Source organism: Enterobacter cloacae complex sp. 394F7 (genome assembly GCF_057320385.1).
The window spans coordinates 1-57,671 of the sequence record NZ_JBXWCS010000019.1 but is presented as its reverse complement, the minus strand read 5'-3'; the positions used below and the strand labels follow the sequence as shown (position 1 = coordinate 57,671).

At 55.2% G+C, this 57,671-nt stretch carries 53 protein-coding genes and 4 tRNA genes (1 of these 57 running past the window's edge); 14 read left to right on the top strand and 43 right to left on the bottom strand.

Translation table 11 applies throughout. The annotated features are described in order from the left end of the window. The 9 genes from tatD to udp all read right to left on the bottom strand — a co-directional run. On the bottom strand, positions 1 to 584 hold the 5' portion of the coding sequence (tatD, locus tag AC2FAK_RS21480; protein ID WP_058680740.1) for a 3'-5' ssDNA/RNA exonuclease TatD. Its footprint begins 199 nt before the window's first position; the window shows 584 of its 783 coding nt (coding positions 1-584); it begins with the start codon at positions 582 to 584; its stop codon lies off the left edge, out of view. A 41-nt stretch (positions 585 to 625) separates the two neighbouring features. Then, positions 626 to 1,396: a Sec-independent protein translocase subunit TatC gene (gene tatC / locus AC2FAK_RS21475; protein WP_013099236.1), complete on the bottom strand. Its 771-nt coding sequence runs from the start codon at positions 1,394 to 1,396 to the stop codon at positions 626 to 628. A 2-nt stretch (positions 1,397 to 1,398) separates the two neighbouring features. Beyond that, on the bottom strand, positions 1,399 to 1,941 hold the full coding sequence (gene tatB / locus AC2FAK_RS21470; protein ID WP_023621768.1) for a Sec-independent protein translocase protein TatB: 543 nt from the start codon (positions 1,939 to 1,941) through the stop codon (positions 1,399 to 1,401). Between the two features lie 3 nt (positions 1,942 to 1,944). Further along, positions 1,945 to 2,199: a Sec-independent protein translocase subunit TatA gene (gene tatA, locus AC2FAK_RS21465; protein WP_013099238.1), complete on the bottom strand. Its 255-nt coding sequence runs from the start codon at positions 2,197 to 2,199 to the stop codon at positions 1,945 to 1,947. A gap of 76 nt (positions 2,200 to 2,275) precedes the next feature. Next, positions 2,276 to 3,916 (bottom strand): ubiquinone biosynthesis regulatory protein kinase UbiB, encoded by a 1,641-nt coding sequence (ubiB, locus tag AC2FAK_RS21460; RefSeq protein ID WP_020688734.1) that lies wholly within the window; start codon positions 3,914 to 3,916, stop codon positions 2,276 to 2,278. Next, positions 3,913 to 4,518 carry a ubiquinone biosynthesis protein UbiJ gene (ubiJ, locus tag AC2FAK_RS21455; RefSeq protein ID WP_058680741.1) on the bottom strand — a complete coding sequence of 202 codons (606 nt, stop codon included), beginning with the start codon at positions 4,516 to 4,518 and terminating at the stop codon, positions 3,913 to 3,915. The genes ubiB and ubiJ overlap by 4 nt, the downstream gene beginning before the upstream one ends. Before the next feature lie 13 nt (positions 4,519 to 4,531). Beyond that, positions 4,532 to 5,287, bottom strand: a complete 756-nt coding sequence (gene ubiE, locus AC2FAK_RS21450) for a bifunctional demethylmenaquinone methyltransferase/2-methoxy-6-polyprenyl-1,4-benzoquinol methylase UbiE (protein WP_013099241.1) — start codon at positions 5,285 to 5,287, stop codon at positions 4,532 to 4,534. Between the two features lie 66 nt (positions 5,288 to 5,353). After that, positions 5,354 to 6,811 (bottom strand): DNA recombination protein RmuC, encoded by a 1,458-nt coding sequence (rmuC, locus tag AC2FAK_RS21445; RefSeq protein WP_058680742.1) that lies wholly within the window; start codon positions 6,809 to 6,811, stop codon positions 5,354 to 5,356. A gap of 138 nt (positions 6,812 to 6,949) precedes the next feature. After that, positions 6,950 to 7,711 carry a uridine phosphorylase gene (gene udp, locus AC2FAK_RS21440; protein ID WP_003860792.1) on the bottom strand — a complete coding sequence of 254 codons (762 nt, stop codon included), beginning with the start codon at positions 7,709 to 7,711 and terminating at the stop codon, positions 6,950 to 6,952. Between the two features lie 255 nt (positions 7,712 to 7,966). On the opposite strand from udp, the gene AC2FAK_RS21435 reads away from it, so the two are divergent. After that, positions 7,967 to 8,773: a dienelactone hydrolase family protein gene (locus tag AC2FAK_RS21435; RefSeq protein WP_058650621.1), complete on the top strand. Its 807-nt coding sequence runs from the start codon at positions 7,967 to 7,969 to the stop codon at positions 8,771 to 8,773. Positions 8,774 to 8,832: 59 nt separating this feature from the next. Here the strand turns inward: AC2FAK_RS21435 and metE are convergent, their stop codons facing one another. Beyond that, positions 8,833 to 11,094: a 5-methyltetrahydropteroyltriglutamate--homocysteine S-methyltransferase gene (gene metE / locus AC2FAK_RS21430; protein ID WP_047352124.1), complete on the bottom strand. Its 2,262-nt coding sequence runs from the start codon at positions 11,092 to 11,094 to the stop codon at positions 8,833 to 8,835. 115 nt (positions 11,095 to 11,209) lie between these two features. On the opposite strand from metE, the gene metR reads away from it, so the two are divergent. Beyond that, positions 11,210 to 12,163: an HTH-type transcriptional regulator MetR gene (gene metR / locus AC2FAK_RS21425; protein ID WP_013099245.1), complete on the top strand. Its 954-nt coding sequence runs from the start codon at positions 11,210 to 11,212 to the stop codon at positions 12,161 to 12,163. On the opposite strand, the gene AC2FAK_RS21420 is transcribed toward metR, so the two are convergent. From AC2FAK_RS21420 to pldB, 3 genes are all read right to left on the bottom strand, one after another. Beyond that, positions 12,051 to 12,950 carry a carboxylate/amino acid/amine transporter gene (locus AC2FAK_RS21420; RefSeq protein ID WP_023621553.1) on the bottom strand — a complete coding sequence of 300 codons (900 nt, stop codon included), beginning with the start codon at positions 12,948 to 12,950 and terminating at the stop codon, positions 12,051 to 12,053. The genes metR and AC2FAK_RS21420 overlap by 113 nt on opposite strands. 82 nt (positions 12,951 to 13,032) lie before the next feature. Continuing rightward, complete coding sequence (gene yigL / locus AC2FAK_RS21415; RefSeq protein ID WP_013099247.1) at positions 13,033 to 13,833, bottom strand: sugar/pyridoxal phosphate phosphatase YigL; 801 nt, start codon at positions 13,831 to 13,833, stop codon at positions 13,033 to 13,035. Positions 13,834 to 13,858: 25 nt separating this feature from the next. Beyond that, positions 13,859 to 14,851 carry a lysophospholipase L2 gene (gene pldB / locus AC2FAK_RS21410; protein ID WP_013099248.1) on the bottom strand — a complete coding sequence of 331 codons (993 nt, stop codon included), beginning with the start codon at positions 14,849 to 14,851 and terminating at the stop codon, positions 13,859 to 13,861. A 111-nt stretch (positions 14,852 to 14,962) separates the two neighbouring features. Here pldB and rhtB point away from each other — a divergent pair, with 111 nt between their 5' ends. Continuing rightward, positions 14,963 to 15,583, top strand: coding sequence for a homoserine/homoserine lactone efflux protein (rhtB, locus tag AC2FAK_RS21405; protein WP_013099249.1), 621 nt, complete (start codon positions 14,963 to 14,965; stop codon positions 15,581 to 15,583). On the opposite strand, the gene rhtC is transcribed toward rhtB, so the two are convergent. The 3 genes from rhtC to pldA form a co-directional block, all read right to left on the bottom strand. Continuing rightward, positions 15,580 to 16,200 (bottom strand): threonine export protein RhtC, encoded by a 621-nt coding sequence (rhtC, locus tag AC2FAK_RS21400; protein ID WP_045294999.1) that lies wholly within the window; start codon positions 16,198 to 16,200, stop codon positions 15,580 to 15,582. The two genes, rhtB and rhtC, sit on opposite strands and share 4 nt — an antisense overlap. A gap of 61 nt (positions 16,201 to 16,261) precedes the next feature. Beyond that, a complete protein-coding gene (recQ, locus tag AC2FAK_RS21395; RefSeq protein ID WP_029883130.1) occupies positions 16,262 to 18,091 on the bottom strand; it encodes an ATP-dependent DNA helicase RecQ in 1,830 nt (609 codons plus the stop codon). Positions 18,092 to 18,181: 90 nt separating this feature from the next. Next, a complete protein-coding gene (gene pldA, locus AC2FAK_RS21390; RefSeq protein ID WP_013099252.1) occupies positions 18,182 to 19,051 on the bottom strand; it encodes a phospholipase A in 870 nt (289 codons plus the stop codon). Between the two features lie 162 nt (positions 19,052 to 19,213). Between pldA and yigI the strand changes: the two genes are divergently transcribed. Continuing rightward, positions 19,214 to 19,681, top strand: coding sequence for an acyl-CoA thioesterase YigI (gene yigI / locus AC2FAK_RS21385; RefSeq protein WP_013099253.1), 468 nt, complete (start codon positions 19,214 to 19,216; stop codon positions 19,679 to 19,681). Between the two features lie 51 nt (positions 19,682 to 19,732). Beyond that, positions 19,733 to 20,629 (top strand): EamA family transporter RarD, encoded by an 897-nt coding sequence (rarD, locus tag AC2FAK_RS21380; RefSeq protein ID WP_095455727.1) that lies wholly within the window; start codon positions 19,733 to 19,735, stop codon positions 20,627 to 20,629. Positions 20,630 to 20,672: 43 nt separating this feature from the next. Here rarD and corA read toward each other — a convergent pair whose 3' ends face one another. The 8 genes from corA to lptM all read right to left on the bottom strand — a co-directional run bounded on the left by corA (position 20,673) and on the right by lptM (position 27,634). After that, positions 20,673 to 21,623 carry a magnesium/cobalt transporter CorA gene (gene corA / locus AC2FAK_RS21375; protein ID WP_008501540.1) on the bottom strand — a complete coding sequence of 317 codons (951 nt, stop codon included), beginning with the start codon at positions 21,621 to 21,623 and terminating at the stop codon, positions 20,673 to 20,675. A gap of 151 nt (positions 21,624 to 21,774) precedes the next feature. After that, the gene (gene ysgD / locus AC2FAK_RS21370; RefSeq protein WP_212743980.1) at positions 21,775 to 21,831 is read right to left on the bottom strand and encodes a YsgD/CorL family protein; all 57 of its coding nucleotides are present in this window, start codon (positions 21,829 to 21,831) and stop codon (positions 21,775 to 21,777) included. A gap of 149 nt (positions 21,832 to 21,980) precedes the next feature. Beyond that, positions 21,981 to 24,143, bottom strand: a complete 2,163-nt coding sequence (gene uvrD / locus AC2FAK_RS21365) for a DNA helicase II (protein WP_013099255.1) — start codon at positions 24,141 to 24,143, stop codon at positions 21,981 to 21,983. A gap of 108 nt (positions 24,144 to 24,251) precedes the next feature. Beyond that, positions 24,252 to 24,968 (bottom strand): 5-amino-6-(5-phospho-D-ribitylamino)uracil phosphatase YigB, encoded by a 717-nt coding sequence (gene yigB / locus AC2FAK_RS21360; RefSeq protein ID WP_013099256.1) that lies wholly within the window; start codon positions 24,966 to 24,968, stop codon positions 24,252 to 24,254. Beyond that, a complete protein-coding gene (xerC, locus tag AC2FAK_RS21355) occupies positions 24,968 to 25,870 on the bottom strand; it encodes a tyrosine recombinase XerC (RefSeq protein ID WP_023621550.1) in 903 nt (300 codons plus the stop codon). Before xerC ends, yigB begins: the two co-directional genes overlap by 1 nt. Then, positions 25,867 to 26,574: a DUF484 domain-containing protein gene (locus AC2FAK_RS21350; protein WP_023621549.1), complete on the bottom strand. Its 708-nt coding sequence runs from the start codon at positions 26,572 to 26,574 to the stop codon at positions 25,867 to 25,869. Before AC2FAK_RS21350 ends, xerC begins: the two co-directional genes overlap by 4 nt. After that, positions 26,571 to 27,395, bottom strand: coding sequence for a diaminopimelate epimerase (gene dapF / locus AC2FAK_RS21345; protein ID WP_013099259.1), 825 nt, complete (start codon positions 27,393 to 27,395; stop codon positions 26,571 to 26,573). The genes AC2FAK_RS21350 and dapF overlap by 4 nt, the downstream gene beginning before the upstream one ends. Positions 27,396 to 27,430: 35 nt before the next feature. After that, a complete protein-coding gene (gene lptM / locus AC2FAK_RS21340) occupies positions 27,431 to 27,634 on the bottom strand; it encodes an LPS translocon maturation chaperone LptM (protein WP_023621548.1) in 204 nt (67 codons plus the stop codon). 135 nt (positions 27,635 to 27,769) lie between these two features. Here lptM and cyaY point away from each other — a divergent pair, with 135 nt between their 5' ends. After that, positions 27,770 to 28,090, top strand: a complete 321-nt coding sequence (gene cyaY, locus AC2FAK_RS21335) for an iron donor protein CyaY (protein WP_013099261.1) — start codon at positions 27,770 to 27,772, stop codon at positions 28,088 to 28,090. 73 nt (positions 28,091 to 28,163) lie between these two features. Here cyaY and cyaA read toward each other — a convergent pair whose 3' ends face one another. Beyond that, the gene (gene cyaA / locus AC2FAK_RS21330) at positions 28,164 to 30,707 is read right to left on the bottom strand and encodes a class I adenylate cyclase (protein WP_020686557.1); all 2,544 of its coding nucleotides are present in this window, start codon (positions 30,705 to 30,707) and stop codon (positions 28,164 to 28,166) included. A 350-nt stretch (positions 30,708 to 31,057) separates the two neighbouring features. Between cyaA and hemC the strand changes: the two genes are divergently transcribed. The 5 genes from hemC to AC2FAK_RS21305 all read left to right on the top strand — a co-directional run bounded on the left by hemC (position 31,058) and on the right by AC2FAK_RS21305 (position 36,523). Then, positions 31,058 to 31,999, top strand: a complete 942-nt coding sequence (hemC, locus tag AC2FAK_RS21325; protein WP_032618596.1) for a hydroxymethylbilane synthase — start codon at positions 31,058 to 31,060, stop codon at positions 31,997 to 31,999. Beyond that, positions 31,996 to 32,736 (top strand): uroporphyrinogen-III synthase, encoded by a 741-nt coding sequence (hemD, locus tag AC2FAK_RS21320; RefSeq protein ID WP_048972357.1) that lies wholly within the window; start codon positions 31,996 to 31,998, stop codon positions 32,734 to 32,736. The genes hemC and hemD overlap by 4 nt, the downstream gene beginning before the upstream one ends. A gap of 21 nt (positions 32,737 to 32,757) precedes the next feature. Further along, complete coding sequence (gene hemX, locus AC2FAK_RS21315) at positions 32,758 to 33,954, top strand: uroporphyrinogen-III C-methyltransferase (protein WP_029883126.1); 1,197 nt, start codon at positions 32,758 to 32,760, stop codon at positions 33,952 to 33,954. Between the two features lie 2 nt (positions 33,955 to 33,956). Next, positions 33,957 to 35,156, top strand: a complete 1,200-nt coding sequence (gene hemY, locus AC2FAK_RS21310) for a protoheme IX biogenesis protein HemY (RefSeq protein WP_014833715.1) — start codon at positions 33,957 to 33,959, stop codon at positions 35,154 to 35,156. Between the two features lie 155 nt (positions 35,157 to 35,311). Continuing rightward, positions 35,312 to 36,523, top strand: coding sequence for an MFS transporter (locus AC2FAK_RS21305; protein ID WP_095453778.1), 1,212 nt, complete (start codon positions 35,312 to 35,314; stop codon positions 36,521 to 36,523). 506 nt (positions 36,524 to 37,029) lie between these two features. Here the strand turns inward: AC2FAK_RS21305 and AC2FAK_RS21300 are convergent. From AC2FAK_RS21300 to trxA, 17 genes are all read right to left on the bottom strand, one after another. Next, positions 37,030 to 37,106, bottom strand: a tRNA-Pro gene (locus tag AC2FAK_RS21300). A 42-nt stretch (positions 37,107 to 37,148) separates the two neighbouring features. Beyond that, positions 37,149 to 37,235, bottom strand: a tRNA-Leu gene (locus AC2FAK_RS21295). Between the two features lie 20 nt (positions 37,236 to 37,255). Beyond that, positions 37,256 to 37,331 (bottom strand) — tRNA-His (locus tag AC2FAK_RS21290). 67 nt (positions 37,332 to 37,398) lie between these two features. Then, positions 37,399 to 37,475, bottom strand: a tRNA-Arg gene (locus AC2FAK_RS21285). A gap of 102 nt (positions 37,476 to 37,577) precedes the next feature. After that, positions 37,578 to 38,963: a bifunctional threonine/serine APC transporter ThrP gene (gene thrP, locus AC2FAK_RS21280; RefSeq protein ID WP_095455725.1), complete on the bottom strand. Its 1,386-nt coding sequence runs from the start codon at positions 38,961 to 38,963 to the stop codon at positions 37,578 to 37,580. 197 nt (positions 38,964 to 39,160) lie between these two features. Continuing rightward, a complete protein-coding gene (gene wecG / locus AC2FAK_RS21275; RefSeq protein ID WP_013099269.1) occupies positions 39,161 to 39,901 on the bottom strand; it encodes a lipopolysaccharide N-acetylmannosaminouronosyltransferase in 741 nt (246 codons plus the stop codon). Between the two features lie 12 nt (positions 39,902 to 39,913). After that, positions 39,914 to 41,266 carry an ECA oligosaccharide polymerase gene (gene wzyE, locus AC2FAK_RS21270; RefSeq protein ID WP_095455724.1) on the bottom strand — a complete coding sequence of 451 codons (1,353 nt, stop codon included), beginning with the start codon at positions 41,264 to 41,266 and terminating at the stop codon, positions 39,914 to 39,916. Then, complete coding sequence (locus AC2FAK_RS21265) at positions 41,263 to 42,342, bottom strand: TDP-N-acetylfucosamine:lipid II N-acetylfucosaminyltransferase (protein WP_095455723.1); 1,080 nt, start codon at positions 42,340 to 42,342, stop codon at positions 41,263 to 41,265. The genes wzyE and AC2FAK_RS21265 overlap by 4 nt, the downstream gene beginning before the upstream one ends. Next, on the bottom strand, positions 42,339 to 43,589 hold the full coding sequence (wzxE, locus tag AC2FAK_RS21260) for a lipid III flippase WzxE (RefSeq protein WP_095455722.1): 1,251 nt from the start codon (positions 43,587 to 43,589) through the stop codon (positions 42,339 to 42,341). The genes AC2FAK_RS21265 and wzxE overlap by 4 nt, the downstream gene beginning before the upstream one ends. A gap of 1 nt (position 43,590) precedes the next feature. Further along, positions 43,591 to 44,721 (bottom strand): dTDP-4-amino-4,6-dideoxygalactose transaminase, encoded by a 1,131-nt coding sequence (gene rffA / locus AC2FAK_RS21255; protein WP_014833721.1) that lies wholly within the window; start codon positions 44,719 to 44,721, stop codon positions 43,591 to 43,593. 4 nt (positions 44,722 to 44,725) lie between these two features. Continuing rightward, complete coding sequence (gene rffC, locus AC2FAK_RS21250; RefSeq protein ID WP_057071198.1) at positions 44,726 to 45,403, bottom strand: dTDP-4-amino-4,6-dideoxy-D-galactose acyltransferase; 678 nt, start codon at positions 45,401 to 45,403, stop codon at positions 44,726 to 44,728. Continuing rightward, positions 45,400 to 46,662: a UDP-N-acetyl-D-mannosamine dehydrogenase gene (gene wecC, locus AC2FAK_RS21245; protein WP_095455721.1), complete on the bottom strand. Its 1,263-nt coding sequence runs from the start codon at positions 46,660 to 46,662 to the stop codon at positions 45,400 to 45,402. The genes rffC and wecC overlap by 4 nt, the downstream gene beginning before the upstream one ends. Further along, positions 46,659 to 47,789 carry a non-hydrolyzing UDP-N-acetylglucosamine 2-epimerase gene (gene wecB, locus AC2FAK_RS21240; protein WP_028028026.1) on the bottom strand — a complete coding sequence of 377 codons (1,131 nt, stop codon included), beginning with the start codon at positions 47,787 to 47,789 and terminating at the stop codon, positions 46,659 to 46,661. The genes wecC and wecB overlap by 4 nt, the downstream gene beginning before the upstream one ends. A gap of 56 nt (positions 47,790 to 47,845) precedes the next feature. Then, positions 47,846 to 48,892 (bottom strand): ECA polysaccharide chain length modulation protein, encoded by a 1,047-nt coding sequence (gene wzzE / locus AC2FAK_RS21235; RefSeq protein WP_028028025.1) that lies wholly within the window; start codon positions 48,890 to 48,892, stop codon positions 47,846 to 47,848. A 13-nt stretch (positions 48,893 to 48,905) separates the two neighbouring features. Next, positions 48,906 to 50,009, bottom strand: coding sequence for a UDP-N-acetylglucosamine--undecaprenyl-phosphate N-acetylglucosaminephosphotransferase (gene wecA / locus AC2FAK_RS21230; protein WP_014833726.1), 1,104 nt, complete (start codon positions 50,007 to 50,009; stop codon positions 48,906 to 48,908). A 242-nt stretch (positions 50,010 to 50,251) separates the two neighbouring features. After that, positions 50,252 to 51,511, bottom strand: a complete 1,260-nt coding sequence (gene rho, locus AC2FAK_RS21225) for a transcription termination factor Rho (RefSeq protein WP_001054528.1) — start codon at positions 51,509 to 51,511, stop codon at positions 50,252 to 50,254. Between the two features lie 340 nt (positions 51,512 to 51,851). After that, a complete protein-coding gene (trxA, locus tag AC2FAK_RS21220; protein WP_004386384.1) occupies positions 51,852 to 52,181 on the bottom strand; it encodes a thioredoxin TrxA in 330 nt (109 codons plus the stop codon). Between the two features lie 144 nt (positions 52,182 to 52,325). Between trxA and rhlB the strand changes: the two genes are divergently transcribed. Together rhlB and gppA are read left to right on the top strand one after the other, a co-directional pair. Next, the gene (gene rhlB, locus AC2FAK_RS21215) at positions 52,326 to 53,591 is read left to right on the top strand and encodes an ATP-dependent RNA helicase RhlB (RefSeq protein WP_013099279.1); all 1,266 of its coding nucleotides are present in this window, start codon (positions 52,326 to 52,328) and stop codon (positions 53,589 to 53,591) included. Between the two features lie 6 nt (positions 53,592 to 53,597). Beyond that, positions 53,598 to 55,082 carry a guanosine-5'-triphosphate,3'-diphosphate diphosphatase gene (gene gppA, locus AC2FAK_RS21210; protein ID WP_095455720.1) on the top strand — a complete coding sequence of 495 codons (1,485 nt, stop codon included), beginning with the start codon at positions 53,598 to 53,600 and terminating at the stop codon, positions 55,080 to 55,082. A 51-nt stretch (positions 55,083 to 55,133) separates the two neighbouring features. Here gppA and rep read toward each other — a convergent pair whose 3' ends face one another. Then, entirely contained in the window at positions 55,134 to 57,158 is a 2,025-nt protein-coding gene (gene rep, locus AC2FAK_RS21205; RefSeq protein ID WP_095455719.1) for a DNA helicase Rep, read from the bottom strand. A gap of 85 nt (positions 57,159 to 57,243) precedes the next feature. Between rep and ppiC the strand changes: the two genes are divergently transcribed. After that, complete coding sequence (ppiC, locus tag AC2FAK_RS21200) at positions 57,244 to 57,525, top strand: peptidylprolyl isomerase PpiC (RefSeq protein WP_013099282.1); 282 nt, start codon at positions 57,244 to 57,246, stop codon at positions 57,523 to 57,525. Positions 57,526 to 57,671 lie beyond the last annotated feature (146 nt).

Here is a 57,671-nt window from a genome sequence, read left to right as displayed (position 1 = left end):
GCCGGGATCACCGGCAACAGTTCACGAAGCTCCAGCCCGCGGCGTTCATCGCACACCCAGCCGGTAATCCCCAAATAAAGCCCACGATCCAGACAGTCCAGCGCCTCCTGACGTGAACCGGTAAAACAGTGCAGCACCGCGCCTGGCAGTTTATCCAGCCAGGGATCCAGCAGCGCGAGGAAGCGCTCATGCGCGTCGCGACAGTGCATAAACACCGGCATTTCAAGCTCGGCCGCCAGGGCAAGTTGCGCCGTAAACGCTTTTTCCTGCTCGGCAGGGGTGGAAAAATTACGGTTGAAATCGAGCCCACATTCCCCGATAGCCACCACTTCGGCAGTTTTCGCCAGCCTGTGAATGATTTCAGCGCTCTCCGACGTCCACTGGCTGCTGTCATGAGGATGCACGCCCGCCGTAGACCAGCAGCGATCGTAGCGTTGGGCCAGCTGTTGCGCCTGCTCGCTTTCATGCAGGTTGGTGCCTGTCAGCAGCAGCCCTTTTACGCCGGCGGCAAACGCGCGCGCCACGACGTCGTCGCGATCTTTCGCAAACTGTGAACTGGTCAGGTTAAGTCCAATATCAAACATGCAATTCCCCATATGACAACCGCCCTGACGGGCGGCTGGTTTTACTCTTCAGTGCTCTTTTCAGAGACGTCGTCTTCGTCCTCTGACCGACGCCCTTTCCCCACATAGAAACGTGAGAAGAAGACGCCTACCTCAAACAGACAGTACATCGGTATGGCCAGCAGCGTTTGCGAGAAGACATCGGGCGGCGTCAGCAGCATGCCGACCACAAATGCGCCGACCAGAATATACGGACGCTTTTTACGCAGGTCTTCTGGTGTGGTTACACCCACCCAGCAAAGCAGCACAATCGCAACCGGCACTTCGAACGCCACGCCGAATGCCATAAACAGCGCCATCACAAAGCTGAGGTAGCTGGCAATATCGGTCGACACCTGTACCCCTTCCGGCGCGGTATGCGTCAGGAAGCCAAAAGCCAGCGGGAAGACCACGAAATAGGCAAACGCCATGCCGATATAGAACAACAGCGAGCTGGAGACCAGCAGTGGGATCACCAGTTTGCGTTCATGCTTATACAGCGCTGGCGCCACAAACGCCCAGATCTGATACAGCAGGATGGGTGCAGAAGCGATCAACGATACCCAGAACGTGAGCTTAATGGGCGTAAAGAACGGCGAAGCAACGTCCGTCGCGATCATCGTTGCGCCCAGCGGCATCTGCTTTATCAGCGGCGCGGAGACAACCTGGTAGATGTCATTGGCGAAATAAACCAGGCATAAGAAAATAACGAAAACCGCAATAATGCAGTTTAACAGGCGCTTACGCAGCTCAATGAGGTGCGTAATGAGCGGTTGAGTATCATCTACTGCCATGTTTACGCTTTATCACTCGACGAGGGGGATGATTCGGTAACAGGCGCGGCGGGCTTTGCTTCAGCCGCGTTGACCACAGGGTCTTCCGGCTGCGCCTGTTTTTTCAGTTCAGGTTCCTGCGGCGTATGTTCAGGCGCGGTGGCCTGATGCTCCGCGCTGGCAGGCGTTACGCCCTCGCGCTGCGCTTCACTGTTCTTCACCACCGGGTTATGGATGGTGTTCGCTTCATCGCTCGCTTTTTCAGGATCGTTAACGCTGTAGGAGCGCTTCATGGATTCTGCCGCTTCGCGCAGTTCATCCATGGAGGCTTTCAGTTCCGGCGTCAGGTTATCCATGCTCGCCTTCTCAACCTTTTTCAGGCTTTCCTGAAACTCTTGCAGCTTAAGTTCCTGCGCCAGCTCGTTCTGTACGGTGGATGCCAGCGAACGAAGCGCACGCACCCACCCCACAACCGTTTTGACTGCAACGGGTAAACGCTGTGGCCCCAGCACGATGAGGCCAATCACAAAGACCAGCAGCAGCTCACTAAAACCAATGTCGAACACGACTTACACCTGCTCTTTATCGTGGCGTTTAGCGTCTTCCTTTTTGGCATCTTCTTGCTTGTCGGAGATGGATTTAGCAGTAAAGTCAGCGTCCTGGCTGGTTTTATCCTGCTTGCTCTCATCATCGCTCATTGCTTTCTTGAAGCCTTTGATAGACGCGCCCAGATCGGAACCGATAGAACCGAGCTTTTTGGTGCCAAACAGCAGCACGACGATGACGGCAATAATGACTAATTGCCAGATACTGATACCACCCATACATATTCCTCAGAGATAGATGATTAATTAGTCAGACCGCATTATACGTATGCGACCTGGTGATAGCGATGCCTGTTCAGCGCGTCTTTCTCCAGCCAACGAACCAGACCACTATTCCGGCAGCCATTAGCCAGGCGGGCATCATCTGCCAGTCCGGACGGTTGATTAACAACAACGTACCACTGAGCAGCAGGGTTGCGCCAATGCCAAACAGATAGCGAGACTGGCCCTGGCGTACGCGGTTCGACTGAAGCTCGTGGGCGATTTTATCCATGCTGAGCTGAAGGTTCTTGCTCTGACGCAAACTGTCATACACCAGTTCAGGAAGTTCCGGCATTTTTTCAACCCAGAACGGGGCTTTCTCTTTGAAAGCCCGCACCAGAGCCGGAATGCCAACCTGATCCTTAATCCAGGATTCCAGGAACGGTTTCGCGGTCTTCCACAAGTCTAACTGAGGATAGAGCTGTCGACCTACACCTTCAACGTAAAGTAATGTTTTCTGAAGTAAAACAAGCTGTGGCTGCACTTCCATATTGAAGCGGCGAGCGGTGTTAAACAGATTCAGCAAAACGTGACCGAACGAGATTTCCGCCAGCGGTTTTTCAAAAATCGGTTCACAGACGGTACGGATGGCAAACTCAAACTCTTCGACATTGGTGTCCGGCGGAACCCAACCTGAGTCAACATGCAATTCAGCCACTTTACGGTAGTCGCGATTAAAGAAGGCGATAAAATTCTCCGCCAGATAACGCTTATCTTCTTTATTGAGCGAGCCGACAATACCGCAATCAATGCCGATATATTGCGGGTCGTCCGGATGCTCATAGCTCACAAAGATATTGCCCGGATGCATGTCTGCGTGGAAAAAGCTGTCGCGGAAGACCTGAGTAAAGAAGACCTGTACGCCACGTTCGGCCAGCAGCTTCATGTTCGTTCCCTGTTTCTCCAGGGCCACGACATCCGAGACGGGAATACCGTAAATACGTTCCATGACCATCATGTTCTGGCTGCAGTAGTCAGAATAGACTTCAGGAACATACAGCATCGGGCTGTTTTCAAAATTACGCCGTAGCTGAATGGCGTTTGCCGATTCGCGCAGCAGGTTTAGCTCATCGATCAGCGTTTTTTCATATTCCCGTACCACTTCCAGCGGGCGCAGGCGGCGTCCGTCAGGGAGCAGACGCGGAACCCAGCGCGCCAGACGATAGATAAGCTTCATGTCCGCTTTGATGATCGGCAGAATATCCGGGCGGATAACTTTGATAACGACTTCTTTGCCATTCTCTTTCAGACGCGCGGTATGCACCTGGGCAATGGAGGCAGAAGCCAGCGGCTGAATGTCGAAATCGTCGAACCAGGTCTCAACAGGAATATTGCCCATCGCCTCTTCGATCTGTTTTTTCGCGCGCACGCCGTCAAACGGGGCCACACGATCCTGCAGCAGTGCCAGCTGATCGGCAATCTGAGGCGGGAAAAGATCGCGACGGGTCGAGAGCATTTGGCCGAACTTAATCCATACCGGGCCCAGCTCCTGTAGCGCCAGACGCAGGCGTTCACCCAGCGGCTGTCCTTTGTGGCGATTAGGCATCCAGAACAACATCCGCCGCCAGATACGAAGCGGCAGCGTGATACGCATTTTGGGGATAAGCTCGTCGAGCCCGTAACTCAAAAAGGTGTGGACGATAAAATAGAGGCGCCGAATTTCACCAGGCGTCATTTGCCCTCCAGTTTTTCCAGCCGTTTGGTTAACGCATCAACCGCACGTTCAACAGCCGCAGTCTCTTCCGCGAACCAGGCCACTTCCAGCGGTCCAGGGGCCATACGCCACTCTTCAGTCAGCACTTCTGCCGCATAGCGCTGCTGACGTTGCAGGCTTTTACGCAGGAAGGCGGTACCACCATGCAGGGCTTTGCCGATCCCTTCCGCTGCAATGTCGCCAATAAACGGGGCAAGCAGTTCCGCCGGGTCAAACTCGGCCAGATCGCTGAGCGCAACGAAATTTTGTACGACCTGAAGGTCGCCTTCCACTTCCAGCTCACCGCTGCGGATCAGCGCCGTTAGTTGCTGGCGGTCACGCAGTTTTGGCAGCACGCTCATGCGCGTGATGACAGAGCAATCGGCGTCTCCTTCCCACTCCCCCAGAACATCAAGCTGGCGTTCGCTGAAGACCAGCACAAGCGGCGTCGAGAACTCTTTTAAAACGATCCGCAATACCTTCCCGTTAAGTCGCTGCCGCGCGGCTTTTAGCGCTGGCGCACGATAGAGAAAGGCATTCAGTACATTCTCGATGCCTGCGGTGACTAAGGGTTTAAAGGGCACAGGACACCTCCACTCAGAACTTATAACCGCGATGCAGTGCGACGACACCCGCCGTCATGTTGAAATACTCAACGTTTTCAAACGCCGCATCCTGCATCATGGCCTTCAGGGTGTCCTGATCCGGGTGCATGCGAATGGATTCCGCCAGATAGCGGTAGCTTTCTGCGTCGTTTGCCACCAGCTCGCCAATACGCGGCAGAACATGGAATGAATAGGCGTCGTAGGCTTTGCTCAGTGGCTCGATAATCGGTTTGGAGAACTCAAGCACCAGCAGACGTCCGCCCGGCTTCAGCACGCGATACATTGAGCGCAGTGCTTTTTCTTTATCGGTGACGTTACGCAGGCCAAAAGAGATAGTGATGCAGTCAAAGGTATTGTCCGGGAACGGCAGTGCCTCGGCGTTTGCCTGCACATATTCCACATTCCCCACCACGCCGATGTTACGCAGCTTCTCACGCCCCATTTTCAGCATGGAGTCGTTAATATCAGCCAGAACAACACGCCCGGTTTCACCCACCAGACGGGAGAATTTCGCGGTCAAATCGCCCGTGCCGCCGGCAAGGTCCAGTACCGTTTGTCCACGACGCACACCGCTGCAGTCGATGGTGAAGCGCTTCCACAAGCGATGAATGCCGAATGACATCAAGTCATTCATCACATCGTACTTCGCCGCCACGGAATGAAATACGTGGGCCACCATGTCAGCTTTCTGCGCTTTGGCGACAGTCTGAAAGCCAAAGTGCGTTGTGTCTTGTGAATCGTCAACCATCTCAGAGCCTGCTTATCAGTAAAATGTTCGTGAAGTGTAACAGATTGGGCGCGTTTGCCCTACGTTTCAACCACCACGTAAGAAACGCGCCAGATGCGGGTCTGGCGATATCTCTGCCGCTAACTCGTTGTCTTCACTGTCTCTCTTTTGTCCATCAGCGCCTTCGCGCAGGCGAAACTCTTCGTCTTGTGCCGTGGCTTGCTCAACCAGTTCCGGATTAATCTCGCGTTTAACCTCCACCCCCAGGCCGCGGAAGGCTTCAGCTTGCGCCAGCAGATTACCCCGCCCGGAGGCGAGTTTTTTCATCGCCTGGCGGTAGTTGTCCTGCGCGCGGTCCAGGCTTTGCCCGACCGAGGACATATCATCCACAAAGAGGCGCATTTTGTCGTACAGCTTGCTGGCGCGATCGGCAATCTGCTGCGCGTTGCGGCTCTGATGTTCATAGCGCCACAGGTTGGCAATGGTGCGTAACGCCACCAGCAGCGTGGTGGGGCTGACCAGCATAATGTTGTTTTTCAGCGCTTCAGTTATCAGTTCCGGCTGTCTGTCGAGTGCCAGCAGAAAAGCAGGCTCTACCGGGATAAACATCAGAACATAGTCAAGCGAGCGCAAACCCGGCAACTGCTGATAGTCTTTTCTGCCCAGCAGACGAATATGGTTCCGCACGGAGGCAATGTGCTCCTGCAACGCCGATTCGCGGGTGTAGTCATCCTCCGCATTGAAGTAACGCTCATAGGCCACCAGCGTCATTTTGGCATCAATCACCACATCTTTACCCTGCGGCAGACGCACAATGACATCTGGCTGCATTCGCGAGCGGGCGTCGTTTTCTATGCTGACCTGGGTTTCGTATTCATACCCTTCGCGCAGTCCAGAGGCTTCCAGCACCCGCGTCAGGACGACTTCACCCCAGTTACCCTGCGTTTTGTTATCCCCTTTCAGGGCGCGGGTCAGGTTGACCGCTTCCTGCGCCATTTGTGCATTCAACTGCTGCAGATTACGAATTTCGTGTGCCAGGGTGTGCCGCTCGCGGGCCTCCTGACCAAAGCTGTCCTGCACCTGACGACGGAAACCGTCCAGTTGCTCACGCAGAGGCGTCAGGAGACTGTTCAGACTCTGGCGGTTTTGTTCGTCAACGCGGCGGTTGCTGTGCTCAAAAATGCGGTTCGCGAGATTCTCAAACTGTTCGCTGAGGCGCTGCTCGCTGTTCATCATCTGGCGGATTTTGTCTTCCGCATGCAGTTGAGTGGATTCCAGGCGGGTTGTTACTTCACGGAGATCGGCTTCCAGTGAGGTGTTGATATCACGCAGATTGCGCAGTTCGTTGTTGAGTAACTCGCACTCGTCTCGCCAGTGTTCACTCAGCGCAAGTTGCTGTTTTGTCGCGCTTAACTCGGCGACTATCTCTTCACGCTCTGCCAGCTGATCGGCCTTTTGCTGCGCGTGCTGATAGCTGGAAATCAGCCAGCCTATCGCCACGCCCGCGAGCGCAATCACCGCGTAAATCAGAATTGAGAGATCCACAATGCCCCCTGCATCAACGTATTACCGCACAAAATAAGATTGTGCTGTATAAACGTCCAGTTTGAAAGGGTTTTCCTGCGAGGCGCTACGCAAAAAATAAAGGCCGAACGTGTCGGCCTTTGATGTCAGAAGAGAGGATTAGATCAGACGACGGGCCGCTTCAACCACGATTTTTACCGCATGACTTTCGGTTTGTTTCATGGTTTCGGCGTTCGGTATTTCCTGCTGGGTACGGTTGACGATAACCCCCGCCACCATACCGGCACGCAGACCCTGGCTTGCGCACATAGTCAGCAGCGTTGCAGATTCCATTTCATAGTTCATCACGCCCATAGACTGCCACTCTTCCATAGAGCCTTTAAAACGGCTCACCACACGGCCAGAGAAGGTGTCGTAACGCTCCTGACCCGGGTAGAAGGTGTCCGACGAGGCGGTTACGCCCACGTGCGTGGTTGCGCCAACGGATTTCGCTGCTTCAACCAGCGCCGTCGTACATTCAAAATCGGCAACCGCCGGGAATTCCATTGGTGCAAAGTGCAGACTCGCCCCATCCAGACGCACGGACGCGGTAGTCACCAATACATCACCCACGTTGATATGCGGCTGGATCGCACCGGTCGTCCCGATACGCAGGAACGTCCGGATGCCCAGCTGCGCCAGTTCTTCAACGGCAATGGAGGTAGATGGGCCACCGATACCGGTAGAGCACACAATCACGGCCTTACCATCCAGCTCTGCACGCCAGGTGGTGAATTCACGATGGGCTGCCAGCTTAACCGGCTTATCCATCAGCGCGGCGATCTTTTCCACACGCTCAGGATCGCCCGGGACGATCGCGAGCGTAGCCCCTTGTAAATCGTTTTTGGTGAGGCCGAGATGAAAAACATCAGACTTAGACATAGGTGACTCCTCTGTGGGTCGGTTAGTCAGAAGAAGTAAAACGGTACTTTACAGAAGCAATACGCATAATTTCGTGACACATCTCACCATGAATGAAAATGATTGCAGTATATTTCCATAAAAAAGTGATTTACATCACATTAACAAGTTATATCGTGGTGTGCTGCACAAAAGATAGACCGTTTAAGGCACTGTGGGTTGTTAACCTGGTGTCTATATTTACCTTTGCGCTAACTCATTGGTACGGAGAATGCCATGACTGAAAAAACCGGTTTTGCACCTGCTGCGGCTCCGCATGCCTCAACCATCGTCTCAACGCCTGAAGACGCCATTACGGCGGGAGAGACCTCCATTCCCTCGCAGGGGGAAAATATGCCTGCTTACCACGCACGACCAGCATCGGCAGACGGTCCGCTGCCGATCGTGATTGTGGTTCAGGAAATTTTCGGCGTTCATGAACATATTCGCGACCTCTGCCGCCGACTGGCGCTGGAAGGTTACCTGGCCGTTGCGCCAGAGCTCTATTTCCGTCAGGGCGATCCGAACGACTACAGCGATATCCCAACGCTTTTGAGCAACCTGGTCAGTAAAGTGCCGGATGCACAGGTGCTGGCCGATCTGGATCATGTTGCCAACTGGGCGGCGCGTAACGGCGGTGATGCGCATCGCCTGATGATAACGGGGTTCTGCTGGGGCGGACGCATTAGCTGGCTGTATGCCGCGCACAATCCGCAGCTGAAAGCTGCTGTGGCCTGGTACGGTAAACTGGTGGGCGAAAAAACGCTGAACTCGCCAAAACATCCGGTTGATATCGCCACAGACTTAAATGCCCCGGTGCTGGGACTGTACGGTGGTCAGGACACGGGTATTCCACTCGATACGGTAGAGACCATGCGCCATGCGCTACGCGCGGCGAATGCGAAGGCCGACATTGTCGTATACCCGGATGCCGGACACGCGTTTAACGCCGATTATCGCCCGAGCTATCACGCGGAGTCAGCCAAAGATGGCTGGCAGCGGATGCTGGCGTGGTTTAGCCACTACGGCGGCAAGAAAGCGTAAACATAAAAGCCCGGTGGCGGCGATGCCTTACCGGGCTACATAATGGGATCGACTCTGTCTTAACCCTGACGCAAATTCTGCGCCGCTTTCACCATATTCGCCAGCGCCGCGCGGGTTTCAGGCCAGCCGCGGGTTTTCAGACCGCAGTCCGGGTTCACCCACAGGCGCTCTGCCGGAATGCGCTGAGCGGCTTTCTTCAGCAGGGCTTCGATCCACTCTACGCTCGGCACGTTCGGGGAGTGAATGTCATATACGCCCGGCCCGATTTCGTTCGGGTAATCGAACTCTTCGAATGACTCCAGCAGTTCCATATCTGAACGCGAGGTCTCGATGGTGATCACGTCGGCATCCAGTGCGGCAATGGAATCCATAATGTCGTTAAATTCGCAGTAACACATGTGGGTGTGGATCTGCGTGTCGTCCTTCGCCACTGCGGCATTGATGCGGAACGCTTCCACACCCCACTGCAGGTAGGCGTCCCAGTCGCTGCGACGCAGCGGTAATCCCTCGCGCAGGGCCGGTTCGTCAATCTGGATGATGCCAATGCCCGCCGCTTCCAGATCCGCCACTTCATCGCGCAGCGCCAGCGCAATTTGCTTCGCGATGGTTTCACGGGTCACGTCCTCACGCGGGAAGGACCAGCAAAGAATGGTCACCGGACCGGTCAACATGCCTTTTACCGGCTTGTCGGTCAGGGACTGGGCATATTTAGCCCATTCGACGGTGATCGGGTGCGGACGGCTGACGTCACCGATCACCACCGGTGGTTTTACACAGCGGGAACCATAGCTCTGTACCCAGCCGTTTTGGGTAAAGACGAAACCGTCCAGATGTTCACCGAAGTACTCCACCATGTCGTTACGCTCTGCCTCCCCGTGAACCAGCACGTCCAGGCCTAAGCGCTCCTGCTCCACAATCGCCTGTTTGATATGTTCCGCGATGCCGGTGCGGTAGTTGGCCGCATCAAGGTTGCCCTTTTTGAAGTCCAGGCGCAGGCCGCGGATCTCGGTAGTTTGCGGGAAGGAACCGATAGTGGTGGTTGGCCACGCAGGCAAGTTGAAACGGGCGCGCTGGGCTTCTGCACGCACTTCATACGGGCTTTGACGCTGGCTGTCCTGCGCGGTGATAGCCGCCAGACGTTTTTCCACCGCCGGGTTGTGAACGCGAGACGAATGACGACGGGCCTGAATCGGAGCGCTCCATTCGGTAATCGCCGCCGTGTCACCGCTGTTCAGGGCATCACGCAGCAGAGCCAGTTCTTCACATTTCTGCAAGGCAAAGGCAAACCAGCTTTTCACTTCCGCATCCAGGCGGGTTTCAACGCTGAGATCGATAGGGCTGTGCAGCAGTGAACACGAAGAGGCCACCCATAGCTCACGTTTGCCGACGATGTCCTTAATCTGAGCATATTTTTCTGTCAGATCGGCGCGCCAGACGTTACGACCGTTTACCAGCCCGGCAGAGAGCAGCCACTCCGCTGGCAGGCGCTTGTGCAGTTCTGCAACATCATCTTTTCCATGCACCAGGTCAACGTGCAGGCCCTGCACTGGCAATTTGGTGATGGTGCCGAGGTTCGGCGTCACACCTTCAAAGTAGGTGGTAAGCAGCAGCTTCACCTGCCCGGTCAGTGCATCGTAAGCCGGTTTGAAGGCATCGAGCCACGCTTGCGGCAGCTCGAGCACCAGCGCCGGTTCGTCGATTTGCACCCACTGAATACCGCGTTTGCCCAGCTCAATCAGCACCTGTTTGTAGACCGGCAGGATATCCTTCAGCAGGCTCAGACGATCGAACGGCTCGCCTTTGACTTTCCCTAACCACAGGTAGGTCACTGGCCCCAGCAGCACCGGTTTCACCTGGTGCCCCAGCGCCAGCGCTTCGTCCACTTCATCCAGCAACTGGGTCCAGGTCAGTTTGAACTGCTGACCTTTAACAAACTCCGGCACCATATAGTGATAGTTGGTGTTAAACCACTTGGTCATTTCCGCCGCTGCCGCTGGCTCACCGGTTGGCGCACGGCCACGGCCGATGCGGAACAGCGTGTCGATATCTACCGATCCATCGTTGTTCTGATGACGAGCCGGGACATTGCCAAGCAGCAGGCTGGTCGTCAGAACATGGTCGTACCAGGCGAAATCGCCCACCGGCAGCAGGTCTACGCCCGCCTGTTTTTGCTGCTCCCAGTGGCGGGCACGCAGTTCGCGGCCCACTGCCAGCAGCTCTTCACGCGTGGTGTTTCCTGCCCAGTAGCTTTCTTGTGCTTTTTTTAGCTCGCGACGCAGGCCAACGCGAGGGAAACCGAGAGTGTGATTGCGGATTGTCATGTCATGCCCCTTGTGAAATTCGTTATTTAGACGTCCAGATGTTTACACATCTATAATTGGCAGGTACTGTATATTCCTCAAGCGCAAAATGTTCATGGCGAAGTGAAGGACTTTCATGATCGAGATAAAACACCTGAAAACGCTACAAGCGTTGCGAAACTGCGGTTCTCTCGCGGCGGCGGCGGCCTCACTGCACCAGACTCAGTCCGCCCTTTCTCACCAGTTCAGCGATCTGGAACAACGTCTCGGCTTTCGTCTTTTTGTGCGTAAGAGCCAGCCGCTGCGCTTTACCCCCCAGGGCGAGATCCTCCTGCAGCTGGCAAATCAGGTGCTGCCGCAGATTGCCAGCGCGCTTCAGTCCTGCAATGAGCCGCAACAAACTAAATTGCGTATCGCCATTGAGTGCCACAGCTGTATTCAGTGGCTGACCCCCGCGCTTGAGAACTTCCGCCAGAAGTGGCCGCAGGTAGAAATGGACTTTACCTCCGGCGTGACGTTTGACCCGCAGCCGTCACTCCAGCAGGGCGAGCTGGATCTGGTGATGACGTCAGACATTCTGCCGCGTAGCGGCCTGCATTATTCGCCAATGTTCGATTATGAGGTGCGTCTGGTGCTGGCACCGGATCATCCGCTGGCCAGCAAGACGCGTATCACCCCGGAAGACCTGGCGACTGAAACGCTGCTGATATACCCGGTGCAGCGCAGTCGCCTGGATATCTGGCGCCATTTCCTGCAGCCGGCGGGCATCAGTCCACAGCTGAAAAGCGTGGATAATACGTTGCTGTTGATTCAGATGGTTGCCGCCAGAATGGGCATCGCGGCGCTGCCGCACTGGGTGGTAGAGAGTTTTGAACGCCAGGGCCTGGTGGTCACCAAAACCCTGGGAGAAGGACTGTGGAGCCGGCTGTACGCCGCCGTGCGCGATGGCGAGCAGCGTCAGCCGATCACGGAAGCGTTTATTCGCTCAACGCGGAACCACGCGTGCGACCATCTTCCGTTTGTGCGGAGCGCGGAGCGACCCAACGGCGATGTACCCACAGCGAAGCCAGGATCACCGCTCCCCCAATAAGGAAACTCGGCCAGTGGGGCTGTTGCTGCCAGATAGCAAGGTTTACCAGTAGCCCCGCGGGCACGTGCACGTTGTTCATGATGCCCAGCGTACCGGCGTCTACCTGAGTTGCGCCATAGTTCCACATGAAGTACCCCAGCCCCGAGGCCACCACACCCAGCCAGACCAGAATGCCCCACTGCACGGTGGTGGTAGGTAATTTTTGCGGGTTACCCAACATAAACCAGGCTGCGACCGCGACCACCGCCGCCCCCATATAGAACCAGGCAAACGCGTTGTGCTGTGGCATCGGGCGGGTTTCCATCAGGCGCTTGTAGCCCACCATACCAATAGCGAAGCTGATGTTTGCTAACTGCACGAACATCAGGCCGGTCCAGAAGTGATCGCTCACTTTATCGTAGCGAATAATCGCCGCGCCAATCACCGCCAGCGCTGCGCTCAACAGATAGCCCCAACGCAGACGACGCCTGCTGAGCAGGTCGTAAATCAGCGTGATATAGAGCGGCGTCAGCACTGTAAAGAGCAGAAACTCCGAGACGGACAAGTAGATATACGCCCGAAAGCTAAACAGATACATGATGCCGAGCTGCATCGCCCCCACCAGCATATACAGCAAAACGGTTTGCAGGGATTGTCCGCGCGTACGCAAAAAGGGCAGGAACACCAGCGCCGCCAGCCCCACGCGCATCAGCACCGAGAAATAGCTGTCGACCGATCCGGCAAGGTATTCGCCAATCAGGCTAAAGGAGAAGGCCCACAGGATAGTGGTGATAATGAGTAGCGCCACAATGCTTGTCTCTCAGAAAGAAGGAGAGGCATTGTAGCGAACTCTTTAGTTGACAACTGAGCAATAAACAACCAAATGAAGATTATTCAAGGAACAGCTTGCGCAGATATTTTGGTACCGCATTGTCTGCGTTGGTGCCGATCACTTCCAGCTCCGGGTGCAGGTCTTTCAGGCGCTGGTGCGCGTTCTGCATGATGCAGCCTTTACCCGCCATCGAGAGCATCTCAGCATCGTTCATGCCATCACCAAATGCGATACAGTCTTTCAGCTCAAAGCCCATGCGTTTGGCCACCGCTTCCAGAGCGTGCCCCTTGGAAACGCCACCCGCCATCACTTCCAGGCAGGTCAGCGTGGAGAAGCTTACGTTGACGCGATCGCCCCAGCGGGCGTTGATCGCCTGCTCCAGCGGCAGCAGTTCTTCGTGACTTTCGCAGGTAAAGAAGACTTTGCTGATCCCTTCCGGCTCGAGCAGACCTGGCTCATACAGGGAGTAGTTAAACACCGCTTCTTTGAAGAAGCGCATCTCTTCCGGGCGGTGGCGGTTCATGAACCAGTCATCGTCGCGGTAAACGTTCGTGACGATAGCCGGATTATTGTGCACCACACCGAACAGATCGGCGGCAATGTCGCGATCCAGGTTGTGGGTAAAGATCAGATTGCCATCGGTGTCGTGAACGCGCGCACCGTTGGAGGTGATCATGTACGATTTAATCTCAAGATTATCGCGGATCTGCCCCACATCCACGTGGTGGCGCCCGGTGGCAAACACAAAGTGCACGCCACGGGCAGTCAGCAGCTTTAAGGTCTCTTTCGCGTACGGCGACAGGGTGTGGTCGGGGGAAAGCAGCGTGCCATCTAAATCAGATGCAACAACCTGGTACATAGGAAAATTTAACCTCAATAGAAAATCAGTTATGCCGGTCGAAAAACTCGACGATGGCGTTAAGCGCGACTGAGCGCATAGCGTCCTTTTCAAAAAGGATCTCATGGTACGCGCCGTTGATGACCAGCGGTTTACCCCCTTCACAAGGGTGACCGGCGGCAGCGCGCAGTTCACAAAAACGGTCATGCATGCGGTTATCCACCACACGCTCTTCTTCAGCCTGAATCAGGAGTGTCGGCGTGTCATCATCACCAACACCCGCCAGAACCTGCTCCCCTGCATGTATCCCCTCCCGCACCCAGTGCCAGGTGGGGCCGCCAACGCGCAAGCGAGGCTCATCGGCATAGAAGCGCAGGTTGCGGCGATAACGCTGACGGCTATGGGTTAAGACGTTGAGGGCAAACGGCAAAGCCCGCCAGCGCCCTGTTCCGATGGCGTAACCTTCACGTATGCGCTGATGGCCCTCAGCCCAGTCGAGAAGATGGCGCACCATCCAGTCCGGAAAACGTATCACAATGCCATACATCGGCGCGGTCAGCGCAATGGCATCGCACTGGTGATCGTAGCGCTGCAAAAAGAGCGTAGAGATCGCGCCGCCCATGGAGTGCGCAAGAATATAGCGCTTACGCCACGGGCCGGGCTGCACTTCCTGCTGCCAGAAGGCGGCAAGATCGTCGACATAATCACTGAAGTTATCTACGTGGCCACGATGGGTATCCGGCAACATTCGACCGGAAAGCCCCTGCCCGCGATGGTCGATAATTAACACGTCAAAACCCAGATGGAACAGGTCGTACGCCAGCTCGGCATATTTGATGTAGCTTTCGATACGCCCGGGGCAGACCACAATTACCCGGTCATTTTTTTCATCACGGAAACGAACAAAGCGTACCGGGATATTCCCGACGCCCGTAAACTCATCTTCCTCACGCTGACGCCAGAAATCGGTCAGCGGCCCCATGGAGAAAGCAGCAAATGCGTTTTCTCGTGTTTCCCAGTCCTTTTTCTGCTGCAACATCGGGTTTCCACCCCCCGTCATTCAGGGAATATCGTTTTTTTCGTAACTGGTCACAAAATGACTCAACAATAGCGTATTGTGGCATAAAAACAGACGATTCGGGAGTTTCAAATGACCTTCGAGTGGTGGTTCGCTTACCTGCTGACATCCATCATCCTCAGCCTGTCACCGGGTTCGGGGGCAATTAATACCATGACAACCTCCATTAACCACGGTTATCGCGGGGCGGCAGCATCCATTGCCGGTTTGCAAACCGGACTGGGGATTCACATTGTGCTGGTGGGCGTGGGTTTAGGGACGCTCTTCTCCCGCTCGGTGCTGGCATTTGAAGTGCTGAAATGGGCCGGTGCGGCATATCTGATTTGGCTCGGCATTCAGCAATGGCGCGCAGCAGGCTCAATTGATCTCAACACTCTTGCCCGGACGCAAACTCGCGGTCGCCTGTTTAAGCGGGCGGTGTTTGTAAATCTGACCAACCCAAAAAGCATCGTTTTTCTGGCTGCCCTGTTCCCGCAGTTTATCGTCCCGCATCAGCCGCAGGTCATGCAGTACGTAGTCCTGGGCGTGACCACCATTGTTGTCGATATTATTGTGATGATTGGCTACGCGACGCTGGCGCAGCGGATTGCAGCATGGATTAAAGGGCCTAAGCAAATGAAGGCCCTGAACAAAGTGTTTGGTTCGCTGTTTATGCTGGTTGGCGCGCTGCTTGCGTCAGCGCGTCATGCTTAGCGAGAGATAATAAGGTGAATACCAAAGCCGGCGAACAGCGCGCCGGCGAAGCCGTCAATCCATTTCGCGATGCGCTGATAGCCACGGCGCATCGCCGGTAAGGCAAACAGGCTGGCAACAACGGTGAACCACGCAAACGTCTCAACCACGATCAGCAGGAAGATACCCCAGCGTGCACCCGCCCCCACGCTGTCGCCCACGAACAGGGAGAAGACGGAACCGAAATAGATAATCGCTTTCGGGTTCGCCAGGTTGGTCAGCAGCCCTTTCACAAAGCTACGGCCGCCCGTTGCCAGCTCAACTTTTGGCTCTTGCGTTTTTTTCTCTTCTTTCTTCAGCGCTCCGCGCAGCATCTGGTAGCCCATCCAGCACAGGTACAGACCGCCACCAACCATGATGATGTTATGCAGCCACGCCATCTTCGCCAGGATGAGGTTCAGGCCAAGCAGCGCCACGGCCGCCCAGACCATAACACCCATAGTGATACCCAACACCCCCATCATTGCTTCTTTGCGGGAGCGGCTGACGGCGGTTTGTGACACGAAGAAAAAGTCAGGGCCCGGGCTCATCAGCGCAACAATGTGCACCAACGCCACGGTAAGAAATAGCATTAACATAATTCGCTCGCGGGGAAATAATTCAGTGAGTCATCATCCTGGCACTTTTTTGCGCGGCTGACTACTCCTCATCATCACCATCGACATGTGAACGGATGAGCGCCATGAATTCTTTACCAAAGCGCTCCAGCTTGCGCGTGCCCACGCCGTTGACGCTGAGCATTTCGCTGGCGCTGAGCGGCATCTGCTCGGCCATCTCGATCAGCGTCGCGTCGTTGAAGACCACATATGGCGGAATGTTCTCTTCATCGGCAATCGCTTTACGCAGCTTGCGCAGTTTGGCAAACAGCTTGCGGTCGTAGTTGCCGCCGTAGGATTTCTGCATCACCCGCGGTTTCAGGGCCACTACGCGCGGCACGGCGAGCTTGAGTTCAACATCCCCACGCAGCACCGGGCGCGCGGCTTCGGTGAGCTGAAGCGCGGAGTGCTGGGCAATGTTCTGTGTGGCAAAACCGAGGTGAATCAACTGACGAATAATGCTGACCCAATGCTCGTGGCTCTGGTCTTTGCCAATACCGTAGACAGGCAGCTTATCGTGACCCATGTCGCGGATACGCTGGTTATTGGCACCGCGCAGCACTTCCACCACGTAGCCCATCCCGAAGCGCTGATTAACACGGTATATGGTCGAAAGCGCCTTACGCGCGTCCATCAGGCCATCGTACTGCTTTGGCGGGTCGAGACAGATATCGCAGTTGCCGCACGGCTCCTGACGCCCTTCACCAAAGTAGTTGAGCAGCACCAGACGACGGCAGGTCTGCGCTTCCGCAAACGCGCCCATGGCGTTGAGTTTGTGACGCTCGATATCCTGCAGCTGTCCCTGCGGTTTCTCTTCCAGGCAGCGGCGCAGCCACGCCATATCGGCCGGATCGTAAAACAGCATCGCTTCCGCAGGCAGGCCATCACGGCCGGCGCGGCCGGTTTCCTGGTAGTAGGATTCGATATTTCGCGGAATGTCGAAGTGCACCACAAAGCGGACGTTGGGCTTGTTAATGCCCATGCCGAACGCCACCGTCGCCACCACAATCTGCAGGTCATCACGCTGGAATTTTTCCTGCACGTCGGCGCGGATGTGGTTTTCTAACCCGGCATGATAGGCCGCCGCGCTAAAGCCGCGGTTTTGCAGACGCGCAGCGGTGTCTTCCACCTTTGCGCGGCTGTTGCAGTAGATGATGCCTGACTTGCCGCGTTGCTCCTGCACATAGCGCAGAAGCTGATCCAGCGGCTTGAATTTTTCCATCAGCATATAGCGGATGTTCGGGCGGTCGAAGCTGCTGACCTGGATCAGCGGGTCGTTCAGCCCCAGCAGGCGGACGATATCCAGCCGCGTGGTGTCATCTGCCGTGGCGGTCAGCGCCATAAACGGCAGTTCAGGGAAGCGCTGACGCAGCTGACCAAGTGCCGCATATTCCGGGCGGAAATCGTGGCCCCACTGCGAGATACAGTGTGCTTCATCAACGGCCAGCAGAACGGGATTCCAGTGCGCCAGATGGTCGAGGAAGTTATCCAGCATCAACCGTTCTGGTGCGATATACAGCAAGCGAACCTGTCCGGTACGGCAACCGGCCATCACCTCTTGCTGCTGCTCGCGGGTTTGCGTGGAGTTAAGACAGGCCGCCGCCACGCCGTTGGCGAGCAGCTGGTCAACCTGGTCTTTCATCAGAGAAATCAGCGGCGATACCACGACCGTCAGGCCATTAAGTACCAGCGCGGGCACCTGATAGCAGAGCGATTTACCGCCACCGGTCGGCATTACCACCAGGCAATCACGGCCTTCCAGCACGGTTTCAATGATGGTTTCCTGGCCAGGACGGAACTGCTGGTAGCCAAAGGTTTCATGCAAAACCTGTTTAGCCAGCGACTCCTGATTCAATACTTCCGCCTGCGCCACGTTAACCCCATATGCCAGAAATGAAACAGGCGCTATTTTCAGCGCCTGAGAGAGAAACTTCAACGTTTAACGCAAAAACATTCGAGCGTCTTAGAAAATATCGTTCAGCATCACGCCGACACCCACGCGGGTCTGATTGAAGTTGTAATCGATGAGCGACTCGCCGTAACCGCTGTAGACCTGCGTATAGATACGCACGTGTTTGGTCATCGGGTAGCTTAAGCCCACTTCTGCGCCGCCGTAACCGGTGTTCCAGTTGTACTGGCCCCTGGCGCTCAGCACCGCATCACCCAGCTGATAGCCAATCCTGAGCTGATAGTAGCCCATATATTTGGTGATATCCGGGTTGTCATCGGTGCTGCCCACCACGTACCACGGCTTCACTTCCACCATCATATTACCGTTTTGCGCCATCAGGCGCGTATAGGCGCGGTTCCAGCTACGTGAGGTTGGATCGGAACGGCCGTTGGAGTCATGGTTGAAGCCCACTTCAACGTCACGCAATGTCCAGCCTGCAAACTCATAATCCGTTGCAAACCCCAGGAACAGCTGTGGCTCATAGTTGGTTTCACGGAACGGTGAAGATTCACCGCTGTTGGAAAGCTGCCACCAGGATTTCTGGGTATAAGACGCACCGAGAACCGAATTCGGCCCCAGAATGCCGCGCCAGAACGGAAACGCGAGGCTGAGCTGATATTTCACCTCATCTTTGCGCGCATTCTCAGCCCAGTCATAGGAGCGAATCGCCTCTTTGTTGAGATCGCTGGTCCAGGTATAGAGCACATAGTTGGTGTCGTACGGGTAGAGCGTGAAGGGATTATCATGCTCCTGCAGCAGGTTAGCGATAATGCTACCGCGAACTGCTGGCGTATCATGCACCTCTTTGACTGTCGCTTCCTGCGCATAGGCTGTGAGGGGCAGCGCAACCGCTGCCAGTAACCCTGCCAGATACGTCCGCATCGGTGGTGTTCTCCTGCAAAATGTTAAATGATCTGAATCGTTATATGGCGCACATTCTACAGACTTCTGCAGCAACTGCTGCATCCTCGTTTCTGAAAGTGGCATTCTTGCCTGTCCGGGCATAAAATCAACATTTTATTAACATTAAGGATGTGATGTCTCATGTCAGCCATGCTAACCGCCGAAGAAGCGTTAAAACTCGTGGGCGAGATTTTTGTTTACCATATGCCGTTTAACCGCGCGCTGGGACTGGAGCTGGAGCGTTACGAAAAAGACTTTGCCCAGCTCAGCTTTAACAACCAGCCGATGATGGTAGGCAACTGGGCACAGAGCATTTTACATGGCGGGGTGATTGCCTCCGCGCTGGACGTGGCTGCAGGGCTGGTATGTGTTGGCAGCACCCTGACCCGCCATGACACCATCAACGAAGACGAGCTGCGTCAGCGCTTATCCCGCATGGGTACCATCGATTTACGCGTCGATTATCTGCGTCCCGGGCGCGGAAACCGCTTCACCTGCAGCAGCAGCCTGCTCCGTGCGGGTAATAAGGTCGCCGTGGCGCGTGTTGAACTGCATAACGAAGAACAACTTTATATCGCCAGCGCAACCGCCACTTATATGGTGGGTTGAAGCTGAAAAATCGGGTAAAGTTAATTCACTTTTTTGTCACGGATTTTCCCGATGGATGCTAAACAGACGCGGCAGGGCGTGTTACTCGCCCTTGCCGCTTATTTTATTTGGGGTGTCGCACCCGCCTACTTTAAATTTATCGCTTACGTACCGGCTGATGAGATCCTCACTCACCGCGTCATCTGGTCCTTCTTCTTCATGATCGCGCTGATGAGCGTTAGTCGTCAGTGGTCTGGCGTCAAAACGCTGCTACAAACCCCGAAGAAGATCTTCCTGCTGGCACTCTCAGCAGTACTGATTGGCGGAAACTGGCTGCTGTTTATCTGGGCGGTGAATAATCATCATATGCTCGAAGCGAGTCTGGGCTACTTTATTAACCCGCTGGTGAATATTGTGCTGGGGATGATTTTCCTCGGCGAGCGCTTCCGCCGGATGCAGTGGCTGGCGGTGATCCTCGCCTTCTGCGGCGTGCTGGTTCAGCTGTGGACCTTCGGTTCACTGCCTGTTATTGCGCTGGGGCTGGCGTTCAGCTTTGCGTTCTACGGGCTGGTGCGTAAGAAGATTGCCGTGGAAGCGCAAACCGGCATGCTGTTTGAAACCCTGTGGCTGTTGCCGGTGGCCGCTATCTATCTCTTCGGCATTGCCGACAGCCCGACCAGCCACATGGGCAGCAACCCGTGGTCCCTGAATGTAATGCTGATGGCCGCAGGCGTGGTGACGACCATCCCACTGCTCTGCTTTACCGGTGCGGCAACGCGCCTGCGTCTGTCCACGCTGGGCTTTTTCCAGTACATCGGCCCAACGCTGATGTTCCTGCTGGCGGTGGTGTTTTACGGCGAAGTGCCGGGTGCAGATAAGATGGTGACGTTCGCGTTTATCTGGGTGGCGCTGGCGATTTTTGTCGCTGATGCGATTTATACCCAGCGCCGGGCCCGCAAAGGAATGTAGGTGTTTTGTAGGGCGGGTAAGCACAGCGCCACCCGCCAGATTTTTACAGCCAGTTCCTGCGCTTGAAATAGAGATACGGTGCCAGCCCGGCGAGGATCATAAAAATAATCGCCCCCGGATAGCCGAAACTCCACTTCAGCTCTGGCATAAACTCAAAGTTCATCCCATAGCTGGATGCCACCAGCGTCGGCGGCAGGAACACCACGGATACCACCGAGAAGATCTTGATAATGCGGTTCTGCTCGATGTTGATAAAGCCCATCGCCGCCTGCATCAGGAAGTTGACCTTCTGGAACAGTGATTCGTTGTGCGGCAGCAGGGATTCGATATCGCGCAGGATCTCACGCGCCTGTTCCAGCTGGCCGCCCGGCAGACGCGCCTTGCGCACCAGGAAGTTCAGCGCGCGCTGGGTATCCATCAGACACAGACGCACCTTCCAGCCGATATCTTCCAGCTCCGCCAGCGTGGAGAGCGCTTCGTCGTATTCATCGCCCTGATGGCCTTCCATGATGACGCGGCTCAGTTTTTCCAGATCGCTGTAGATGTTTTCAATCTCATCCGCCAACTGCTCAATTTTGGTTTCGAACAGATCGAGCAGCAATTCGTAAGCATTGCCGTCCACCATCGCCTGGCTGCGGGCGCGCATACGATAGAGACGAAACGCCGGCAGTTCGCGCTCGCGCAGGGTAAACAGGCGACCGTCGCGAATGGTAAATGCCACGGTGGAGTTCCCCGCGTGGTCTTCGGCATCTTCAAAGAAGAAGAAGGAGTGAATGTGCAGGCCGTCTTCGTCTTCAAAAAAACGTGCGGATGCTTCGATGTCTTCCAGTTCCGGGCGAGTGGCCAGACTCTGCCCCAGCTCAGATTGTACGCGCAGGCGTTCATCGTCGTCCGGCTCGACCAGATCCACCCATACGGCATCAATGAGGGGCTGTGACTCTTCGGCTTCAAGCCGAGTCAGTCGGTTATTTTCGAGTTGAAATGCGCTCAACATGACCGGGACTCCCAATGCAAAAAATATCGGACAGTTCGGTGGGCACACAGAAACAAATTGGGTTTCAGACCATTAAACAGCCTGACTCAGCGCGACGGGAATAATGCAGGTCGCTGACAACCACTAAGGCCATCAGCAAGAGGAGATAGCCTTAGGAGTTGTTCCTGGATGACAGGGAATTGAGCCAGTATCTACTGGGTGTGTCCAAGGCGAATGTCCTCTTAGCGTAATCGTGCGCGCATGTTACGCCAGCAGCAACTGTGGCGTCAACACGCAACGAAACGCTGAAGGGCATTAATTGACCTTCAACGTATAAGGCTAGCAGATTATTACAAAATAATGATATTTTTCTGAAAGTTACACTGCTTCCAGCTTGGCATACGCGGCCACCAGCCATTTGATCCCCTGCCCCTGGAACGCCACCTGCAGGCGGCTGTGCTCGCCGCTGCCTTCCAGATTGACGATGGTGCCTTCACCAAACTTCGAATGACGCACGCGCTGGCCCAGCTTATAGCCTGTGTCGGTTTCCGCAATCGGCGAGCCCATCCGCTGATGGCTGACCGGGCGGCTGATGCTGGCACGCAGACGCACCTCTTCGACACACTCTTCCGGCAATTCGCCGATAAAGCGCGACGGACGGTGATAGACCTCTTTACCGTACAAACGGCGGGTTTCAGCGTAGGTCAGCGTCAGCTTCTGCATCGCTCGCGTCACGCCTACGTAAGCCAGACGGCGCTCCTCTTCCAGACGCCCGCCTTCATCCAGCGACATCTGGCTCGGGAACATCCCCTCTTCCATGCCGACGATAAACACCTGCGGGAATTCGAGGCCTTTGGCAGAGTGCAGGGTCATTAGTTGAACCGCATCCTGCCAGGTATCCGCCTGCCCTTCGCCCGCTTCCAGCGCGGCGTGAGAAAGGAACGCCTGCAGCGGCATCAGGTCTTCGTCTTCTTCGTTGTAGCTGAACTGGCGCGTTGCCGTCACCAGTTCCTCTAAGTTCTCAATACGGGTCTGGCCCTTCTCGCCTTTCTCCTGCTCGTACATGGTGCGCAGGCCGGAGTCTTTGATCACCCGGTCAGTCTGCACGTGTAGCGGCATGTCGGCGGTTTCCTGCGCCAGCGCGTCAATTAATTCCAGGAAGCGCTGCAGCGCGCTGGCAGCGCGTCCGGCGAGGGCTTTTTCCTGCAACAGCTCGCGGCACGCCTGCCAGAGCGTAAGCTGGCGATCGCGCGAGGCCTGACGCACCACGTCCAGCGTTCGGTCACCAATGCCGCGGGTTGGCGTATTCACCACACGTTCAAACGCCGCATCGTCGTTTCGGTTAGCGATCAGGCGCAGATACGAGAGCGCGTCTTTGATCTCCTGACGTTCGAAGAAGCGCATGCCGCCGTAGATACGGTACGGCATGCTCACCTGCAGCAGCGCCTCTTCCAGCACGCGCGACTGGGCGTTGCTGCGGTAGAGAATGGCGCACTGTTCCAGCGCGCCACCGTTGTCCTGCCAGGTTTTGATGCGGTTCACCACGAAACGTGCTTCGTCGAGCTCGTTGAAGGCGCAGTAAATCGAAATCGGCTCACCGTCGACCCCGTCGGTCCATAACTTTTTACCCAGGCGCCCGTTGTTGTTTTCAATCAGGGCGTTGGCCGCGCTGAGGATATTGCTGGTCGAGCGGTAGTTCTGCTCCAGACGGATAGTTTCGGCGCCGGGGAAGTCGTTGAGGAAGCGCTGAATGTTTTCCACCTGCGCGCCACGCCAGCCGTAGATGGACTGGTCGTCATCGCCTACGATCATCACCTTGCCGGTATCCCCGGCCAGCAGGCGGATCCAGGCGTACTGGATGTTGTTGGTATCCTGGAATTCGTCCACCAGAATGTTGGTGAAGCGTTCACGGTAGTGCTGCAGGATATGCGGTTTGTTCAGCCACAGTTCGTGGGCGCGCAGCAACAGTTCGGCAAAGTCCACCAGCCCGGCGCGGTCACACGCTTCCTGGTAGGCCTTGTAAACGTTCTGCCAGGTCTGCTCCACCGGGTTGCCAAAGCTCTGAATATGATGCGGGCGCAACCCTTCGTCTTTCTGGCCGTTGATGTACCACATCGCCTGACGTGGCGGCCACTGTTTCTCGTCGAGGTTCATCGCCTTAATCAGGCGTTTCAGCAGACGGAGCTGGTCTTCGCTGTCGAGGATCTGGAAATCCTGCGGCAGATTGGCGTCCATATGGTGCGCACGCAGCAGACGGTGCGCCAGACCGTGGAAGGTGCCGACCCACATGCCGCCCTGGCTGGTACCCATCAGTTGGGCAATACGGTGGCGCATCTCCGCCGCCGCCTTGTTGGTAAACGTGACCGCCATGATGGAGTACGGAGAGCAGTTTTCCACGCTCTGCAGCCAGGCGATACGGTGAACCAGCACGCGCGTCTTACCACTGCCCGCCCCAGCCAGCACCAGCAGGTTGGTACGCGAGGCGGCAACCGCATCACGCTGTTTGTCATTAAGGCTGTCGAGCAGGTAAGAAACGTCCATTGGCACCGTCACATAGTATTCAGGAACACAGCAAAGCGCCCGGTGGCGCTTTGCTTACCGGGCCTACAACTGCAAAAACCCTGGTAATTTATACAATATTACTGGTGATTATATCAGCGTCGTGAGGGATGCCAACCGTGAAATTTCCAGGTGCGGCAGAAGACGGCTGTCCGGGGCGATCATCAGGTCCGTCTTTTCTGGCTTGATCCAGCAGGCCTGCATACCGCAGCGGATGGCACCCGCTACGTCTGTGGTCAGGTCATCACCCACATGCAACATTTCGCCGAGCGGCAGGTTCAGCTTCTCCGCCGCCAGATGATACATATCGTTAAACGGCTTCGAGCGCCCGTGCGGACCCGCCCGCAGCACAAATTCAAAGTAATCCCCCAGACCAAACAGCTCCGGCTGCGCATTGCCATTGGTGATTGCGACCAGCGGCCATTTTTCTGCCAGTTTTGCCAGGGTGTCGTGCGTTTCCTGCGGCACGTCGATACGGCTGCGCCATTTGGCGAAGTTTTCCATTGCGGCTTCAGCCCCGACGGCCGCATCCTGTGCGCTCAGCCCAGCGTTGAGCATCGCCTGCTCCACCGCACGGCGACGCCATTCGGTTACATCGTGATAAATATCCGGCTCGGTCTCACGCAGGGACTGGCGCAGCAGCTGAAAGTCCTTGTTCTGCATCGTCTTCAGCGCCGGATGGTAGTTCTGAACAAACGCCAGCGACTCCTGCTCAGTTCGCAGGATCACTTCACGGTTGTCATAAAGGGTGTCATCAAGATCAAAAGTCAGGGCTGAGATGTGACCCAGTGGGCGGTAAAAACGCATTATTTCCCCCGTTTGGCGCGTGGATGCGCCGCGTCATACACCGACGCAAGGTGTTGAAAGTCTAAGTGGGTATAGATTTGGGTGGTGGAGAGATTCGCGTGGCCGAGCAGTTCCTGCACGCCACGCAGATCGCCACTCGATTCCAGCATGTGGGTGGCAAAGGAGTGGCGCAGCTTGTGCGGATGGACGTGGCTGTTCAGCCCCTGCTTAATGCCCCACTCTGCAAAGCGTTTCTGCACGTTACGCGCCGAGATCCGCTTGCCGAGTTTCGACAGGAACAGCGCATCCTCCTCGGCGCCAAACAGCCCGCGCAGATCCAGCCAGTGCTCAATCCACGAGACGGCATTACGGCCAATCGGCAGGCGGCGCTCTTTGCTGCCCTTACCCATCACCCACACTTCGCCGGACTCCAGATCGAGATGTTTTAAATCGAGATTAACCAGTTCGGAAAGACGCAAACCCGCACCGTACATGACCTCCAGCATCGCGCGATCGCGCACGGCCAGCGGGTCGTTGAGGTCAATATCCAGCAGGCGGTTTACATCGTCGACGTCGATATTTTTCGGCAGGTGACGCGGGGCTTTCGGCGTGGCGATGCCTTTCGCCGGGTTGGCTTTTAAGCCGCCCTGGCTCACCAGCCAGTCGAAGAAACTGCGCAGCGCAGAAAGCCTGAGCGCCAGACTCGCCGGGCTTAGGTTTTTTTTACGGCTGCGCACAACAAACCCGCGGACGGTCGCAGCGTCACATTGTTGCCAGCTTTTCAGGCCGATCTCATCGGCAATCTGCATGATGGCATCAAGCTGACGCTGATAGTTAAGCAGCGTAATCGGGCTTAGCTGACGTTCAACGCCCAGGTAGCGCAGAAAGCGTGAGACGTCAGTCGTGAGCAGGGCGTCCGTCATACGCGCTCAATCCAGCGCTCCAGCAGCTCAGGCAGCATCAGGGCGATCTCCTGCAGCAGCTGCGTACCTTGTCCCTGCTCGTAATGATGCGCATCGCGGCTGGTAAATAACATCACCCCCAGATCGCCATCACGCCCCATCATCGACATCGCCACCGAGCCTATCGCTTTGGCTTCCGGCAGTACCACCAGCAGTTCCGGTCCGTTAAGCGGCCCAAGATAGTGGTGCTCATGGCCCAGACGCTGAATACGCAGAGGTTCAAACGCCTGGCGACTCAACGCCAGATGGGTAAAACCAGACGGCGCGCCAATGCGCCAGCGGTCAGGGAAAAGACGAATCGTTGCGCCAGCCAGCCCCAGTTCACGCGCCCAGCGGTGGAAGCGGCTGAGGAATTCTTCAAGGCTGTGCGCCGAGGCCAGACGCGCCTGCAGATGCAGCAGACGATAGAACAGGCTTTCGTTCGTGTTGGCCTGCTCCATCAGCAGCGTCATGTTCTCTTCAAGCTGACTGATGTGGTTGCGCGAGCGTGCCATGTGCCATTCGACGAGCGACACGGTCCCGCGAACCGGATGCGGCACACGCATCGCTTCGACGACGCGTGCATTGCGAATAAAAAACTCAGGATTGCGCAGCAGATAATCAACAACAGCCCTGTCGTCCAGTTCCGTCACCGTTTCCTGCAGTTCTTCCCCTGGTTGTTTCATAGATGGATAAACCCGTCATAGACATGTGCCGCCGGGCCAGTCATATACAGTGGATGACCCGGTCCTTTCCAGGCGATATCAAGACGACCGCCTGGTAACTCCACGCGAACCTCTTCGGCCAGTAACCCCTGAGAGATGCCGACGGCCACCGCAGCACAGGCACCGCTCCCGCAAGCCTGCGTTTCACCCGCGCCGCGCTCGTACACACGCAGACGGATATGCTCGCGCTTTACCACCTGCATAAAACCGATATTCGCCCGTTCCGGGAAACGTTCGTGGCTTTCCAGCACCGGGCCAAGGGTTTCGACCGCGGCCGTTTCCACATTATCGACCTGAATGACACAGTGCGGGTTGCCCATCGAGACGACGCCACACAATACTGTCTGCTCGGCCGCACGCATAATATAGGTCTTTTCCGCTTTGTTTGCGCGAAACGGCACCGCGGAGGGCTCAAAGTTTGGTTCGCCCATGTTCACACGCACCAGCTCGTCATCGGTAACGCTGAGCACCATGCGGCCATTCGCCGTACTGACGCGTATATCGCGTTTATTGGTCAGCCCTTTCAGGCGGACAAAGCGGGCAAAACAGCGCGCGCCATTGCCGCACTGATTCACCTCGCTGCCATCCGCGTTAAAAATACGGTAGTGGAAATCGAGGTCGGGATCGTACGGCGGTTCAACCACCAGCAGCTGATCGAACCCCACGCCCAGGTGTCGATCCGCCAGGCGGCGGATCAGTTCCGGGGAGAAAAAGACATTCTGCGTTACCGCGTCGACGACCATAAAATCGTTACCAAGGCCATGCATTTTAGAGAACTGCATCATTTGCTCCATTGCGCGGGTACAGAACGTGATCGTCAGAGATTAACCTGAGTCGGGCCACCGTTGTTGCCACGATCGTTAGTATCTGGCGTAGAAGACTCAATGCCGCTTTGCACGGGTTTGGTCGGTGGCGGTGCCGTTTTATCCGCAGGCGGGAAGTACAGCGGCCCCTTCAGTCCACAGCCAGTCAGACTAAACAGCGTGATGAGAACGGCAAGCGTTCGGAAAGCGTTTTTCATTATAAAGTTGCCCGTAAGTTCAAATCTGTTTCTATCATCGCAGGAGAAGACACAAAAGCAAGAGTTTGCCGCTTTCCTGCAACGGGAATTATTTAGGGTTATACTGCCGGCATCACGAAAAACAGGAACAAAACCATGAACGACAGTGAATTCCATCGCCTTGCCGACACCCTGTGGATGACCATTGAAGAGCGCCTGGACGACTGGGAAGGCGACAGCGATATCGATTGTGAAATCAACGGCGGTATCCTGACCCTCAGTTTCGAAAACGGCAGCAAAATTATTATTAACCGCCAGGAGCCGCTTCACCAGGTATGGCTGGCGGCCAGACAGGGTGGCTACCATTTCGATCTGAAAGGGGATGAATGGGTGTGTGACCGTAGCGGCGAAACCTTCTGGGATCTGCTGGAGCAGGCTGCAACCGCGCAGGCGGGTGAAGATGTGAGTTTCAGGTAGTGTTGTTGCCCGGTGGCGGCTACGCCTTACCGGGCCTACAACGGCTCGGACCGTAGCCACCCGGCGAAAAGCATCACGAGAAATACTGCTGCAACAGCGGTGCGGTGTCCTGATTTGCAGGCGCTACAGGCGTGACGGCCTGGGTCCGGAACGGAATCACCTGCGCACGGCCATCGACATTCACAATCTGGTAGAACTGCGGCAGGTTGAAGTTGATGAAACTGGAACCGTAGGTGAAGCGGTCGTGTGATGAGGAGTAGAAGCGGCTAACGTCACGCACCAGCTCCTCTTTACTGCCTTCGCAGTGGTGATACACCTCTGCGCGGTTGGTCTCATCAAGAATATAGATGTTGAAACCGGCATCGTCTCCCGACTCTTCAAAGAAGAACTGGATAATCCCTTCACTGGCAAAGCCATCCACCACCTGCGGCAGCTTGACGTGGTTGGTCTCCACCTGAACCGACAGGCCATGCAGTTTGTTGTGCGAAATCGCGCCGTAAAACTCAATGGCGTTCTCCAGCTTCTGCACCGACACGTTCAGGCGTTCGAAGAACAGACCCCAGGTTTGCCCTGAAACACGCAGCGCTTTAAAGCGACCGGTTTCCTGACGGGTACTGGAAAGACGCAGCTCAATACACTCTGAAACTAACTGCTGCACACGGGTACGAATCAAACCACGCAGGTGCTGGCTGTAGCAGAACACTTCCACGCTGTCCGGCGGCGCGGCATCCTGGTGCATCTTACCGAGAATGGTTTTCAACGCTTCGATCATCGCCTGCTCGCCGTTGAAGTGCAGCGTACGCACTTCGTTCCACGAGTTGCGGTACAGTAGATCCACGCTGCCGACCAGGCAGTTTTGCTGCTCGCCAAAGCTGAAGACGTCCAGCTTGCGGAAGTCAAAATGCACGACCTGATTGCGGAAGGCCGCCGTCGGGTCATATTCCAGGTTGACGATAATCGCCAGATGACGAATTTCACACGGGCTGTAGAGCGCTTTTGGCGTGGGTGCCGGCAGACGCAGCGGGAAGTGATGGGAGACATCCGCCACCATCTCCTGCAGTTTGGCTAAATCGACCACCTCGTTGCCTTTGATAAACAGGCGGGTGCGCGAGGTCAGCAGGCCGTTAAACCAGGCCCAGGCCACCAGCTTGTTCAGGTAGCGGTTATACTCCAGCGGCTGATGGCTAATGATCGAATCCATGCTTGGGGCACGGTTATACAGATACCACCCGGTGCGGTTCGCGCGGCCCGGCGGCACATAGATAAAGGTCAGGTTTGGCTCTGACAGATCGGGCGAAATTTGCGGGTTAACCAGGGTAACTTTGCCCGGCAGCGCTTCAAACGCGGCATACAGTTTGCGGGTCAATACCCCGATGTCCTGCGGGCTGGCGGACACGCTGAGGTTGTTACGGCGCGCAAAGCGGATCAGGTTACGGTAGCTTTGCATCATCGCATCAAGCAGTTCGTTGTGCGCTTCACGCACCTGATCGATTTTCCAGTTGGCGCGATTGTCGAGCATGGAGAGACGCTCTTCGCCCCATCCCCACTCTTTGACGAGCTGAGAAACCACTTCACGACGCCAGCCCACGCAGGCGCGTTCACGGCTCAATTTCTCACAAACTTTGAGATAGAAACATCGACGCACCAGGTCGAGACGCGTGGTGTCATCAATGGCTTTCAGGTATTCGGTAACGCGTTCCAGCATCATGCAGTAGGCGTCAAGCCCAAAGGAGACAATCTCCCCGTCGTGCAGACGCTGCTTGATATCTTTCGCCAGCAGGCGTGGGGTTGGGTATTCCCAGGAATAGGCTTCGAGCAACAACGTTTTCAGCACCGCTTTGTACGGTGAGTCGATGCTCTTATAAAGCTGCCAGAGGCTCGCGCCAAAGTACTCTTCGGCCGACAGGGAACTCAGGCCGCCCAAATCCAGCCATTCGTTTGGCGTCAGTACGCCCTGCGCGTAAAGCGACATCACGTAATCATCGTAATGCTCTTCTTCTTCGCACGGGACCATATTCCACAGAATACGCTTCCCGGCCAGACGCACTGCCGTACGGTAAAATTCGTCCAGCAATAAAATGTGCTGCGTGGAGCCGCAGTCCTCACCACCCAGACTGCCGCTTTCGTTATGGCGGAAACGGTTTTCATCAATCAGGAAGAAGCTCACTTCCACGCCAAGCGATGCCGCCCAGCTTTCCAGCAGGCTACATTTACGCTGCAGCAACTGACGCTCTTCGTTATCGAGCCAGGATTGATGACAGACCCAGATGTCCAGGTCAGACGAACAGCTTTGCCCTACCGAAGAGGTGCTCCCCATGGAGTAAACGCCGGTGATAGGCAGTTCACCTTTCGGGGATTCCTGCGGCGGCATGCCACGGTAGAGTTCAAGTTCGTTGAGATAATGCTGTTGGGTTTCATCAGGCGTGAAAAGGCAAATGCCCTTGGGAACGTTACCGTCAAGGTAACCCGGCATCAGCGGATGGTGATAGTGCAATAATGTCGGCAGCAGACTGTATACCTGCTGGAAAGCAGGGCCCATGGCAGCAAGCGCGCGATCCACACGCAGTTGATTGATGGCATCCAGTCTCTGTTTCAGAGTCTCAATATAGAGGTACAAGACGTATCGCCTGATGTTTCCGGGTGTCGCAAGCTATTCAAAAACCAAAATAACAGCGAGCCCGCAGTATTTCAAAAAGATAACCGTTACCCTTTTTCGCCCTTATCATTATGCTGGTACCGACGAAAAAATGGTCTAAAACGTGATCAATTTAACACCTTGCCGATTGACCGTAAAGAAAGTTGCGCTACATACAAAGTGTAGCACCGTTCTGTACGTGTAAATTCCTTAATACGGCTGTGGCTGACGAGAACTCCCGCCCTGTCCCTCTCTTCTTCATCACCGTAAAACTGCCATCCCAGAGTCAACAATGTTAGGATGGTTAGCGATTGATAATGACGGTAACAAGCATGTTAGACAATGTTTTGAGAATTGCCACACGCCAAAGCCCTCTTGCGCTCTGGCAGGCACATTATGTTAAGCAGCGCCTGGAAGCCTGCCACAGCGGCTTGCGCGTCGAGCTGGTGCCCATGGTCACGCGCGGCGATGTGATCCTTGATACGCCGCTGGCGAAAGTGGGCGGCAAAGGCTTGTTTGTCAAAGAACTGGAACTGGCATTGCTTGAGAACCGCGCCGATATCGCCGTGCATTCGATGAAAGACGTGCCCGTCGAGTTCCCGGAAGGGCTGGGACTGGTGACCATTTGCGAGCGCGAGGATCCGCGCGATGCGTTTGTCTCTAACCAGTTTGACTCGCTTGATGCGTTGCCCAAAGGCAGCGTGGTTGGCACGTCCAGTTTACGCCGCCAGTGTCAGTTGGCTGAACGCCGTCCGGATCTGATCATACGCTCGCTGCGCGGTAACGTTGGCACGCGTCTGGGCAAGCTGGATAACGGCGATTACGATGCCATTATCCTCGCGGTAGCAGGACTTAAGCGTCTGGGGCTGGAGTCACGCATTCGCGTCGCGTTGCCACCGGAGCTCTCTTTGCCGGCCGTGGGACAGGGCGCTGTAGGTATTGAGTGCCGTCTGGATGACAGGCGTACCCGTGAACTGCTTGCACCGCTGAATCATGACGAGACGGCCATTCGCGTCAAAGCCGAGCGTGCGATGAATACCCGCCTTGAAGGGGGGTGCCAGGTGCCGATTGGCAGCTATGCTGAATTAATTAACGGTGAACTGTGGCTGCGTGCGCTGGTTGGCGCGCCGGATGGTTCGCAGATGGTACGCGGTGAGCGCCGCGGTAAACCGCAAGATGCTGAGCAGCTTGGCGTTTCGCTGGCGGAAGAGTTACTGGATAACGGTGCCCGCGAGATTCTGGCTGACGTTTACGATGGAGAGCCCCCTGCATGAGTATTCTCGTCACCCGCCCTTCTCCCGCAGGAGAGCAGTTAGTGAGCCGTCTGCGCGCACTGGGGCAGGTGGCCTGGAGTTTTCCGCTTATTGAATTCTCCCCGGGTCGGGAGTTGTCCGCGCTCGCCGACCATATGAATACCCTTCAGGAAGGCGACCTGCTGTTTGCCTTGTCGCAACATGCTGTGGAATTTGCCCATGCGCAGCTACAACAGCAGGGACTGAACTGGCCTACCGCGCCACGCTATTTCGCGATTGGCCGTTCCACCGCCCTGGCGCTGCATACCGTAAGTGGAGCAGACGTGCGTTACCCGTTAGATCGGGAAACCAGCGAAGTCTTGCTACAATTACCTGAATTACAAACCCTAATCGGAAAACGTGCGCTGATTTTACGCGGTAACGGCGGACGCGAACTGTTAGGCGAAACGCTGCGTGAACGCGGAGCTGACATCACGTTTTGCGAATGTTATCAACGCTGTGCAAAACATTACGATGGTGCACAAGAGGCGATGCGCTGGCATACGCGCGGCATTACAACGTTGGTGGTGACCAGCGGCGAAATGCTGCAGCAACTCTGGTCGCTGGTGCCGCTTTGGTATCGTGAAAACTGGTTACTCCACTGTCGGCTTTTGGTCGTCAGTGAGCGTCTGGCGAACCTCGCCCGGGAACTGGGCTGGCAAGATATTCGGATCGCTGATAACGCCGACAACGATGCGCTGCTGCGCGCATTACAATAACTCTCATAATGGGATGCCATAATGACGGAACACGACAAATCCTCCGCCGTGGTTGAAGAGACCAGGGAGACTGTGGACATGACGCCACAGTCAGAAACGACTGAGAAAACCGTTGAGAAGAAAAACGGCAGCAACAAGACCAGCCTTGCGCTGAGCGCGATTGCCATCGCCATTGCGCTGGCAGCAGGCGTCAGCCTCTACGGCCTGGTGAAACAGCAAAGCACCAATCAGACGGCAACCAGCGACGCGCTGGTTAATCAGCTCGCTGCGCTGCAAAAAGCGCAGGAGACACAAAAAACCGAGCTGGAAGGCGTCATCAAACAGCAGGCTGCCGCGCTTGCCGATGCGAACAGCAAACAGGAAGAGCTAACCAAACAGCTGGACGAAGTGCAGCAAAAAGTGGCCTCCATTTCCGGTACCGATGCCAAAACATGGCTGCTTTCTCAGGCCGATTTTCTGGTGAAACTGGCCGGGCGTAAGCTCTGGAGCGATCAGGATGTCACCACCGCCGCCGCTCTGCTGAAAAGCGCAGATGCGAGCCTGGCGGACATGAACGATCCAAGCCTCATCACCGCACGTCGCGCCATTACCGAAGACATCGCCAGCCTCTCCGCCGTTTCTCAGGTGGATTATGACGGCATCATCCTCAAGGTAAATCAGCTCTCGAACCAGATTGATAACCTGCAGCTGGCAGATAACAACGACGACGATTCTCCCATGGATTCCGACGGCACCGAACTGTCCAGCTCCCTGAGCGAGTGGCGTGTAAACCTGCAAAAAAGCTGGCAGAACTTTATGGACAGCTTCATCACCATTCGTCGCCGTGATGAAACCGCCGTGCCGCTGTTAGCGCCGAACCAGGATATCTACCTGCGTGAGAACATTCGTTCCCGTCTGCTAGTCGCGGCCCAGGCCGTGCCACGTCATCAGGAAGAGACCTACAAACAGGCGCTGGATAACGTCTCCACATGGGTACGTGCTTACTACGATACCGATGATGCCACCACCACGGCTTTCCTCGATGACATCGACAAACTGAGTCAGCAGAACATCACCATGAACGTGCCGGATAAACTGGCCAGCCAGCCGATTCTGGAAAAGCTGATGCAAACGCGCGTACGTAACCTGCTGGCACAGCCGGGCGTTCCGGCTGCGCAGACGGGTGAACCAGCACCAGCCGCCGCGCCCGCGCCTGAAAGCGCCCCACAAGGAGAGTAACGATGCTTAAAGTACTCTTACTCTTTATCCTGCTGATCGCCGGGATCGTCCTTGGGCCGATGCTTGCCGGTCACCAGGGATACGTGTTGATCCAGACCGACAATTACAACATCGAAACCAGCGTAACGGGTCTGGTGATCATTCTGATCCTGGGCGTTGTGGTGCTGCTGGCGCTGGAGTGGATCCTGCGCCGTATTTTCCGCACCGGTGCCCATACCCGTGGCTGGTTCGTTGGCCGCAAGCGCCGTCGCGCCCGTAAGCAGACCGAGCAGGCGCTGATTAAGCTCGCCGAGGGCGACTATCAGCAGGTGGAAAAGCTGATGTCGAAAAACGCCGATCACGCCGAACAACCCGTCGTGAACTATCTGTTGGCTGCTGAAGCAGCTCAACAACGTGGTGACGAGGCCCGTGCCAATCAGCATCTGGAGCGCGCGTCGGAGATGGCGTCCGACAACCAGATCCCGGTTGAGATCACTCGCGTTCGCCTGCAGCTGGCACGTAATGAAAACCATGCGGCGCGCCACGGCGTTGACCGTCTGCTGGAAATCACTCCTCGCCACCCTGAAGTGCTGCGCCTTGCCGAGCAGGCCTATATCCGTACCGGTGCATGGGGTTCACTGCTGGACATTATTCCTTCGATGGCGAAAGCCGACGTGGGTGATGATGAACATCGTGACGAACTCCAGCGCATGGCGTGGATTGGTTTGATGGATCAGGCGCGTGCCGATCTGGGCAGCGATGGTCTGAAAACCTGGTGGAAGAATCAGAGCCGCAAAACACGTCAGCAGGTTCCTCTGCAGGTGGCAATGGCGGAACACCTGATTGAATGTGATGATCATGACACGGCTCAGGAGATCCTCCTCGACGGTCTGAAGCGCCAGTACGACGATCGTCTGGTCATGGTGATCCCGCGTCTGAAAACCAACAACCCTGAGCAAATCGAAAAAGTGCTGCGTCAACAGATCAAAACCGTTGGCGATCGTCCGCTGCTCTGGAGCACGCTGGGCCAGTCGCTGATGAAACACGGTGAATGGCAGGAGGCGAGCCTCGCCTTCCGTGCGGCGTTAAAACAGCGCCCGGATGCGTTTGACTACGCGTGGCTTGCCGATACGCTCGACAAGCAGCATAAACCGGAAGAAGCTGCTGCCATGCGGCGCGACGGTCTGCTTTTGACGTTGCAGAATAACGGAAATCAGCAATAATCGTTAAGGAGGCCGGACGGCCTCCTTTTTTACGCACCCTTTTTGCATATCCATCAGGAAACGTTCCGGCCAATGTAACGATCTCTTTTCATTAACCTTTTTACACACACGCGCATCAGCCGCGTGGACTAAATCGTTTTTGAAAGGAAATCGTCATGAACTCGCTTTTGTATGCGCTTGTTGAAGCGCTGCGCTGTCATCGCTGGCTGCGTTTGCTGGCCTGCGCCTTTATTTTTACGTCGTTGGGAAATGGGTTAACTCAGGTTGTTGTCTTCGGTTTACTTTTAGACTGGTCGGCACCAGCCACTCTGCTTACGCTCGCCTTTCTTTTTGCAACGGTGCCTGGTTTTATCGGCAGCATCATCAGCGAAAAACTGTGCGCACACTATTCACCCGTCTCTTTGTTGATCCTGTCAGAGGGGTTGGGCTTACTCGCCCTGTTATTCCCACTGCTGGGTATTCATTATCACAGTATTTCAGCGCTGCTTGCTGTGCAATCCACCGAAGCCCTGTTGAATGGGATGAGCTGGCCGGCCCTAACGTTGCTCTTTAAACGCGGACTCAGTAAAGCAGAGCTTCCTGCAGCAACCTGTCTTGAAAACGTGATTTTTGCGGCTCAGGTACTGCTCGGTACCGGACTGGGCGTAGTACTTTTCCAGCGAATATCGGTGATGACATTGCTGGCAATCGATGCTGCCAGCTTTCTGGGGTCAATGTTTATGCTGTGGCTGGCTGGAAGGACATTTACTGCGCAAGCACGCTCTTTATCCCCAGACGAAGGCTCCCCGGTTATGCTGCGGTGGCATGCGCTGACCCTCCGGCAAAAACGCAGTTTACTCATTTTGCCCGTTCTGGCAGCCGTCGGTTCACCCGCCATGGCGCTTTTACCGGCGCTAGCGCAGCAGATCCAACCGGAGGATGCTGCGGATCTCGCCTTACCGCTTCTCTTTGCCAGGAGTATGGGGCAGCTTTGCGGCCCTATACTGCTGAAGAGAGACAGCCTGCCGCGGCTCACTGCGCACACACCATTGTTAATGCTCTGCCTTAGCCTCTTTTTAGCGGCTTACGGTGTGATCCCGTTTTTATCTGGTTGGATGGTGTGTGCACTGGGGATGATTTTTATTGCGCATCTGGCATCAAACGTTGTTTTCGCGGTGGGAACATATGGTGTGCTCTGCAACTTTCACTCTACGCAGACTGCTTCAGCGAGTGGAAAAGTCTGGCGCTGGCAAACGCTCAGTGCCTCTTTGTTCACTGGTATTGCAGCGGCATTAACCGCCGCGTTAGAGGCACTACAGGCAATGTATATTGTCTCTGCGGGTGCGCTGCTTCTGGCAGCCCTGGTCATGTTTCGTTACCGTGAATAAAGCATAAAAAAACGCCTGCTATAAAAGCAGGCGTTAAAACAGGTCTGTAAGACAACATATTTGGTGCTTCACTCAACGTTATGCCCATGGTGTCTGATGAGGCCGAAGCGACATCTGTCAGTGGACGATAAGCACCGTAAATGGCTCTGCATCATTCCTGAGTTTATGAGGCACGAAGGCGAACATAAGAGATGGAATGAGCATCTACACGTATATTATTGCACGTTACATGCCAACGTTACACGAAGAAATTTTACATCGCGCAACATTTTAAGATAAAAGGAATTTCTGCTGCAAAGACCCGTCTGACGCACCATAAGATATCGGTAAAAGCGCAGAAGTGTCGTCAGAAAGAGACGGTTAAAACACTTATGCAATATTAATTTAGTTTTCAACTAATTAAGTGTCGCTGGTTCGCGACAACAGGAAACGCGTATGTCGGGGAATGGATACAGAGGTGAAAAGCCGCAGCAAACAAAAAACCCCGCCGAAGCGGGGTTCAAAATTGGTCGGCGAGAGAGGATTCGAACCTCCGACCCACTGGTCCCAAACCAGTTGCGCTACCAAGCTGCGCTACTCGCCGATGTACTGCTTTTTGAATTTTTAGTTCAATTCATTAAAGTCGTGGTGCGAGGGGGGGGACTTGAACCCCCACGTCCGTAAGAACACTAACACCTGAAGCTAGCGCGTCTACCAATTCCGCCACCTTCGCAATTCACAACTCTTCAATAATGGGGTGGCTAATGGGATTCGAACCCACGACAACTGGAATCACAATCCAGGGCTCTACCAACTGAGCTATAGCCACCACTGTATTCTTTCACGCGGTACTGACTACTTCTCAGACCACCGCAGCTCTAGCGCCGGGACTAAAATGGCGCGCCCGACAGGATTCGAACCTGAGACCTCTGCCTCCGGAGGGCAGCGCTCTATCCAGCTGAGCTACGGGCGCTTAGCGCCGTTGCGGGGCTGGATATTACGTACCTCCGACCCCGCTGTCTAGTGCTTTTTTGAAAAAAATGCGCGTTTGGTTATGGTTTGCACATTTTGCCGCTTATTCCTCCACTTTCTGCGTGGTGGCGCGGCGCCCCAGCCCAAATAGCTTATAGGCTGCAGTGACTGCCGCCAGGAAGATCATCCCGACAAACAGCGACATGCGGGTATCATCATTAAAGTACATCCCGATTAATACGCAAATCAGGAACGCCATCGTCAAATAGTTCGCATACGGGAACAGAATCGAGCGGAACGGATGGCTGGCAATCGCCTGTTTATGCGCATGGCGGAAACGCAGCTGGCTAATCAGAATAACGAACCACGGCACCATCCCCGGCAGCACGCTGGCGCTGTAGACATAAACAAATACGCGCTGCGGATTTGGAATAATGTAGTTCAGGCATGAGCCAATCAGCAGGATGGCAATCGACACCGCCACACCCGCAACAGGCACACCCGCGCGGGACACTTTACTCATTGCCGCAGGCAATTGGTTGTTCTTCGAAAGCGCATAGAGCATACGACCGCAGCTGTACATTCCGCTGTTACAGCCAGACAACGCCGCCGTCAGGACGACAAAGTTGATGATACCTGCTGCCGCCGTAATACCTATCTTCGCGAATGTTAAGACAAACGGGCTGCCTGTCGTGCCGATCTCATTCCACGGGAAGATGGTCACGATAACGAAGATCGCCGCCACATAGAAAATCAGGATACGCCACAGCACCTTACCCACCGCACTACGCAGCGTGACCTGCGGGTTCTTCGCTTCACCGGCTGTAATACCGATAAGCTCAACGCCCTGATAGGACGCGACAACGATACACAGCGCCGTCAGGAAGCCTTTCCAGCCACCAGCGAAGAAGCCGCCGTGCCCAGTCAGGTTACCGAAGCCAATCGCGTGACCACCGTTGCCAAAGCCGAAGAAAATGACGCCGAGTCCAACCACAATCATCACGATGATGGTGGTGACTTTAATCATCGCAAACCAGAACTCGATTTCACCATAAAGGCGAACGGCTGCCAGGTTTGCCATTGCCACCAGCCCCACAGCAATCAGCGCCGGTATCCACTGGACCATATCCGGGAACCAGAACTGCACATACACCCCGATTGCGGTAATCTCCGAGATACCCACCGCCATCCACATAAACCAGTATGACCAAGCCGTCAGATAGCCGAAGAACGGGCTCATGTAGCGGTGCGCATAGACGGCGAAAGAGCCGGTCACTGGCTCCAGGAAGAGCATTTCGCCCATCGAACGCATGATGAAGAAAACGAACAGGCCAGCAATAATATATGCCAGCAGAACGGATGGCCCGGCCCATTTGAGCGTGCTTGCAGAGCCCATAAACAGGCCCACACCAATAGTGCCGCCCAGCGCTATCAGTTCAATATGACGAGCTTCCAGCCCACGCTGTAGCTCCGGTTTTTTCTCTGCCATAGATCCTCGGTTGTGTTTGCTGTTTCCCGGCTTAATACCAGGTATTGTTTTTTAGGGGTACTAAAATACGGAGCGAATGGTTTCTTAAATTCTGCAAAATGGCAAACAATGCATTAAAAAAATAAATGCATTGCACAGTTTCGCAGCAGTTTTGCAGGGGAGTTGCAGCGCGAACAGCATATCGCGCTACATTTTGATTACATTTTCCCGGTGTAGTGCCAGGCGAGATAACGCAGCAGACGGAGCTGGCGTTTAATACGTGTTGGTTGCGACAGCAGGCGGTACAGCCACTCCAGTCCCAGGTTTTGCCATACCTTCGGCGCACGTTTTACATGGCCAGTAAAGACGTCATACGTCCCGCCGACGCCCATATAGAGGGCATCCGGGCAAACCAGACGGCAATCACGCATCAAAATTTCCTGGCGCGGTGAGCCCATCGCCACGGTGACAATTTTCGCCCCGCTGTCGCGCACGCGGTCAAAAAGCGCCTGCCGATCCTCTGGTTTAAAATAGCCGTCCTGACTACCCACAATATTAACATTCCACTGACGCCGCAGCTTCTGCTCGGTCTGCGCCAGGACCTCAGGCTTACCGCCAATAAGAAATACGGGCGTGCCTTCTGCCCCTGCACGTGCCATCAGCTGTTCCCAGAGATCGGCCCCCGCGACGCGTGAAACATTAGCACCAGGAAACTTTTTGCGGATCGAGCGCACCACGCTGATACCGTCCGCGTATTTAAACTCGGCGGCCTCGATCAGACTTCTGACTTCAGCGTTATCTTCTACCGCCAGCATCTTCTCTGCATTGATGGCGACCAGCGTACCGGATTTCATCTGGCCACCCGCAAAGAGAAAATCCAGCGCGTGTTGCATATCGCGCCAGCCAATAAGCTGCAGGCCACGCAGCGCGTAGCGCGGTGCAGAGGTTGTGTCGGTCATGACTATCCTTACTCAGACTTGCGACAGCGTTCTGCTGCCCTGTGGCTCGCGCTTATGCACAAGCCCTGCACTGTCAAACAGCCAGTACAGCAGTTTGGCCAGCAGCAGGCAGACGCCGAAAACGACCATGAAGAAAACCACGCGCGAGACGAAGGAATCCAGCCCCTCGCGCGCCAGAACGATCATATTGAAAATGGCACCAAAGCAGAAACTGTGCAAAATGGCGGCCTTGTAGCGGTTAGTCTCTTCGTTGCCGAGCACATAGAGCCAGTCAAACCATTTGATAATCAGCCCTACCACAACCGCGCCCGGCAGAATAAACCAGCTTCCGCCCATTACCACCAGCGAACCAATCAGCGTAGGGGAAATGGCCAGACCTGAATGGTTGTTCAGCACTTCCCAGGTGAAGTAGTTCGCTGTGTTGAGCACGGCACTCGGGCGGTCAGGCCACAGCCACGACGGGATAAACACATAGAAGTCACGCACAATGGGCGCCAACCCCTGGAAATCGATCTTGTCGTAGTTTTGCAGCAGTAAAGCGAGGTTTTCCCACGGCGAGAAGGTGTCGCGCGTGAGATACAGGAAGGTGTAAAACGCTTCGTCACCGGCCACGTTCAGTCCATAGCGCTTAAGGGCCAGCCAGAACATCCCCACAATGCCAAACACGCCCGCTGCCGCCAGCATCCACAGGGAGATCCATCCGCGAATGATGCCGATAAACAGGAAGATCGCAAAGGCGATAATAATGTTGGCGCGCGTCCCACCCACAATCATGTAGGTCAGGAAACCAAAGGCGACCGTGCTCACCAGGAAGAAGAGCCAGGCCTTACTGTCCTGGCGCAGGAAAAAGATCACCAGCATTGCCGGGATGAAGAAATAGAAGAAGCGCTTAAGCGCCACGCCCGAAACTTCGGCAGAAAAAATCTGGCTGTAGGAGTGCAGCTTAAACAGCAAAAAGCCGTTATGCATGAAGAAGATCCCCACACTGACCAGCGCGATGGTCATCAGCATAACCCACGTCAGATGGGTCTCTACCCGGTTCATGGTGAACAGTGGACGACGCGGCGCACTCGCTTTCACCGCACGCAGACGCGTTTTATAGGTGACGTAGTACACCGCATAGAAGCAGGTCGCCGACAAGAGTGCCTGGAGCAGGATTTCCGGCGGCGCGACGCTCACGTCAAAACGGAAAACCAGAATACTGGTCAGCGGAAAACCGAAGAAGAAGGTCAGAAGAAACAGTAACGAGAAGAAGACGTTAAAGTTAAAACGCACGCGGCGGAACTCAAACCAGGTCAGAGTGGCGATAAATAGCGTGCTCAGAAGCCATACCACTAACAAGCCGCTGAATTGCAACTGGCTCATGCGTTGTCTCCTGAAGCGATACGCAGCGCACGGTGCCACGGCGTAAGGTAGTTCGGGCTAAAGAAATCGATGGTACTTTTATCCACCAGCGCCAGCTGACGCTGGGCTTCACGTACCACCTCCACATTCAGGGTATCCGTGGTGAACAGCACCGGAATGTGTTGCTCAGCCATATCCTGCCAGAAGGGGTTATCGCGATTAAGCACACACGGAACGCCAGCCTGAATCAGCAGACACAGCGTACCAATCCCCTGCTGGCGGGCAAAGATGAAATAGCCGAGATCGCACTGACGAAGCAGCGCCAGATAGTCATCAAATTCCAGCTTATCGCACAGGATATTCACATTCTCCGGGCTAAACAGCGACAGAGCCTGCTGACGAACGTCAGTGATATAAGCATCATTATTGGCCGGATAGCCCATCGGCACAACGACATTCACCGTGTCGCCAAACTGCTGATGTACTGCCTTCAGCGCAGCAATATGCTCGTTGCTGCGATCGCCGGAGTTGCCTACCAGAATCGTCAGTTTGCCCTCACGCGGCGTATCGTTTGCCATGTTATTCAGCACCGGGTTCATGCGTGTCGGGAAATAGAGCAACTCACCGCGAACGTCGGGGTGCTGTTTCGCGAAGTAATTGAGATCGCCACGGGTGGCGAAAACACAGCCAACCCGCCCCTGCGCCATACGCCGTAGCGGGTAGAAGAGCCGGAACTTCCAGCCGCGGGAGACTTCATAGAGATCGGCTCCCCAGATATGCCAGCTGCACTGGGAAGGTTTAATCCCGCCGCTCAGAAGAGCCAGCCACAGACCGGTATTAAATTGTCCATGGAAGAAGAAGCGCTGCTCACGATCCGCTTTCGCTTTGGCGACAACTGCCTTCGCCAGGGCGGCTTTATCCGGCCAGAAGGTAAGCGTCAGCGCCGGACACATCTCGCTAAGCCCCCTGTCCTGGCCTGCAACCATAAACTCGCGTGCATCGGGATTGTCCGGGGCCAGCTCATCGTTGAAGAACCGCAAAACGGTCTGGTTATGGTGTGGGATATCCGATCCCAGTATGTGAATCAGTGCAGTCATGCGCGTTTACGCCAAAGTAAAAATACGCCGCAACAGGCAGCGAAATAAACGATATAGGTTGCCATATAGGCCTGAGCCGCCCCCAGTGCACCGTGTGCCGGGATCAGCCAGTGTGAGAACGCCGTCAGGAGCGTAAACTGGCTTATCTCTGCCAGGATATACAAACGCAGCGAGGCTTTCGCAATCACCAGATACCCGAATACGTAAGCGCCTACTTTCAGTACATCCCCCACCAGCTGCCAGGCAAACAGATCACGCATGGCGATGAATTTCGCCGAAAAGAGCAGCCATATGGCGACATCGCGCAATAACCACACGGTAAAACTGGCCGCCGCCACGGCGGGAAGCACAAAACGCAGCGAGCGGGTAATCTCGCGGGTAATATCCTGTCGGGAGCTCAGACGCGATAAGGTTGGCAGCAACCAGACGCTAAAGGAAGCCGTTATAAATTGGAGGTAGGCGTCAGAAATGCTGCTTACGCCCTGCCAAATTCCCACCTCATCCCAGCTGTAATGCGCCGCCAGCAGGTTTCGCATCATCACATAAGCCACCGGCAGCGTTACGGAGGTAATGAGCGCCATCAGGGTAAATTTACCCAGTTGACCCGCAAGCACCTTGTCCCACTGCGGTTTCAGGTAGCTTAAGGGGATAACGCCACGACGCATCAGCATAAACGCCGCCGGAAAGACCACTAACGCAGGTACCAGCGCCAGACCCAGCAGCGCGCCTTCATACCCGCCCAGGCGATAGCAGAAGTAATAGGCGATAACACCTATAACGCTGCCCAGGATCAGCGCAAGCGCGTTCCCGGCAGCATCACGAAACCCTTTCATCAGCGCCAGTAGCAGGTTAGCCCACGCGATCCCCATCTGAACCAGAGCGACCAGACGCACCAGCCCTTCATAATGCGTGTGTCCAAACAGCCCCTGGCTAATGGGGGCCGCAGCCAGCAGAAACACCGCGGCCAGCAGAGTAGAGAAACCTAACACCATCGCCGACGATGTGCCGACGACTTTGCGCAGCTGCGCTGCGTCATCCTGATGCTGTGCAACGTATTTCGTAACGCCGTTGAAGATCCCGGCGCCGGCCAATACCCCAAGGACGGTGACAAGCTGGCGGAAATTGCCCGCCAGACCCACCCCAGAAGGGCCGAATGAGACGGCCAACAGCTTGACGACCAGCAGCCCGGCGCCAATTTTGACAAGCGTGGACGCGGCGGTCCACACCGATGCTTTTGCCAGAGACATATCAGCCGAAATAGCTCAGAAGGGTATTAATCACCGTACGCTGGTTAACCGGCGCGAGGTTGTAGAACAGTGGCAAGCGAAGCAAACGCTCACTTTCTTTCGTGGTATAGCGGTCTTCACCCGCGAATGTCCCGAACGCTTCACCGGCCGGGCTGGAGTGCAGCGGAATGTAGTGGAACACCGCCATAATCTCAGCCTCTTTCAGCCAGGCAATCAGCTTGCTGCGATCGTCGTTATCGCGCAGTTTGATATAGAACATATGGGCATTGTGGACGCAGTCTGCCGGAATGGTCGGCAGCGCAATACGCCCGGCTTTTGCCAGCGGTGCCAGCGCGTCGTAATAGGTCTGCCACAGGGACAAACGCTGCAGGTTAATGCGCTCTGCCGCCTCCAGCTGTGCCCACAGATACGCCGCCTGCAGATCCGCCATCAGATAGCTTGAGCCAATATCGCGCCAGGTATACTTATCAACCTGGCCACGGAAGAACTGGCTGCGGTTGGTGCCTTTTTCGCGGATCACTTCCGCACGCTCAACCAGCGCGCGGTCGTTAATCAGCGTCGCGCCACCTTCACCACCTGCGGTGTAGTTTTTGGTTTCGTGGAAGCTAAAACAGCCGATATGGCCGATGGTGCCGAGCGCGCGTCCTTTGTAGGTGGACATCACGCCCTGAGCGGCATCTTCCACCACAAACAGGTTATGCTTTTTCGCGATCGCCATAATGGTGTCCATTTCACAGGCCACGCCCGCGTAATGGACCGGAACAATCGCCCGCGTTTTATCAGTGATCGCCGCTTCAATCAGCGTTTCATCGATATTCATGGTGTCCGGACGAATATCCACAAAGACGATTTTCGCCCCGCGTAACACAAACGCGTTTGCCGTGGAGACGAAGGTGTAGCTCGGCATAATCACTTCATCACCGGGCTGAATATCGAGCAACAGCGCAGCCATTTCCAGCGACGCCGTACAGGAAGGGGTCAGCAGCACTTTAGCGCTGTGAAAACGCTGTTCCATCCACTGCTGGCAGCGACGGGTAAACCCACCATCACCGCAGAGTTTGCCGCTGCCCATAGCAGACTGCATATAATCGAGTTCGGTTCCCACGACGGGTGGTGCGTTAAATGGAATCATCTTGTCACCTGTATAACCAGTAGGCGGTGGCGTCGATGTTGGCACCACTCGCAATATAACGTTTAAGCGCAGCGGTGTTGCCCATCTGGGTTGCCACCCGCAGCGTCGAGACCTGTTGCTGCTGCGCCCAGTGTAGCGCCGCCTGCATGAGTTTCTCGCCCATACCCCGGCCAGCTAATAAGCCGATACGCGCCTCGCGCTCGTTGAGCTTGCGAAGCGAAACAAAACCCTGAATCTGGCCGTCCGCCGCGCGGAACACCAGACAAACATGATCGAACGTCCCTTTTACCGCATTCTCAATCCACTGGGCATAGAAACGTCCGCTGTCCTCAGGTGCATACCAGGGGGCACGAAAGCGGCTGCGGGCAAACGCCTGCGCCGCCATTTCGCGCAGCACCGGGATATCCTGCTTAGCGGCAACCTCCGCACCTGGCGCCTCATGCCGGGTTAGCGTAATGGCAAGATCGACTTCGCCTTCCACCAGCTGAAAACCGTGTTGCTGAAGCGCATCCAGCAGGTCGGCGCGGTCCGCCGGGATCTTCGCCTGTACCCGCTGCCAGACGCGAAAGTCGGCGTCGGTCAGTGCCGGTGCAGTTTCTCGCAGACGCAGAATGGCTGAAGGCAGGCCAAAAAAATGGCTCTCCCACTCAAGGGACTCAAGCGTCCCGTTCAGGTTGCTCAACGCCAGACACCTTTGGTATCAACAACGTAACGCTGCTGTACGGCATCAGCGGGGGTCGCTTTAAACTCTTTATGATCCACCAGCAGCACCAGTACGTCCGCCGTGGCCAGCGCGTCATCCAGCGCGGTAAGCGTGCAGTGCCCCGCCAGTTTTGCCGGCAGTTCATGAATATTCGGCTCGACTACCAGCGTTTCGCCCGTGTGCCATTGGGCAATCATCTCAGCAATTTCCATCGCCGGGCTTTCGCGCAGATCGTCGATGTTAGGTTTGAATGCCAGGCCAAAGCAGGCAATTTTCAGTTCACTGGCCCGTTTGCCACTCTCAGCCAGACAATCTGCCACCGTGGTTTTAACCTGGTTGAGAACCCAGTGTGGCTTGCTGTCGTTAACTTCACGCGCGGTGCGGATCAGGCGTGCCTGATCGGGGTTTTGCGCCACGATAAACCATGGATCGACGGCGATACAGTGACCGCCCACGCCCGGGCCTGGCTGCAGAATGTTAACGCGCGGATGACGATTCGCCAGGCTGATTAATTCCCAGACGTTAATCCCCTGATCGGCACAAATGAGCGACAGTTCGTTGGCAAAAGCGATGTTCACATCGCGAAAGCTGTTTTCCGTCAGTTTGCACATTTCTGCGGTACGGGAGTTCGTCACCACGCATTCGCCTTCGAGGAAAATCTTGTACAGCGCGCTGGCACGAGCGGAACAAACAGGCGTCATCCCGCCAATCACGCGGTCGTTTTTAATCAGTTCGACCATCACCTGCCCCGGCAGCACGCGCTCCGGACAGTAGGCGATATTGATATCGGCCTGCTCTCCCGCCTGCTGCGGGAAGCTTAAATCCGGCCGGGCTTCTGCCAGCCACTGTGCCATCTGCTCGGTTGCGCCAACCGGAGAAGTGGACTCCAGGATCACCAGCGCCCCTTTCTTGAGCACAGGTGCAATAGATTTCGCAGCGGCCTCGACGTAGACCATGTCGGGTTCATGGTCGCCTTTGAATGGCGTCGGCACAGCAATGAGATAAGCATCGGCTTCAACCGGCGTGGTACTGGCGCGCAGGAATCCCCCATCAACGGCCTCTTTGACCACGCGGTCGAGATCGGGCTCCACAATATGGATTTCGCCACGGTTAATGGTTTCCACCGCGCGCGCATTGATATCCACGCCTACAACCTGTTTTTGACGAGAGGCAAATGCTGCCGCAGTAGGCAAGCCAATGTAGCCAAGACCAATGACAGAGATGGTAGTAAAACTCATAGCGATACCCGATTGTGTTTAAGTGCATGCAAAATACGGCCACAAGCCAGCCCATCACCGTACGGGTTATGGGCCCGGCTCATCGCCTGATACGCTTCTTCGTCGTGCAGCAGGTGTGTCACTTCATCGACGATACGCTGCTTATCCGTGCCGACCAGACGCACCGTGCCCGCTTTTACCGCCTCCGGGCGCTCGGTGGTTTCACGCATTACCAGCACCGGCTTGCCGAGTGAAGGTGCTTCTTCCTGAATACCGCCTGAATCGGTGAGGATCAGCCAGGCATGATTCATAAGCCAGACAAACGGCATGTAGTCCTGCGGCTCAATCAGAAGGACATTTTCAACATGCCCCAGAATGCGGTTGACCGGCTCGCTGACGTTAGGGTTGAGATGCACCGGATAGACAATCTGCACATCTTCGTTTTGCGCGGCGATTTCAGCCAGCGCATGACAGATTTGCTCGAAACCCCGGCCAAAGCTTTCACGACGGTGGCCGGTGACAAGAATGGTTTTTTTGCCGTTGTTCAGGAACGGGTAGCGCGCAGCGAGTTCTGCCTGAAGTTCGTTGTTAGCCAGCACACGGTCACGCACCCAAATCAGGGCATCAATAACCGTATTGCCGGTCACAAAGATTTTTTTGTCGGCAATATTTTCACGCAGCAGGTTCTGGCGCGAATTTTCGGTGGGTGCAAAGTGGTACATCGCCAGGTGCCCGGTAAGCGTGCGGTTGGCTTCTTCCGGCCACGGCGAATAAAGGTTGCCGGTACGCAGGCCCGCTTCAACGTGGCCGACAGGAATACGTTGATAAAACGCTGCCAGACTGGTTGCCACAGTGGTGGTGGTGTCGCCATGCACCAGCACGACATCAGGCTTAAAGGATTCCAGAATGGGCTTTAACTCTTGCAAGATACGGCAGGTAATCTCCGTTAATCCCTGCCCCGGCTTCATTATATTGAGGTCATAGTCCGGGACGATGGAAAAGAGCGTTAAAACCTGATCGAGCATCTCCCGGTGTTGCGCCGTGACGCACACTTTCGCTTCAATATCAGGATCGCTGGCCAGCGCATGCACCAGAGGCGCCATCTTGATGGCCTCCGGCCTGGTGCCAAATACGGTAAGTACTTTCACATCGATTCTCTTCGATTAGGCGATGAAGGCCGTAGCCTTCATCGTAGACGGCGTTCTTAATTTGTGCGACGACGTATTAACGCCACGCCAGCGCCCGTCAGTGCGCCTACAATCCCCCACATGATCATCAGGAATGCACGACGCGGACTATCGCGTTTTACAGGTTCTTCAGGCGTTCGCAAATAACGATAGGTCTGAAAACGCGGGTCCAGCGTTGGACCAACATTCAGGGTGGTGAGCATGGCGCGGTTTTGATCGTAGTCGAGGTCAAAATCAGGGCCAACGGCCTGCAGGTTTTCCAGACGAGCCTGCAGCATTGGACGACCAAGCAGGAACATTTCAGAATCAGGCAGTTCATCCGCCGGAACGTCCGTTTCGCTGCGAGAAATATTGTGCTGTTCCGCAATTTTGAGTGCCTGTTCAATGTTATGAACACGGCGGGAGAATATGGCTTTAGCCACCTCTTCCTGACGTTTTACCTGCGCTTTCATCTGGATGGTACGGGCCGCCCAGGCGCCTTTGAGTTCTTCATTAAGATGACTTGCGGCGCGCTGGCTGGCAAAAGCGACATACTGGCGCAACAGGTTATTGGCATCCGGCGCCGTCTCTGCAATCAGTTTGACGCTGTCATTAACATTACGCAGCGCATCGCCCGGCATAAACTGAATGTTGTTAATCAGGTCATCCAGTAGCGCGGCATCGGCTTTGCTGTTGCCCACCATGCGTTGCTTGTAATAATCCGTCTGGCTCCAGAAATCACGACGCGTGTCCCAGGAGGCCAGCTGCATGACAAACTCTTTATACGCCTCATCCATAACGGAAGCCTGATCGGGCGTCGCCAGATTCGCCTTGATATCCAGGTTGCGCAGGAACTGCTGCTGGGAATAAAACCCGCCGAGCATGTTAACCGTTGGTCTGTCTGTAATTGCCGTGGCGCTCCACTCCTGCTTTGCAAAGAAAGTGTAGGCCAGCGCTAACAGTGCGAACCCCAGCGCGATCCCCGCAATCCAAAGTTTGCCTGCCCATAACACGCGAAACAAACCCCGAATATCCAGTTCATTCTCAGTTACCACTGATTTCGCTCCCGCCAACGGTTGAGTCATCATAGTCCCGGTTTTACTTAGTTAATGTTGTGTTTTTGTCATTGTTACGACGCATCCTGCGTTTCAGACGTTTAATGAATCGCGCCACTTTCCATGCGCGCTTAATGCAGTAGCCGTACAGGAAAAATGCTAGCAAGAATAATACCAACATTACCCATTCAGGAATGAAATGAGCATATTCTGCGGCAACGCCAATCGCGGCCAGAATAGCGGCGGCAAGGGTAATCAGGACAAACGCCTGACGGGAAGTAAAGCCCGCACGCATGATGAGATGATGAATATGCTGGCGATCGGGAGAGAAAGGACTCATCCCTTTACGCAGACGGCGATACATAATCGCCACCATATCCATTAATGGAATGGCGATAATCCACAGCGCGGTTACCGGGCTAATCGGGTGAGTTTTACCCTGCGTAGTTTCGAGCAAAATCCAGATAACGGTAAAACCGATTAGCGTACTGCCGGCGTCACCCATAAAGACTTTATAGCGACGCCCCAGCGCACCGAGATTAAGGAGAATATAAGGCAGGATGGCGGCAATCATGGCAAAACACCACATTGACAGGCTGTACTGACCATCAAACCAGAGAATGATGCCGATTGCGGCAAACGAAACCGATGACAATCCGCCAAGCAGACCGTCAATACCATCCACCATGTTGAAAGCGTTAATCGCCGCCCAGACGGCAAAAAGCGTCAGGAAGAAGCCAAATGGACCCAGGACTAACTCCCATGGGCCAAAGACATAGCCGAGGCTTCTCAGGTAAAGTCCGCCGACGACCATCATTATCACGCCAATCGCCGCCTGAACGGTGGCGCGGATTTTCACCGCGATATCGAATCGGTCATCTAGTGCCCCGACAAGGACCAGGACACCCGCACAGGCAAGATAGAGTGCTGCGTGTGGAATATAATAATCCGCAATGCCAAATGTGAAACAAATGCCAGCGTAAACAGAAATCCCTCCAACCAGAGGAATAAGTCCCTGATGACGTTTACGGAAATTGGGCTTATCCACCAACCCTATTCTTTTTGCCACCTTACGCGCGATGAACAAAAAACAGGTTGTGAATAAAAAAATACTGATCAGCTCAGTAACGGCGGTGAGTAGATTCACAATGGATTGCTCTCAACAAATGTTAGTCCCGGAAGTATAACCATGAAGCCTCCGCCTCAGAAGTATTAAAGGTGGCTTCTTACAACTCCCTTTGTATATTTTTCAATCAATTATTTCTTTGACTGTACAAACGGTCCTATTGTCGCACCGACCGGTCAAAATTGGGAGTGTGTGGTAATAGCGTATAGTCCATAAAAGAAAAACGCCACGTAAAAACGTGGCGTTCACTGGCTTTATTTGCGTTACGAGCGCTTCATCATGTCGAAGAAATCGTCGTTGGTTTTGGTCATCGCCAGTTTGTTAATGAGGAATTCCATTGCGTCGATTTCACCCATTGGGTGGATAATTTTGCGCAGGATCCACATTTTCTGTAGCTCTTCCTGAGTGGTGAGCAGCTCTTCCTTACGGGTACCGGAACGGTTGTAGTCGATAGCCGGGAAGACACGTTTTTCTGCAATCTTACGAGAGAGGTGCAGTTCCATGTTACCTGTCCCTTTAAACTCTTCGTAGATCACTTCGTCCATTTTGGAGCCAGTATCGATCAGCGCCGTCGCGATGATGGTCAGGCTACCGCCCTCTTCCACATTACGTGCAGCACCGAAGAAGCGCTTCGGACGATGCAGGGCGTTGGCATCCACACCACCGGTCAGTACTTTACCGGAAGCCGGAACCACGGTGTTGTAGGCACGCGCCAGACGGGTGATGGAGTCGAGCAGAATGATAACGTCTTTCTTGTGCTCAACCAGGCGTTTCGCCTTCTCAATAACCATTTCCGCAACCTGAACGTGACGGGATGCTGGCTCGTCAAAGGTCGACGCCACTACTTCACCTTTCACCAGACGCTGCATCTCGGTCACTTCTTCCGGACGTTCGTCAATCAGCAGTACCATCAGCACACAGTCAGGGTGGTTGTAGGCAATGCTCTGCGCGATGTTCTGCAGCAGCATGGTTTTACCCGCTTTTGGCGGTGCCACAATCAGACCACGTTGACCACGACCAATTGGCGAAGCCAGATCCAGCACGCGCGCGGTTAAGTCTTCGGTAGAACCGTTACCACGCTCCATACGCAGACGAGAGTTCGCGTGCAGCGGCGTTAAGTTCTCGAAGAGGATCTTATTACGCGAGTTTTCCGGTTTGTCGTAGTTAACTTCGTTAACTTTCAACAGCGCAAAGTAGCGTTCACCCTCTTTTGGAGGACGAATCTTACCTGAAATGGTGTCACCAGTGCGGAGGTTGAAACGGCGGATTTGGCTGGGGGATACGTAGATGTCGTCAGGGCCGGCGAGGTAGGAGCTGTCTGCAGAGCGGAGGAAACCAAATCCGTCTTGCAATATCTCCAGCACACCGTCGCCAAAGATATCTTCGCCACTCTTAGCGTGCTGCTTCAGGATGGCGAAAATGATGTCCTGCTTGCGCATACGAGCCTGGTTTTCCAGTCCCATATTTTCGCCGAGAGTGATCAGCTCAGAAACCGGCGTATTCTTTAATTCGGTAAGATTCATAATGGTGTGGGTTCTTAAACTCGGGGTGATTCTCGAACTTAATGTTGTGAATGGTATGGCAGGGTCATCCATGCCTGTTTAGCGGCCATCAACTCATGTCTGTTCGCTGTCTGGTCACAGGGAAAGAACGCAGATCTGAAACGACAAGACGGATTGAGTGACAAGCCCGGAATTTAGCCACTTCACGCACTGTTTATGTTAACAACGGGAAGTTTCGGGTAAAACAAGATTCAAACAACAAGATATGTTTAAAACGAAGTCATAGCTAACTTAGCACGACTTAAGCCGGGCGTCCAGAGTTGCACATCATTTTGGCCTCTGGACGCGCAGCGGAGAAACCTTACGCCAGGTTAGCGTCGAGGAACTCTTTCAGTTGACCTTTGGACAGTGCGCCCACTTTGGTCGCCGCCACTTCGCCGTTTTTAAACAGCAGCAGGGTCGGGATGCCACGGATGCCGTATTTTGGCGCGGTACCCGGGTTCTGGTCGATGTTCAGCTTGGCAACGGTCAGTTTGCCCTGATATTCGTCAGCGATCTCATCCAGAATCGGGGCGATCATTTTGCAAGGACCACACCATTCAGCCCAGAAATCGACGAGGGTCAGCCCGTCAGCCTTAAGTACGTCCGTGTCAAAACTGTCGTCAGTCAGGTGAATAATTTTATCGCTCATATATAACTCCACAGGAATAAGCCTGGTGCGTTGGTTTCGCCTTCATCAACGACGTGTTGATGTCGCATTAACCAACTAAAGGTTGACTTTATTTCACCGGATACGCTTTCGTAAAGCAATAGTAAGCTGATATTCTACCACACTATGAGCAAAACACATTTAACAGAACAGAAGTTTTCCGACTTCGCCCTGCACCCAAAAGTGATTGAAGCCCTTGAAAATAAAGGGTTTCATAACTGCACGCCCATTCAGGCTCTCGCCCTGCCGCTGACGCTGGCCGGTCGTGACGTAGCAGGGCAGGCGCAAACCGGTACTGGCAAAACGATGGCGTTTTTAACGTCAACGTTTCACTATTTACTTTCTCATCCAGCGATTGCAGACCGCAAAGTTAACCAGCCGCGCGCGCTTATCATGGCTCCGACGCGAGAACTGGCGGTACAGATCCACGCAGACGCTGAACCTCTGACGCAGGCGACCGGCCTGAAGATTGGCCTGGCTTACGGCGGCGATGGCTACGATAAGCAGCTGAAAGTGCTGGAAAGCGGCGTGGATATCCTGATCGGTACCACTGGCCGTCTTATCGATTATGCAAAACAGAATCACATTAACCTCGGCGCAATCCAGGTTGTGGTGCTGGATGAAGCCGACCGCATGTACGATCTGGGCTTTATCAAAGACATCCGCTGGCTGTTCCGTCGCATGCCCCCAGCGAACCAGCGTCTGAACATGCTGTTCTCCGCTACCCTTTCTTATCGCGTACGCGAGCTGGCGTTCGAGCAGATGAACAACGCCGAATATGTGGAAGTGGAGCCGGAGCAGAAAACAGGTCACCGCATTAAAGAAGAGCTCTTCTATCCTTCCAATGAAGAGAAAATGCGCCTGCTGCAAACGCTGATCGAAGAAGAGTGGCCAGATCGCGCCATTATCTTCGCGAACACCAAACACCGCTGTGAAGATATCTGGGGCCATCTGGCTGCGGATGGTCACCGTGTGGGTCTGCTGACCGGCGATGTGGCACAGAAAAAACGCCTGCGTATTCTCGACGAATTTACCCGTGGCGATCTCGATATTCTGGTCGCAACCGACGTGGCCGCGCGTGGTCTGCACATTCCCGCCGTCACGCACGTCTTCAACTATGACCTGCCGGATGATTGCGAAGACTACGTACACCGCATTGGTCGTACCGGTCGTGCAGGCGCAAGCGGTCACTCCATTAGCCTTGCATGTGAAGAATATGCGCTGAATCTCCCGGCGATTGAGGCCTACATTGGTCACTCTATTCCACAGAGTAAATACAATCCGGATGCGCTGTTAAGCGAACTGCCGCCGCCTAAGCGCCTTACCCGCGCCCGCTCCGGCAATGGCCCGCGTCGTTCTGGCGCACCGCGTAATCGTCGTCGTTCAGGTTAAGAAAATATGCTCAGCTCCACCTCGCTTTATGCGGCAATTGATCTCGGTTCGAATAGTTTTCATATGCTGGTTGTGCGCGAGGTGGCGGGAAGCATACAAACGCTGACGCGCATTAAGCGCAAGGTCCGCCTCGCGGCGGGCCTGAGCAGCGATAATTATCTCTCTCCCGAAGCCATGGAACGTGGCTGGCAGTGTCTGCGTCTCTTTGCCGAACGCCTGCAGGATATTCCCCATTCGCAAATTACCGTTGTCGCCACCGCGACGCTGCGCCTGGCAGTCAATGCCGTGGATTTTATTGCCAAAGCGCAGGAAATTCTCGGGTGCCCGGTTCAGGTTATCAGCGGTGAAGAAGAAGCACGTCTGATCTATCAGGGTGTTGCGCACACGACGGGCGGCGACGATCGCCGTCTGGTCGTCGATATCGGGGGTGCCAGCACCGAGCTCGTCACCGGCACGGGCGCGCAGGCGACTTCACTGTTCAGCCTGTCGATGGGCTGTGTGACCTGGCTTGAGCGCTACTTTGCCGATCGAAATCTGGGTAAAGAGAACTTCGACGAAGCTGAAAATGCTGCCCGCGAGGTGTTACGTCCGGTAATGGACGAACTGCGCTATCACGGCTGGAAAGTTTGCGTGGGTGCGTCAGGTACCGTGCAGGCGTTGCAGGAAATCATGATGGCCCAGGGGATGGACGAGCGGATCACGCTTACCAAGCTCCAGCAGTTAAAACAGCGCGCGATTCAATGTGGTCGCCTGGAAGAGCTGGAAATAGAAGGCCTGACGCTGGAACGTGCGCTGGTCTTCCCAAGCGGCCTGGCCATTTTGATCGCCATTTTTACCGAGCTGAACATCCAGTGTATGACGCTGGCCGGTGGTGCGCTGCGTGAAGGTCTGGTCTACGGAATGCTGCATCTTTCGGTTGATCAGGACATCCGCACCCGAACCCTGCGTAACGTACAGCGTCGCTTTATTGTCGATACCGATCAAGCGCAACGGGTAGCTCAGATGGCATCACTGTTTGCCGATCAGGTAAAAAACAGCTGGGATATCGACCCGTTGAGCCGCGATCTGCTGCTAAGTGCCTGCGCGCTGCATGAAATTGGGCTGAGCGTCGAGTATAAGCAGGCGCCGCTGCACGCAGCCTGGCTGGTGCGTAATCTCGATCTGCCGGGCTACACGCCGGCACAAAAGAAGCTGCTGGCAACGTTACTGTTGAACCAGACCAACGCCGTTGACCTCTCCTCGTTACATCAGCAAAACGCCGTGCCGCCGCGCGTGGCCGAGCATCTGTGCCGCCTGCTGCGTCTGGCAATTCTGTTTGCCAGCCGACGTCGCGATGATTTGCTGCCCAATATTCATCTGGTGGCGGATGACGAAAGACTGTCTCTGACGCTGCCGGAAAACTGGATTGATAATCACCCGCTTGGGGCAGAGATGATTGAGCAGGAGTGCCAGTGGCAGAGCTATGTCCACTGGGCACTTGAAGTGAAGTAATACGCTGTGCATTGCCGGGCGGCGGCTTCGCCTGACCCGGCCTGCAAATTCTTATCCCTTCTCTTTGGCTTTAGCCAGCATGGCGCGTATGTTGGCGACGTTAGCCTGACCTTTGTGCATTCGTTCTTCAGCGGTAATCACCTTGCGCTCCTGCTCCCAGATCAGGTCATCCTGCGGCAACTCCAGCAGGAAACGGCTCGGCTCAGGGCGAACCAGTTCCCCATACTGACGGCGCTCTTTACACAGCGTAAATGTTAATTCTTTCTGCGCGCGGGTAATGCCCACGTAGGCCAGACGACGCTCTTCATCGACGTTATCTTCATCAATGCTGCTCTGGTGCGGCAGTAAGCCCTCTTCCATGCCGACCAGGTAAACATACGGAAACTCCAGCCCTTTAGACGCATGCAGCGTCATCAGTTGAACCTGATCGGCTTCCTCTTCGCTCTCACCGCGCTCCATCATGTCGCGCAGCGTAAAGCGGGTAACGACCTGGGTCAGGGTCATTGGCTCGTCGATTTCTGAGCCTTCCAGCATTTCCGTCATCCAGTTGAATAGCTGGTTAACGTTTTTCATCCGCATCTCTGCCGCCTTCGGGCTGGCAGAGGTTTCATACAGCCAGGACTCGTAGTCGATGCCGTGGATCAGATCGCGAACGGCGGCAACCGGTTCGCGCTCCGCCAGACGCTGGACTTCGCCAAGCCAGTGGGTAAAGCGGGTTAAGGAATCATAACCGCGCCCAGTTAACGTCTGACTCAGCCCCATATCGAAGCTGGCGGTAAACAGGCTTTTGTTGCGCGTCATCGCCCATTCACCGAGCTTTTGCAGCGTCGCCGGGCCGATTTCACGTTTCGGCGTGTTCACGATACGCAGAAAGGCGCTGTCGTCATCCGGGTTGGTGAGTACACGCAGATAGGCCAGCAGATCTTTGATTTCAGGGCGCGAGAAGAAGGAGGTTCCGCCGGAAATTTTGTACGGGATGCGGTTCTGCATCAACATCTTTTCAAAGACGCGCGACTGGTGGTTGCCGCGATACAGGATCGCGTAATCTTTATATTCCGTTTTATTGACGAAGTGGTGCGCAATCAGCTCGCCCGTCACGCGCTCCGCTTCATGCTCTTCATTATTGGCACTGAGCACTTTGAGCTCCGTGCCATAGCCAAGTTCCGAGAAAAGGCGTTTTTCGAAGACGTGCGGGTTATTGGCAATCAGGATATTTGCCGCTTTCAGGATGCGCCCGGAGGAGCGGTAGTTCTGTTCCAGCTTGATCACCTGCAGCGCCGGAAAATCTTTGCTCAGCAGCACCAGGTTTTGTGGACGCGCACCGCGCCAGGAGTAGATTGACTGGTCATCATCGCCTACCACGGTGAAACGCGCACGCTGTCCCACCAGCAGCTTCACCAGCTCATACTGACTGGTGTTGGTGTCCTGGTATTCATCCACCAGCAGATAGCGGATCTTATTCTGCCAGCGTTCACGCACCTCTTCATTACGCTGCAGGAGCAGCGTGGGCAGCAGGATCAGATCGTCAAAATCCAGCACGTTACACGCTTTCATATGTGCATCGTACAGACCGTAGCAGTGAGCGAAGATCCGATCCCGCTCACCTTTGGCGCTTGCCGCCGCCTGAGCGGGGGTCATCAGATCGTTTTTCCAGTTGGAGATCGTCGAGATCAGCTGCTGCAACAGCACTTTGTCATCTTCGATCAGCCCCTCGGTAAGCTCTTTAAGCAATGCCACCTGATCGGTGTCGTCGAAGAGCGAGAAGTTAGACTTCATCCCCAGCGCCGCGTATTCGCGTTTGATGATATCCAGCCCCAGCGTGTGGAACGTGGAGATCATCAGACCTCGCGCCTCTTTACGCCCCAGCGTCTGGCCGACACGCTCTTTCATTTCGCGCGCCGCTTTGTTGGTAAAGGTCACCGCAGCGATATGCCGGGCCTGATAGCCGCAGCCGCGGATCAGGTGGGCGATTTTGTTCGTGATCACACGCGTTTTGCCGGAGCCAGCCCCCGCCAGCACCAGACACGGTCCGGTGACAAATTCGACAGCTTGTTGTTGTCCGGGGTTTAAACGCATAAATGATCACTCAATGAAAGTCAGGAGGGGAGAATAACAGCGTGGTAGTATAGCGAGCCTAATCCATACCACTCAAGGCACGATCATGGCAAAAACAGCAGCAGCACTGCATATCCTTGTTAAAGAAGAGAAACTGGCTCTGGATCTTCTGGAACAGCTCAAAAACGGCGCCGACTTCGGCAAGCTGGCTAAGAAGCACTCCATTTGCCCGTCAGGCAAACGCGGCGGTGACTTAGGTGAATTCCGTCAGGGTCAGATGGTTCCGGCGTTCGACAAAGTGGTCTTCTCCTGCCCGGTACTGGAGCCGACTGGCCCACTGCATACGCAGTTCGGCTATCACGTGATCAAGGTCCTCTATCGCAAATAAAAAGCCGGGTAGCGGCTGCGCCTTACCCGGCCTACGTCTTAGCGTTTTGTAGATACTGTTATGCCACGCAAGCATTTTTCTCGTGCAGTGTGGCATCGAACGGGCGTCCTGATTTCAGGACGCCATACGCCACCTGCGCCAGCTTA

Bases quoted from the DNA above. Each gene is read 5' to 3' on its own strand.
- rhlB (WP_013099279.1), top strand. From the start codon at position 52,326: ATGAGCAAAACACATTTAACAGAACAGAAGTTTTCCGACTTCGCCCTG.
- tatC (WP_013099236.1), bottom strand. From the start codon at position 1,396: ATGGCAGTAGATGATACTCAACCGCTCATTACGCACCTCATTGAGCTG.
- gppA (WP_095455720.1), top strand. From the start codon at position 53,598: ATGCTCAGCTCCACCTCGCTTTATGCGGCAATTGATCTCGGTTCGAAT.
- lptM (WP_023621548.1), bottom strand. From the start codon at position 27,634: ATGAAAAACGCTTTCCGAACGCTTGCCGTTCTCATCACGCTGTTTAGT.
- yigL (WP_013099247.1), bottom strand. From the start codon at position 13,833: ATGTACCAGGTTGTTGCATCTGATTTAGATGGCACGCTGCTTTCCCCC.
- AC2FAK_RS21305 (WP_095453778.1), top strand. From the start codon at position 35,312: ATGAACTCGCTTTTGTATGCGCTTGTTGAAGCGCTGCGCTGTCATCGC.
- AC2FAK_RS21435 (WP_058650621.1), top strand. From the start codon at position 7,967: ATGACTGAAAAAACCGGTTTTGCACCTGCTGCGGCTCCGCATGCCTCA.
- uvrD (WP_013099255.1), bottom strand. From the start codon at position 24,143: ATGGACGTTTCTTACCTGCTCGACAGCCTTAATGACAAACAGCGTGAT.
- rffA (WP_014833721.1), bottom strand. From the start codon at position 44,721: ATGATTCCATTTAACGCACCACCCGTCGTGGGAACCGAACTCGATTAT.
- cyaY (WP_013099261.1), top strand. From the start codon at position 27,770: ATGAACGACAGTGAATTCCATCGCCTTGCCGACACCCTGTGGATGACC.
- wecG (WP_013099269.1), bottom strand. From the start codon at position 39,901: ATGACCGACACAACCTCTGCACCGCGCTACGCGCTGCGTGGCCTGCAG.
- pldB (WP_013099248.1), bottom strand. From the start codon at position 14,851: ATGTTGCAGCAGAAAAAGGACTGGGAAACACGAGAAAACGCATTTGCT.
- wzxE (WP_095455722.1), bottom strand. From the start codon at position 43,589: ATGTCTCTGGCAAAAGCATCGGTGTGGACCGCCGCGTCCACGCTTGTC.
- trxA (WP_004386384.1), bottom strand. From the start codon at position 52,181: ATGAGCGATAAAATTATTCACCTGACTGACGACAGTTTTGACACGGAC.
- rep (WP_095455719.1), bottom strand. From the start codon at position 57,158: ATGCGTTTAAACCCCGGACAACAACAAGCTGTCGAATTTGTCACCGGA.
- wecC (WP_095455721.1), bottom strand. From the start codon at position 46,662: ATGAGTTTTACTACCATCTCTGTCATTGGTCTTGGCTACATTGGCTTG.
- tatA (WP_013099238.1), bottom strand. From the start codon at position 2,199: ATGGGTGGTATCAGTATCTGGCAATTAGTCATTATTGCCGTCATCGTC.
- hemC (WP_032618596.1), top strand. From the start codon at position 31,058: ATGTTAGACAATGTTTTGAGAATTGCCACACGCCAAAGCCCTCTTGCG.
- AC2FAK_RS21265 (WP_095455723.1), bottom strand. From the start codon at position 42,342: ATGACTGCACTGATTCACATACTGGGATCGGATATCCCACACCATAAC.
- metR (WP_013099245.1), top strand. From the start codon at position 11,210: ATGATCGAGATAAAACACCTGAAAACGCTACAAGCGTTGCGAAACTGC.
- dapF (WP_013099259.1), bottom strand. From the start codon at position 27,395: ATGCAGTTCTCTAAAATGCATGGCCTTGGTAACGATTTTATGGTCGTC.
- wzyE (WP_095455724.1), bottom strand. From the start codon at position 41,266: ATGAGCCAGTTGCAATTCAGCGGCTTGTTAGTGGTATGGCTTCTGAGC.
- yigB (WP_013099256.1), bottom strand. From the start codon at position 24,968: ATGCGTTTTTACCGCCCACTGGGTCACATCTCAGCCCTGACTTTTGAT.
- corA (WP_008501540.1), bottom strand. From the start codon at position 21,623: ATGTTGAGCGCATTTCAACTCGAAAATAACCGACTGACTCGGCTTGAA.
- thrP (WP_095455725.1), bottom strand. From the start codon at position 38,963: ATGGCAGAGAAAAAACCGGAGCTACAGCGTGGGCTGGAAGCTCGTCAT.
- metE (WP_047352124.1), bottom strand. From the start codon at position 11,094: ATGACAATCCGCAATCACACTCTCGGTTTCCCTCGCGTTGGCCTGCGT.
- hemX (WP_029883126.1), top strand. From the start codon at position 32,758: ATGACGGAACACGACAAATCCTCCGCCGTGGTTGAAGAGACCAGGGAG.
- wzzE (WP_028028025.1), bottom strand. From the start codon at position 48,892: ATGACTCAACCGTTGGCGGGAGCGAAATCAGTGGTAACTGAGAATGAA.
- rhtB (WP_013099249.1), top strand. From the start codon at position 14,963: ATGACCTTCGAGTGGTGGTTCGCTTACCTGCTGACATCCATCATCCTC.
- yigI (WP_013099253.1), top strand. From the start codon at position 19,214: ATGTCAGCCATGCTAACCGCCGAAGAAGCGTTAAAACTCGTGGGCGAG.
- hemY (WP_014833715.1), top strand. From the start codon at position 33,957: ATGCTTAAAGTACTCTTACTCTTTATCCTGCTGATCGCCGGGATCGTC.
- udp (WP_003860792.1), bottom strand. From the start codon at position 7,711: ATGTCTAAGTCTGATGTTTTTCATCTCGGCCTCACCAAAAACGATTTA.
- AC2FAK_RS21350 (WP_023621549.1), bottom strand. From the start codon at position 26,574: ATGAAACAACCAGGGGAAGAACTGCAGGAAACGGTGACGGAACTGGAC.
- hemD (WP_048972357.1), top strand. From the start codon at position 31,996: ATGAGTATTCTCGTCACCCGCCCTTCTCCCGCAGGAGAGCAGTTAGTG.
- rho (WP_001054528.1), bottom strand. From the start codon at position 51,511: ATGAATCTTACCGAATTAAAGAATACGCCGGTTTCTGAGCTGATCACT.
- ubiB (WP_020688734.1), bottom strand. From the start codon at position 3,916: ATGACGCCTGGTGAAATTCGGCGCCTCTATTTTATCGTCCACACCTTT.
- pldA (WP_013099252.1), bottom strand. From the start codon at position 19,051: ATGCGGACGTATCTGGCAGGGTTACTGGCAGCGGTTGCGCTGCCCCTC.
- rarD (WP_095455727.1), top strand. From the start codon at position 19,733: ATGGATGCTAAACAGACGCGGCAGGGCGTGTTACTCGCCCTTGCCGCT.
- ubiE (WP_013099241.1), bottom strand. From the start codon at position 5,287: ATGGTTGACGATTCACAAGACACAACGCACTTTGGCTTTCAGACTGTC.
- ppiC (WP_013099282.1), top strand. From the start codon at position 57,244: ATGGCAAAAACAGCAGCAGCACTGCATATCCTTGTTAAAGAAGAGAAA.
- xerC (WP_023621550.1), bottom strand. From the start codon at position 25,870: ATGACGGACGCCCTGCTCACGACTGACGTCTCACGCTTTCTGCGCTAC.
- rhtC (WP_045294999.1), bottom strand. From the start codon at position 16,200: ATGTTAATGCTATTTCTTACCGTGGCGTTGGTGCACATTGTTGCGCTG.